This is a genomic window from Treponema sp. OMZ 906, from assembly GCF_024181185.1.
GTDB lineage: Bacteria > Spirochaetota > Spirochaetia > Treponematales > Treponemataceae > Treponema.
Window position 1 is genome coordinate 1,730,145 of record NZ_CP051196.1, and the last position, 57,671, is coordinate 1,787,815.

General features: G+C 44.8%; 55 protein-coding genes and 2 tRNA genes (1 of these 57 only partly in view). 32 read left to right on the forward strand and 25 right to left on the reverse strand.

Going from position 1 to position 57,671, the window contains the following annotated elements:
* Both E4N69_RS07710 and E4N69_RS07715 read right to left on the reverse strand, forming a co-directional pair.
* Window positions 1-370: the 5' portion of a selenium metabolism-associated LysR family transcriptional regulator gene (locus E4N69_RS07710; RefSeq protein ID WP_253823467.1), read on the reverse strand. Its footprint begins 578 nt before the window's first position; 370 of the gene's 948 nt are visible here — the first part of the coding sequence; it begins with the start codon at window positions 368-370; the stop codon falls past the left edge of the window.
* 30 nt (window positions 371-400) lie between these two features.
* Entirely contained in the window at window positions 401-1,237 is an 837-nt protein-coding gene (locus E4N69_RS07715; protein WP_253823468.1) for a M23 family metallopeptidase, read from the reverse strand.
* A gap of 135 nt (window positions 1,238-1,372) precedes the next feature.
* Between E4N69_RS07715 and E4N69_RS07720 the strand changes: the two genes are divergently transcribed.
* The 8 genes from E4N69_RS07720 to E4N69_RS07755 all read left to right on the forward strand — a co-directional run bounded on the left by E4N69_RS07720 (window position 1,373) and on the right by E4N69_RS07755 (window position 12,057).
* Entirely contained in the window at window positions 1,373-3,961 is a 2,589-nt protein-coding gene (locus tag E4N69_RS07720) for a ribonucleoside-diphosphate reductase subunit alpha (RefSeq protein ID WP_253823469.1), read from the forward strand.
* Between the two features lie 108 nt (window positions 3,962-4,069).
* The gene (locus tag E4N69_RS07725) at window positions 4,070-4,321 is read left to right on the forward strand and encodes a type II toxin-antitoxin system Phd/YefM family antitoxin (RefSeq protein WP_253823470.1); all 252 of its coding nucleotides are present in this window, start codon (window positions 4,070-4,072) and stop codon (window positions 4,319-4,321) included.
* A 6-nt stretch (window positions 4,322-4,327) separates the two neighbouring features.
* Window positions 4,328-4,624 carry a Txe/YoeB family addiction module toxin gene (locus E4N69_RS07730; protein ID WP_253823471.1) on the forward strand — a complete coding sequence of 99 codons (297 nt, stop codon included), beginning with the start codon at window positions 4,328-4,330 and terminating at the stop codon, window positions 4,622-4,624.
* 79 nt (window positions 4,625-4,703) lie between these two features.
* The gene (locus E4N69_RS07735) at window positions 4,704-4,910 is read left to right on the forward strand and encodes a DNA-directed RNA polymerase subunit omega (protein ID WP_016523781.1); all 207 of its coding nucleotides are present in this window, start codon (window positions 4,704-4,706) and stop codon (window positions 4,908-4,910) included.
* Window positions 4,911-4,913: 3 nt separating this feature from the next.
* Window positions 4,914-5,897, forward strand: a complete 984-nt coding sequence (miaA, locus tag E4N69_RS07740; RefSeq protein WP_253823472.1) for a tRNA (adenosine(37)-N6)-dimethylallyltransferase MiaA — start codon at window positions 4,914-4,916, stop codon at window positions 5,895-5,897.
* A gap of 12 nt (window positions 5,898-5,909) precedes the next feature.
* Window positions 5,910-6,851: a tetratricopeptide repeat protein gene (locus E4N69_RS07745; protein ID WP_253823473.1), complete on the forward strand. Its 942-nt coding sequence runs from the start codon at window positions 5,910-5,912 to the stop codon at window positions 6,849-6,851.
* Between the two features lie 18 nt (window positions 6,852-6,869).
* Window positions 6,870-9,548 carry a transcription elongation factor GreA gene (greA, locus tag E4N69_RS07750; RefSeq protein ID WP_253823474.1) on the forward strand — a complete coding sequence of 893 codons (2,679 nt, stop codon included), beginning with the start codon at window positions 6,870-6,872 and terminating at the stop codon, window positions 9,546-9,548.
* Between the two features lie 169 nt (window positions 9,549-9,717).
* Window positions 9,718-12,057 carry a vWA domain-containing protein gene (locus E4N69_RS07755; RefSeq protein WP_253823475.1) on the forward strand — a complete coding sequence of 780 codons (2,340 nt, stop codon included), beginning with the start codon at window positions 9,718-9,720 and terminating at the stop codon, window positions 12,055-12,057.
* Between the two features lie 51 nt (window positions 12,058-12,108).
* Here E4N69_RS07755 and E4N69_RS07760 read toward each other — a convergent pair whose 3' ends face one another.
* Window positions 12,109-13,941: an aminotransferase class I/II-fold pyridoxal phosphate-dependent enzyme gene (locus tag E4N69_RS07760; protein ID WP_253823476.1), complete on the reverse strand. Its 1,833-nt coding sequence runs from the start codon at window positions 13,939-13,941 to the stop codon at window positions 12,109-12,111.
* Window positions 13,942-14,130: 189 nt separating this feature from the next.
* On the opposite strand from E4N69_RS07760, the gene E4N69_RS07765 reads away from it, so the two are divergent.
* A complete protein-coding gene (locus E4N69_RS07765) occupies window positions 14,131-15,120 on the forward strand; it encodes a hypothetical protein (RefSeq protein WP_162663764.1) in 990 nt (329 codons plus the stop codon).
* Window positions 15,121-15,209: 89 nt separating this feature from the next.
* On the opposite strand, the gene E4N69_RS07770 is transcribed toward E4N69_RS07765, so the two are convergent.
* From E4N69_RS07770 to E4N69_RS07795, 6 genes are all read right to left on the reverse strand, one after another.
* A complete protein-coding gene (locus tag E4N69_RS07770) occupies window positions 15,210-15,662 on the reverse strand; it encodes a DNA-deoxyinosine glycosylase (protein ID WP_253823477.1) in 453 nt (150 codons plus the stop codon).
* A gap of 73 nt (window positions 15,663-15,735) precedes the next feature.
* Window positions 15,736-17,076, reverse strand: a complete 1,341-nt coding sequence (locus E4N69_RS07775; RefSeq protein ID WP_253823478.1) for a DUF1015 domain-containing protein — start codon at window positions 17,074-17,076, stop codon at window positions 15,736-15,738.
* A gap of 208 nt (window positions 17,077-17,284) precedes the next feature.
* Window positions 17,285-17,755: a Cys-tRNA(Pro) deacylase gene (gene ybaK / locus E4N69_RS07780; RefSeq protein ID WP_253823479.1), complete on the reverse strand. Its 471-nt coding sequence runs from the start codon at window positions 17,753-17,755 to the stop codon at window positions 17,285-17,287.
* Between the two features lie 103 nt (window positions 17,756-17,858).
* Window positions 17,859-19,337, reverse strand: a complete 1,479-nt coding sequence (glgA, locus tag E4N69_RS07785) for a glycogen synthase GlgA (protein WP_253823480.1) — start codon at window positions 19,335-19,337, stop codon at window positions 17,859-17,861.
* Between the two features lie 89 nt (window positions 19,338-19,426).
* Window positions 19,427-20,140 (reverse strand): hypothetical protein, encoded by a 714-nt coding sequence (locus tag E4N69_RS07790; RefSeq protein WP_253823481.1) that lies wholly within the window; start codon window positions 20,138-20,140, stop codon window positions 19,427-19,429.
* 73 nt (window positions 20,141-20,213) lie between these two features.
* The gene (locus E4N69_RS07795; RefSeq protein WP_162663769.1) at window positions 20,214-20,789 is read right to left on the reverse strand and encodes a C40 family peptidase; all 576 of its coding nucleotides are present in this window, start codon (window positions 20,787-20,789) and stop codon (window positions 20,214-20,216) included.
* An 84-nt stretch (window positions 20,790-20,873) separates the two neighbouring features.
* On the opposite strand from E4N69_RS07795, the gene E4N69_RS07800 reads away from it, so the two are divergent.
* Together E4N69_RS07800 and E4N69_RS07805 are read left to right on the forward strand one after the other, a co-directional pair.
* Window positions 20,874-22,616 (forward strand): AMP-dependent synthetase/ligase, encoded by a 1,743-nt coding sequence (locus E4N69_RS07800; protein ID WP_253713975.1) that lies wholly within the window; start codon window positions 20,874-20,876, stop codon window positions 22,614-22,616.
* Between the two features lie 282 nt (window positions 22,617-22,898).
* Window positions 22,899-25,265, forward strand: a complete 2,367-nt coding sequence (locus E4N69_RS07805) for a transglycosylase domain-containing protein (RefSeq protein ID WP_253823482.1) — start codon at window positions 22,899-22,901, stop codon at window positions 25,263-25,265.
* A 49-nt stretch (window positions 25,266-25,314) separates the two neighbouring features.
* Here E4N69_RS07805 and E4N69_RS07810 read toward each other — a convergent pair.
* From E4N69_RS07810 to E4N69_RS07820, 3 genes are all read right to left on the reverse strand, one after another.
* Window positions 25,315-25,387: transfer RNA gene (locus E4N69_RS07810), tRNA-Met, on the reverse strand.
* Between the two features lie 82 nt (window positions 25,388-25,469).
* Entirely contained in the window at window positions 25,470-27,740 is a 2,271-nt protein-coding gene (locus E4N69_RS07815) for a glycoside hydrolase family 2 protein (RefSeq protein ID WP_253823483.1), read from the reverse strand.
* Between the two features lies 1 nt (window position 27,741).
* Window positions 27,742-28,620, reverse strand: a complete 879-nt coding sequence (locus E4N69_RS07820; RefSeq protein WP_253713978.1) for a hypothetical protein — start codon at window positions 28,618-28,620, stop codon at window positions 27,742-27,744.
* 177 nt (window positions 28,621-28,797) lie between these two features.
* Here E4N69_RS07820 and E4N69_RS07825 point away from each other — a divergent pair, with 177 nt between their 5' ends.
* Genes E4N69_RS07825 through E4N69_RS07835 form a run of 3 tightly spaced genes read left to right on the forward strand, consistent with a single transcriptional unit; the run spans window position 28,798 to window position 32,261 of the window.
* Window positions 28,798-30,354, forward strand: coding sequence for an extracellular solute-binding protein (locus E4N69_RS07825; RefSeq protein WP_162663774.1), 1,557 nt, complete (start codon window positions 28,798-28,800; stop codon window positions 30,352-30,354).
* A 4-nt stretch (window positions 30,355-30,358) separates the two neighbouring features.
* Window positions 30,359-31,366, forward strand: coding sequence for an ABC transporter permease (locus E4N69_RS07830; protein WP_371922346.1), 1,008 nt, complete (start codon window positions 30,359-30,361; stop codon window positions 31,364-31,366).
* A 28-nt stretch (window positions 31,367-31,394) separates the two neighbouring features.
* Window positions 31,395-32,261, forward strand: coding sequence for a carbohydrate ABC transporter permease (locus E4N69_RS07835; RefSeq protein ID WP_253823484.1), 867 nt, complete (start codon window positions 31,395-31,397; stop codon window positions 32,259-32,261).
* Between the two features lie 71 nt (window positions 32,262-32,332).
* Here E4N69_RS07835 and E4N69_RS07840 read toward each other — a convergent pair whose 3' ends face one another.
* Complete coding sequence (locus E4N69_RS07840) at window positions 32,333-33,628, reverse strand: ABC transporter substrate-binding protein (RefSeq protein ID WP_253823485.1); 1,296 nt, start codon at window positions 33,626-33,628, stop codon at window positions 32,333-32,335.
* A gap of 232 nt (window positions 33,629-33,860) precedes the next feature.
* On the opposite strand from E4N69_RS07840, the gene E4N69_RS07845 reads away from it, so the two are divergent.
* Both E4N69_RS07845 and E4N69_RS07850 read left to right on the forward strand, forming a co-directional pair.
* Window positions 33,861-34,511 (forward strand): Crp/Fnr family transcriptional regulator, encoded by a 651-nt coding sequence (locus E4N69_RS07845; RefSeq protein ID WP_253713980.1) that lies wholly within the window; start codon window positions 33,861-33,863, stop codon window positions 34,509-34,511.
* A 216-nt stretch (window positions 34,512-34,727) separates the two neighbouring features.
* Window positions 34,728-34,801: transfer RNA gene (locus tag E4N69_RS07850), tRNA-Ile, on the forward strand.
* Window positions 34,802-34,908: 107 nt separating this feature from the next.
* On the opposite strand, the gene E4N69_RS07855 is transcribed toward E4N69_RS07850, so the two are convergent.
* Window positions 34,909-35,679 (reverse strand): radical SAM protein, encoded by a 771-nt coding sequence (locus tag E4N69_RS07855; RefSeq protein ID WP_253713981.1) that lies wholly within the window; start codon window positions 35,677-35,679, stop codon window positions 34,909-34,911.
* Between the two features lie 3 nt (window positions 35,680-35,682).
* The gene (gene nrdD, locus E4N69_RS07860; RefSeq protein WP_253713982.1) at window positions 35,683-36,195 is read right to left on the reverse strand and encodes a glutaredoxin family protein; all 513 of its coding nucleotides are present in this window, start codon (window positions 36,193-36,195) and stop codon (window positions 35,683-35,685) included.
* Window positions 36,196-36,470: 275 nt separating this feature from the next.
* On the opposite strand from nrdD, the gene rpsP reads away from it, so the two are divergent.
* From rpsP to E4N69_RS07915, 11 genes are read left to right on the forward strand one after another with little or no spacing between them, the layout of a single operon-like run.
* Entirely contained in the window at window positions 36,471-36,719 is a 249-nt protein-coding gene (gene rpsP / locus E4N69_RS07865; protein ID WP_044012752.1) for a 30S ribosomal protein S16, read from the forward strand.
* 14 nt (window positions 36,720-36,733) lie between these two features.
* Window positions 36,734-36,967: a KH domain-containing protein gene (locus E4N69_RS07870; protein WP_006188554.1), complete on the forward strand. Its 234-nt coding sequence runs from the start codon at window positions 36,734-36,736 to the stop codon at window positions 36,965-36,967.
* Window positions 36,967-37,491: a ribosome maturation factor RimM gene (gene rimM / locus E4N69_RS07875; RefSeq protein ID WP_162663780.1), complete on the forward strand. Its 525-nt coding sequence runs from the start codon at window positions 36,967-36,969 to the stop codon at window positions 37,489-37,491. The genes E4N69_RS07870 and rimM overlap by 1 nt, the downstream gene beginning before the upstream one ends.
* Window positions 37,488-38,234: a tRNA (guanosine(37)-N1)-methyltransferase TrmD gene (trmD, locus tag E4N69_RS07880; protein ID WP_162663781.1), complete on the forward strand. Its 747-nt coding sequence runs from the start codon at window positions 37,488-37,490 to the stop codon at window positions 38,232-38,234. The genes rimM and trmD overlap by 4 nt, the downstream gene beginning before the upstream one ends.
* On the forward strand, window positions 38,212-38,571 hold the full coding sequence (gene rplS, locus E4N69_RS07885) for a 50S ribosomal protein L19 (RefSeq protein WP_253713984.1): 360 nt from the start codon (window positions 38,212-38,214) through the stop codon (window positions 38,569-38,571). The genes trmD and rplS overlap by 23 nt, the downstream gene beginning before the upstream one ends.
* Window positions 38,572-38,576: 5 nt before the next feature.
* Window positions 38,577-39,554, forward strand: coding sequence for a hypothetical protein (locus E4N69_RS07890; RefSeq protein ID WP_253823486.1), 978 nt, complete (start codon window positions 38,577-38,579; stop codon window positions 39,552-39,554).
* Between the two features lie 55 nt (window positions 39,555-39,609).
* Window positions 39,610-39,885 carry an EscU/YscU/HrcU family type III secretion system export apparatus switch protein gene (locus E4N69_RS07895; protein ID WP_162663784.1) on the forward strand — a complete coding sequence of 92 codons (276 nt, stop codon included), beginning with the start codon at window positions 39,610-39,612 and terminating at the stop codon, window positions 39,883-39,885.
* Complete coding sequence (locus E4N69_RS07900; protein WP_253823487.1) at window positions 39,869-41,101, forward strand: HD-GYP domain-containing protein; 1,233 nt, start codon at window positions 39,869-39,871, stop codon at window positions 41,099-41,101. The genes E4N69_RS07895 and E4N69_RS07900 overlap by 17 nt, the downstream gene beginning before the upstream one ends.
* A complete protein-coding gene (locus tag E4N69_RS07905; RefSeq protein ID WP_253823488.1) occupies window positions 41,098-41,472 on the forward strand; it encodes a YraN family protein in 375 nt (124 codons plus the stop codon). Before E4N69_RS07900 ends, E4N69_RS07905 begins: the two co-directional genes overlap by 4 nt.
* The gene (locus E4N69_RS07910) at window positions 41,469-41,645 is read left to right on the forward strand and encodes a hypothetical protein (RefSeq protein WP_203232396.1); all 177 of its coding nucleotides are present in this window, start codon (window positions 41,469-41,471) and stop codon (window positions 41,643-41,645) included. Before E4N69_RS07905 ends, E4N69_RS07910 begins: the two co-directional genes overlap by 4 nt.
* A 1-nt stretch (window position 41,646) precedes the next feature.
* Window positions 41,647-42,048 (forward strand): hypothetical protein, encoded by a 402-nt coding sequence (locus E4N69_RS07915; RefSeq protein ID WP_162663786.1) that lies wholly within the window; start codon window positions 41,647-41,649, stop codon window positions 42,046-42,048.
* 149 nt (window positions 42,049-42,197) lie between these two features.
* On the opposite strand, the gene leuS is transcribed toward E4N69_RS07915, so the two are convergent.
* The 3 genes from leuS to rd all read right to left on the reverse strand — a co-directional run bounded on the left by leuS (window position 42,198) and on the right by rd (window position 45,422).
* Window positions 42,198-44,768 (reverse strand): leucine--tRNA ligase, encoded by a 2,571-nt coding sequence (gene leuS, locus E4N69_RS07920; protein ID WP_253823489.1) that lies wholly within the window; start codon window positions 44,766-44,768, stop codon window positions 42,198-42,200.
* A 195-nt stretch (window positions 44,769-44,963) separates the two neighbouring features.
* Window positions 44,964-45,248, reverse strand: a complete 285-nt coding sequence (locus tag E4N69_RS07925) for a hypothetical protein (protein ID WP_162663787.1) — start codon at window positions 45,246-45,248, stop codon at window positions 44,964-44,966.
* 15 nt (window positions 45,249-45,263) lie between these two features.
* Window positions 45,264-45,422 (reverse strand): rubredoxin, encoded by a 159-nt coding sequence (rd, locus tag E4N69_RS07930; protein WP_162663788.1) that lies wholly within the window; start codon window positions 45,420-45,422, stop codon window positions 45,264-45,266.
* A 199-nt stretch (window positions 45,423-45,621) separates the two neighbouring features.
* Between rd and E4N69_RS07935 the strand changes: the two genes are divergently transcribed.
* Window positions 45,622-46,005: a hypothetical protein gene (locus tag E4N69_RS07935; protein ID WP_253713988.1), complete on the forward strand. Its 384-nt coding sequence runs from the start codon at window positions 45,622-45,624 to the stop codon at window positions 46,003-46,005.
* A gap of 45 nt (window positions 46,006-46,050) precedes the next feature.
* Complete coding sequence (locus E4N69_RS07940) at window positions 46,051-47,043, forward strand: radical SAM protein (RefSeq protein WP_253823490.1); 993 nt, start codon at window positions 46,051-46,053, stop codon at window positions 47,041-47,043.
* Window positions 47,044-47,289: 246 nt separating this feature from the next.
* Here E4N69_RS07940 and E4N69_RS07945 read toward each other — a convergent pair whose 3' ends face one another.
* The 5 genes from E4N69_RS07945 to E4N69_RS12810 form a co-directional block, all read right to left on the reverse strand.
* Window positions 47,290-47,736: a hypothetical protein gene (locus E4N69_RS07945; protein WP_253823491.1), complete on the reverse strand. Its 447-nt coding sequence runs from the start codon at window positions 47,734-47,736 to the stop codon at window positions 47,290-47,292.
* Window positions 47,737-48,045: 309 nt separating this feature from the next.
* Window positions 48,046-50,010 carry a TRAP transporter permease gene (locus E4N69_RS07950; RefSeq protein ID WP_253823492.1) on the reverse strand — a complete coding sequence of 655 codons (1,965 nt, stop codon included), beginning with the start codon at window positions 50,008-50,010 and terminating at the stop codon, window positions 48,046-48,048.
* Window positions 50,011-50,146: 136 nt separating this feature from the next.
* Window positions 50,147-52,321: a TIGR03545 family protein gene (locus E4N69_RS07955; protein ID WP_253823493.1), complete on the reverse strand. Its 2,175-nt coding sequence runs from the start codon at window positions 52,319-52,321 to the stop codon at window positions 50,147-50,149.
* Window positions 52,322-52,323: 2 nt separating this feature from the next.
* Window positions 52,324-52,836, reverse strand: coding sequence for a TIGR03546 family protein (locus tag E4N69_RS07960; protein WP_253713993.1), 513 nt, complete (start codon window positions 52,834-52,836; stop codon window positions 52,324-52,326).
* Between the two features lie 222 nt (window positions 52,837-53,058).
* The gene (locus E4N69_RS12810) at window positions 53,059-53,232 is read right to left on the reverse strand and encodes a winged helix-turn-helix transcriptional regulator (RefSeq protein WP_371922103.1); all 174 of its coding nucleotides are present in this window, start codon (window positions 53,230-53,232) and stop codon (window positions 53,059-53,061) included.
* Window positions 53,233-53,434: 202 nt separating this feature from the next.
* On the opposite strand from E4N69_RS12810, the gene E4N69_RS07965 reads away from it, so the two are divergent.
* The 3 genes from E4N69_RS07965 (at window position 53,435) to E4N69_RS07975 (ending at window position 56,898) form a co-directional block, all read left to right on the forward strand.
* Window positions 53,435-54,121, forward strand: a complete 687-nt coding sequence (locus E4N69_RS07965) for a LolA family protein (protein WP_162663796.1) — start codon at window positions 53,435-53,437, stop codon at window positions 54,119-54,121.
* Between the two features lie 82 nt (window positions 54,122-54,203).
* Window positions 54,204-55,322, forward strand: a complete 1,119-nt coding sequence (locus tag E4N69_RS07970; protein WP_253823494.1) for a helix-turn-helix domain-containing protein — start codon at window positions 54,204-54,206, stop codon at window positions 55,320-55,322.
* On the forward strand, window positions 55,315-56,898 hold the full coding sequence (locus tag E4N69_RS07975) for a MiaB/RimO family radical SAM methylthiotransferase (protein ID WP_253823495.1): 1,584 nt from the start codon (window positions 55,315-55,317) through the stop codon (window positions 56,896-56,898). The genes E4N69_RS07970 and E4N69_RS07975 overlap by 8 nt, the downstream gene beginning before the upstream one ends.
* Window positions 56,899-56,991: 93 nt before the next feature.
* On the opposite strand, the gene nadS is transcribed toward E4N69_RS07975, so the two are convergent.
* Both nadS and E4N69_RS07985 read right to left on the reverse strand, forming a co-directional pair.
* Complete coding sequence (gene nadS, locus E4N69_RS07980) at window positions 56,992-57,300, reverse strand: NadS family protein (RefSeq protein WP_253713997.1); 309 nt, start codon at window positions 57,298-57,300, stop codon at window positions 56,992-56,994.
* On the reverse strand, window positions 57,297-57,611 hold the full coding sequence (locus E4N69_RS07985; RefSeq protein ID WP_162664818.1) for a type II toxin-antitoxin system RelE/ParE family toxin: 315 nt from the start codon (window positions 57,609-57,611) through the stop codon (window positions 57,297-57,299). Before E4N69_RS07985 ends, nadS begins: the two co-directional genes overlap by 4 nt.
* Window positions 57,612-57,671 lie beyond the last annotated feature (60 nt).

Sequence of the window (57,671 nt, forward strand, 5' to 3'; positions counted from 1 at the left end):
GTTCTTCAACTTGAACAAGGATATTGGGGTGGTCTTTTCTGAATCGACTCAATATAAAGGGAAGTATATATCCCGTTGGGATAGTAGAAGCGCCGAGCCTCAACACCTTTTGATTTGGATTGATAAATCGGTCTATAAGAGCCGAACGCTGCTGCAATAAATCCTTTGCTTCGCGGTAGAGCATCGTCCCTTCTTCCGTAATTTTCAGTTCCCGCGTGGAACGGATAAAGAGGGGAGTATCCAGTTCTTCTTCGAGCTGCTTAATGTGCAGACTCACTGTCGGCTGCGAAATATTCAGTTCTTCGGCCGCCGCAGAAAAGCTTAAATTTTCGACTAACTTTACAAATACTTCGAGGTGTTTAAATTCCATATTCTCTCCTACGGTTGTTAGTCAACGGTTCTATTTGCCGCGCGGAGCCTTTGCAGGATCGATCGGTTTATTGTTTGCATATACCATAAAATAAAGTCTCGGCGTACCGGTAATAGAATCTGCGGCAAGGGTACCGAGTTTTTGACCGACGGTAATGTGCGTACCCGCTTGCGGGAGTATCTGCGCCAATCCCCCGTATACATAGACGTGCTTTGTTTTGGATTGAATAAAGATAACCTGCCCGTATCCTCGATGCGGACCGATTGAAATGACCCGTCCCGATGCGATGGCCTTTACCGATGCGTTTGTTGTCGAATCGATGGCGACGCCGTAGAGCTTTCCCGACAGATACGAAATGTCGGTAATAGGAACAGGCCACAGAAGCTTCTTGTCTATGCTTTTTTTTGTATATGAGCGAGGATCTTCCCATGAAGCTTGAGAATGTTGCTGAGCTGCTGTCGTATTGGTAGAAGCTGTCGCGTTTTTGGGAGCAGAGGCAACGGCGTTTTTTTCTCTTTCCGGCACAATCAATATTTTTCCGACTTTTAAGACATCTGAATTGGAGAGGCTATTTGCTTTTCGCAGCGCATCAACGGTAACGGAGAATTTTTTCGCAATGCTGTAAAGCGTGTCACCCTTTTGTATTGTGTATGTTTCCGGAATATAGATTTTCTGTCCAATCGTAATTTTACCCGCATCGCTGATGTTATTCCGTTCCAGGAGGATAGCAACCGGTACCGAATATTTGCGGCTTAACGCATAAAGCGTTTCGCCTTTTTCCAATATATGCAGGGTATCTGTTGCAGCAACGGTATAAATCGCAAGAGAAAAAATAAAAAAGCAAACGGAATAACAACGCTTAGACATATTCGTCTATAAATATCGGCTCATTATGTAAAAAACTCAACTATCTTGTGTAGCTGCTAAAAACAGCCTGACTCGTTTACCCTGTTGACGCCCTGTACCTTTCCCATTAAAATCCGCAGAGTAAGGAAATTAGGAATGGATATTATTAAGCGAAACGGTGAAAAGGAAGCCTACAATGCCGAAAAGATTACATTGGCGATGCAGGCAGCATTTAACAGTGTAACGGATGCGGCGGCGCAGCATGATGCAAATACGGCTGTACAAAAGGACACGGAACTATCAAAGGTTGACAACCTTGCGCAGGTACTGCAGCAGATGACGGCGGAAATCGAAGCCGATATATATGAACTGAGCAAAAACGGGAATGCGGTACAGGTAGAAACCATTCAAGATCTGGTTGAAAAAACGCTCATCGAACATAATTATTACGCAGCGGTAAAGAGTTTTATTCTTTACCGTGTTGAACAGACAAAAAAACGGGATGCGAGGCGTGCTATTGCGGCCCATTTTTCTTCCATTGATATTCAACCGGTACTAACCCGTATCCAGCAGGATTTTTCCGAAGAACAGTACAGCTTAACCCTGCTCTTTCATAAGTTTGAATCCTTCCGTAAGCAGGATATGACAGAATCGGAATTACTCGCCTTGGTGATAAAGGCCGCTGTTGAGCTCACTGCGCAGGAGGCTCCCCGCTGGGAGTTTATTGCCGCGCGGTTTTTAATGCTCGACTTTTCCGAAAAATTGAAAGCCGAACTTGCCAAGCGGAATATCCGATCGTTTTACGAAAAAATCACCTATCTGGAAGAAAAAGGGCTTTACGGCGCGTATATCCGTGCAGGCTATTCAAAAGAAGAGCTGGAAAAAGCCTATTCATATATCGATAACGGTAAAAACGACCTTTTTACCTACAGCGGTTTGGATTTGCTCTTGCGCCGGTATGTTATTTCCACACGGGGACATGTTCCGCTCGAAACACCGCAGGAGATGTTTTTAGGAATCGCCTTACACCTCGCCTTGCATGAAAAAAATGACCGGATGGAATGGGTGCGCCGCTTTTACCTCATGCTGAGCAGCTTGCAGGTTACCATGGCGACGCCGACCCTTTCCAATGCCCGTAAGCCCTATCATCAGCTTTCGTCCTGCTTTATCGACACCGTTCCCGACTCACTCGACGGGATTTACCGCAGCATCGATAACTTCGCAAAGATTTCCAAATTCGGCGGCGGTATGGGGCTGTACTTCGGCAAGGTGCGGGCAGTCGGCGCCCCCATCCGCGGCTTTCAAGGGGCGGCAGGCGGGGTTATCCGCTGGATAAAACTTGCAAACGATACCGCTGTCGCCGTCGATCAGCTTGGAGTGCGTCAGGGGTCGGTCGCGGTGTATTTGGATGTGTGGCACAAGGATGTGCCTGAGTTTTTGCAGCTCCGTACCAATAACGGCGACGACCGGATGAAGGCGCACGATGTGTTCCCTGCGGTGTGCTGCCCCGACCTCTTCTGGCGCACCGTCGATGAGGACATCAACGCTCCGTGGTACCTGATGTGCCCGCACGAAGTCCTCACGGTAAAAGGCTATGCGCTGGAAGACTTTTACGGTGAAGAATGGGAAAAACGCTACAAGGATTGTATCAATGATAACCGGATTTCAAAACGGGAAATCCCGATAAAAGAGCTGGTGCGCCTCATCTTGAAATCAGCGGTAGAAACCGGTACGCCGTTCATCTTTAACCGCGACCATGCAAACCGCGCCAACCCGAACGGGCATAAGGGTATGATCTATAGCTCGAATCTCTGTACCGAAATTGCACAGAATATGAGCCCGATCGAGACGGTAAACACCGAAATTAAAACACAGGATGGAGAGACCGTGGTTGTAACCGTTACAAAGCCCGGCAATTTCGTCGTCTGTAATCTCGCGTCGCTGGTTCTCGGTAATATCGACACCGATAATGAGACCGAGCTGGAAGGGGTCATAGAAGCGGCGGTACGCGCTTTAGACAATGTGATTGACCTCAATTTTTATCCCGTACCGTATGCAAAGATCACCAACGAGCAGTACCGCGCCATCGGCTTAGGCGTTTCGGGCTATCATCATTTACTGGCAAAAAAACACATTGCGTGGGAAAGCGAGGCGCACCTCCGCCTTGCCGATGAGCTGTTTGAAAAAATCAATTACTACGCAGTGCAGGCGAGTATGCGTATTGCTGAAGAGAAAGGCGCATATAGCCTCTTTGAAGGCAGCGATTGGCAAACCGGTGCGTATTTTAAAAAACGAGGCTATCATTCCGAACAGTGGACAGCGCTGCGGGATGCTGTTGCTCAACACGGTATGCGGAACGGCTATCTTTTAGCGGTGGCTCCGACCAGCTCAACCTCGATTGTCGCAGGCACTACCGCCGGTATCGATCCCATTATGAAGCGCTATTTTTTGGAGGAAAAGAAAGGCTCGTTAGTACCCCGCGTTGCCCCTGCCCTCTCGCTCGAAACCTATTGGCTGTATAAAAATGCCCACACCATCGATCAGCTCTGGAGCATCCGCGCCTGCGGTCTCCGCCAGCGTCATATCGATCAGGGGCAATCCATGAACTTCTACATTACCAACGAGTACAGCTTCCGGCAGGTGCTCAACTTGTATGTTGAAGCATGGAAAAACGGCGTAAAATCCGTCTATTATGTCCGCAGCCGCTCCCTCGAAGTGGAAGAATGTGAAAGCTGCAGCTCGTAGCGGAAACGCGCTCAACACATCTTTCACATAATTGACGTACGGAAATATGTACACTATACTAAGGTTAGTTCTTAGAGGTTCCTTATAGTTTATCAACGGAGGTTCTGTATGAATGCAATCAATATAACAAAGGCACGGGCAAATCTATTCAAAATTATAGCAGAAGTAAATGCGCACTCCGAGCCGGTGATTTTGACAAATACGAAAGGCAAAAATGCTGTTTTGATTAGTGAAGATGATTGGAATGCACTACAAGAAACCATCTATTTAAATTCTATTCCCGGAATGGCTGCTTCGTTGCAAAAAGGAATGGAAACCCCGCTGGAAGAATGTATGGCAGAAAAAGATGTTTTGTGGTAATTGCCGATGTATCATATAGTGTACGATAAGCAAGCCATTAAAGACATAAAAAATTTAAAATCGGCTCGGCTGGATATAAAAGCAAAAAGACTGATAGAAATTGTCAGAAGCAATCCGTTTGCAAATCCTCCACCTTATGAAGCGCTTATCGGGAATCTTGCGGGACTGTATTCACGGAGAATTACTATTAAACATAGATTTGTGTATCAGGTCTTTCCCGGCAAGATTACGGTAGACGATAACGAATATGACGGAACTGTGAAAATTATCAGGATGTGGACACATTATAATGATATATCATGATAGGGCAATATGCTAACTTTCACATAATTGACAAGCCAATCAGTTGCAGTAAATACTAAAACTCGCTATAATATGCGCTATGATTTTTCCGTTAAAAGAATTGATTGAATTTAAAGGCAATATTTACGAAATTACCTGTGCCGCTACTCGGCGTGCCTTTCAGCTGGTAACTATTCAGGATCCGATACTCGAAGAGAATAACGATAAAGTTGTGTGCACCGCGGCGGCTCAAGTGTTTACCGGCGCTATCGACTATAAAATAGACTACCGCCCCGATCATTCCTAATTCTTGATATCGACACATACAATTCCGGTCGCGGTTATTTTCGGGGCTACCGCCTGCGGAAAAACCGCGCTTGCCGCTCATCTTTTTACTTCTCCTGTTAACTCCATTAAAGCGGAGATTATATCTGCGGATTCGGTACAGGTATATCGCGATATGCCGATCGGTTCGGCTCAACCTCCGCAAGAGCTTCTCGATACGCTGCCCCATCACCTCATCGGGATATGCGACCCTTCCGAAGAATTTTCCGTAGCGGACTTTGTACGCAGCGCGGATGAACTCTGCAAGGATATTGCAAGCCGCGGCAAACTGCCGGTTGTGCTTGGCGGGACGGCGTTTTATATTAAGCATTTTATGTACGGTATGCCGGTTACTCCGCAGGCGGATCCGGTTTTACGTGCACAATTGCAGGAACGGATGCAGCGTATCGGCGCCGCGGCAATGCACGCGGAACTTGCGTCTTTTGACCCCTCATCGGCAGCCAAGATCCACATCCATGACGAATACCGTATCCTCCGCGCGCACGAGGTGTATTGCGCCTCGGGGCGGCCGCTCAGCTCATTCGAGCTGTCGTACCGTTATCGCGAGGGTTTCCGCTTTTGCCCGATATGTTTAGACCGCCCTCGCGATGAACTGTACCGGCGCATCGAAGCCCGTGTCGATGAGATGTTTGCGCAAGGGTTGCAACAGGAAATTGCGCAGCTCGTTTCGCAGGGCTGTACTGCCGAATATCCTGCGATGAAGGCTATCGGGTATCGGGAGTTTTTTGAGCTGTTCCCCGATGCGCCGGCGGCCGCCCCGCTCGATGCGGTGAAAGACCTCATTAAGCGCAACAGCAAACGGTACGCCAAGCGGCAGCAAACATTCTTCCAATCCTTCCCGAATGTTCACCGCATCGACATGTCCGACCCAAAAAGCGAACAACGCATTGCAGAGATAGTATGTCAACTCTGTAAGGATCAATTGACTAAAGCACGGTTATCAGTATAATAATATGGAACTATGATAGATCGTTCTGTTCAAACTATATTGCAGCCCGCTCTTGTTTTCCTTAAGCAAGGAGACCTTGAGCAAGCGCATACGAGCCTTGGACGGCTGCTTGAACAGGATTTGGAGAACCCTCAAGTGATGTACACACTAAAGGGGGTTAGTTTCTGGCTTGATCGGGTGCGTTATTCACAAGCATTAGCCGATAATTTCTTGCGTGGTGAATATATTATTTCTCAATGGAAGCCCTTTCTTGATTATATAGAGAAGAAAGGCGACTTTAACGAACCGATTATCTATGCTCTTAAGTGTAGTATATTTACAATTGCATTACGGTTGTACCAATCGCTCTTAAACGGGACTGAACCCATGCATAATACGGCAGAAATATATCGGAAAACAGGACTCTGTTATAAAGCGCTCGGGGATTATGAAACGGCGATCAGCTGTTTACGGTATGCAGCCGATCTGAATACGAACTCATCAGCTATTTCGGCTGAACTTGCTGATGCATATGCCTTGAGCGGCGAAGTACGACTCGCAAAGATTTTTTTTCGAGAAGCATTCTTTAAAAACGCTTCGGAAATAGAAGTATGCTTTCTTGAATCTGAAATTATCAATGCACTCGTTACTAAAGTCGCAAATATAGGTTTTACAGGAGAGGAGTTGTTAGAGTGGCTTCCGGTTTATGGCACACTTGACGGCGTACTTAATGTAAAACGTGAGCTGAAAGCCTTGGAACTTGGAAAATTGAAGCAATCGATCTATATGCTTGAAAATGAGCTGAGGGAGAAGAACGTAAAAGATAAAAAAATCCTTGTCCCCCGCTTAATTAATTATTATTTTTGGCTTATAGACCATTATATGAACGGTACTGTTGAAAAGTCAAAAATCGATGAGATTCTTCTAAGAATTAAACTGCTCGACGAGAAAATCTATAACCGCTATATACGGTAATGACACAGTGAGGTGAATATGTCTGATGTATTAGAAAAGAATGTCCGCGATATATTTAATGAGGAAAAGTGGACACGTGCTGCCATTACAAATTATTCCATTAACAATTTTAAAGAACTCGACACACTTATTGAAGAAGCAAAAAAGAACCGTCATCTGGATGAATTAAAAGCATTGTCTGATGAACATCTCTCTCATAATAAAACAAGTATTACAGCATTGTATATTTCAAGTATTATTGCGCTTTCCAAGCAGTTGCTCGATGACTCCTCGCTCATAACACTGGTAACTCTTTTCATTGATAACCATCGGATGCAGATCGTTGAATATCTTTGTCAACGAGTACTTGAATTCGGAGATTCAAAATTTGCACTTCGAACGTTAGCAAACTGCTACAAAGAATCCGGTAACGGCGATATCTATGACATTTGGGAGCGACTTGCCCGCATCGACTATGAAGAAGCGGATATTCCGAAGCAACTTGCCGAACGATATCAGCAAATGGGCAATACGGAAAAAGCCGTTGAATATTATAAGAAGGCCTTATATCGTTATATCAACCGGCATTCTTATACTGCCGTAAAAGAAGTGTGGGCACGTTTAGTGGAGTTGGTACCGCAGGAAATCGACTTTTTCTATCATGTACAACGGAAAATAGCGGATCATCTCGGTACAGAACGAGGCGCTGCGCTCATGCAGGACTTATACGATTATTATAAAAAAGAAAAAGATTGGAATACTGCCATCGATATTTTAAAATTGGTCCTCGCCAGCGATGATAAAGACAATTGGGCTCGAAAAGAAATAGTCGAATGCTTTAGAGAAAAATATGCATCGCACAGCCAGCTTGAAGAATACATAAAAGTCTCCAATTTAACACAAAGCTGGCGGAATGTTTTCGAAGCTATCGACGATTTTGAAAAGCATATTTCTTTCGACGAAGGCTGCTTTGTATTCCACCGGACATGGGGTGTCGGACGCATCGCAAAAGTAAACAATGATGAATTGGTTATCGATTTTGCAAAGAAGCGTGGCCATACGATGAGCCTTAAGATGGGTATTACTGCACTCCAGACGCTGGATAAAGATCATATCTGGGTGTTAAAATCGATCATGAAGCGCGACGAACTCGCCGCGAAGGTGAAAGCAAATCTCGAATGGGCACTGAAAACCATTATCCATAGCTTTGATAACAACTGTGATTTTAAACGAATCAAGCATGAACTGGTACCCTCACTGTTAACCGACAAAGAATGGACAACGTGGAGTACCAAGGCACGGAAAGTCGTCAAAGAAAATCCTGAATTCGGTATCAATCCTACTAATATCGATTTCTACACTGTACATACTCGTCCGATTTCACTTGAAGAAAAACTGTCGAACGAATTTAAAGCGCAGAAAAATTTCTTTGAGCGGGTCGAAATCATCTTTAATGTGATGGAAAGCGGTGATACGGACTCAGACAGCTTTCAAGATATGATTAATTACTTTGATGCTTTCCTCAAAGCCTTTAGTCAAGTGAATGAACAAGTGATTGCGGCCTATTTAGTCATGTCAAAACTGACGGCAGCGCTGCCGCATCTGAGCGTAACTCAACACCATAACTTTGCGGAATTATTCGCGCAGATAGAGGATCCTGCTGCTATATATTGTGGGATAGAAAATAAGGAATTACGGAGTGCCTATCTGCGTAACATAAAGAATCTTGTTCCGGATTGGAGCGACCAATATATCCGTCTATTCCCCGTAGTACTTTCTACCGAAGTACTTAATCCATTACTTGAAGAATATCCCGAAAAGGTAAAAGAACTGGTACTAACATGCTTCAAAGATTATAAAGAATACCGTGAGGCGGTTATTTGGTTCTTTAAAAATGCTCAAGAAGAACAATGGTTTAAAGATCTAAATATCGACTATGAACATGAGATTATTGTTCTTATCCATATTCTCGATATAACATACCGAGAAATTGCAAGTCGGCGGAATACAACCGAAAACCGGAAGATCAACAAGCAGATCCATACGATTCTCTTTGGTAAGGAAGCTTTACTTGAAAACTTTATCCTCGAACACGATGAAGATGCCGTTACAAGACTCTATACATTAGTCAGCGATATTAAGGATTTGGATCCGCCGATTAAGATGCAGCTGCGTAACCGTATCCTTGAAAAGTATAAGAATTTTAAATTCTTCGATGAAGTTGAAAAAACAGTTTCCGGACGCGGTTTAATTGTAACGTCAAAAATGCTTGAAGAAAAGAAAAAAGAGCTCCAGCGGCTCATTGAAGTTGAAATACCCCGTAACTCAAAAGAAGTCGGTTTTGCACTCTCCTTGGGAGACTTACGCGAAAACTCCGAATATAAAGCTGCAAAAGAAGAACAGAATAGGCTTAATAACACGGTAAGCCGTTTGCAGGAAGAGTTAGAGCGGGCTCAAGTGTTTGATCCTACAACGATTACGACAACACGCGTTGGATTTGGTACAATCGTTGTATTGGAAACACCCGATAACAACGAAAAAGAGACCTATACCATCCTCGGTCCGTGGGAATCCAATCCTGAAAACGGCGTAATATCGTATATGTCGCCGCTCGGTACCAACCTATTAAATCATAAGGTCGGTGAAACACTTTCATTTATGGTAAATGAAGAGAAAAAAACATACAAAATCCTTGATATTTCTGCGGCAGCCGATTGATACGGGAGGGTACTTCAAAACTAACCAAGTTAATAGGGCATCTCTAAAAACCTCGATTTTTTAGAGATGCCCTATAGTATCCGATAATATAAAAAAGAGCCTTTACAAAAATTGGAGCTGTCCATGTTTGTAGAGGCTCTTTTTAGATAACTGCAAAGGGGAGTACATAATGAAAAAAATAAGGATTTTCGCGGTCGCAGCGATCTTCTGTTTAATTACATCTGCATTGAATGCCCGGGCAACACGGCAGGATGCGGCCGATGTAGTTGTCCTTATGGACACTTCCGGTACCGTGTTACCCTATTACGAGGTTATCAATAGACGTGTACTACAATCCATCATTTCAAAATTTGTACGCATAGGGGACTCCTTCCATCTTATTTCATTTAGTGCGGTTCCGCAGTATGAAATGTCACAAAAAATCAATACCGAAGCGGATTTATCCCGCGTAGTTTCGCGTTTTATGCTTCTATACCAGCTTGGGCAAAGTGCCGATTTTTTGTCCGGTATCAATTTTGCCGGTCAGTATATGACACGGCTGCCTTCACAGCAAGAAAAGATACTCATTGTTATTTCGGACGGTATTTTTAATCCGCCTGCCTCAAGTCCATACCGGAATTATACCGGTGAGCAGGTAAAAACCGAATTGGCAAAGATTTCCGCCTCTATCCGTGCAAAGGGCTGGAAGGTCTATTATGTAAAACTCCCCTTCCCTTCCGATGCGGTAATCAAAGATTTGGATGGAGCATTTTATGCAGGGAAGCTTGATGCAGCAGGCTCGCTCGATCGATCAGATGTCGATAGCGTAATGGCTTCTTCGGGTACAGCATCCGCCGGCACAGACAGTTCTTCGAACGGGCAGAAAGGATACGTATCTGATGCGAATGCACAAAACAAAGCAGCAGCAAGAACCAACGGACAGACACGCGACAATAATACTCAGCCAACAAATACGGAAACAGGGCGAGTTGATACTGTAACAGGACGAACCGATAGACCGACCACCGCTTCTTCCGGATCAAATACCACACAAGATATAACCGAGCCTCCTACAACAGCGGGTTCCAATTCCACCGGTAATACCATATATGCTCAAAATCAGGCGGGCACACCAGGCAGTTCGAATATGACAGAGCAAAATGCTGAAAATGCTGCCGTATCGGCGACCGGTGGACAGGGAACCGGCACAGATACCGATTCCGCCGGACAAAGACCGAGAGAATACACCGATGTTTCTCAGACCTTTACGGAAAACCTCGGTATTGAACCGAGCGGTTTGCCGGAAGAAGGCGGAGTGGAATTCAATGACACGACATTCCCTATTCCGCAAATTGTCTTTCCCGACCGCATAGAAACCTCAAGTAATACAGCCGAACTACCGCTCACTATAATCAATGAAGCGGCAGAGCCGACTGAAATACAGTTAAAAAGTCTTTCCATAGGATCAGACGGCAAAATTCAAAAGCAGCAACTGGAAAATATCATTGTTCGTATTCCTCCCGAAGGTAAAAGCGAACTTACCATACGGATTGCACTGCCCGATAGCTTACGGAGAGAAGGCCAGCACCGCACCGATATACGGCTTGATCTTGCGCAGCAAGATAAAACATTTTCCCAAGCGGCAGTCATATTGCTTACCATTAAACCGACGTTTATTCAGTCACTACTGCGGGGCAATCTTCTATGGATTCTGCTCGCCGCGCTGGTATTTATCCTTATCCTGCTATTAATTATCTTTGTACTCCGCCGTCGGGCTTCTGAACCGGTTAAATATGCCGCACGGATGGTCGGACAACAGTCGGATTTAAGGCAGCAAAGCAACCCTACTCAACAAACTGATTTTAATAGGAACCAGCGAGAAGCGCTTACCGCTTCCCAAACGAAATATTATCCGGAACAGTTGGCAAATAGGACAGATCCGCGTGACACCCTGAATACCTTCAGTTCACAAACAGCGGCAGCAACTGCGGTAACTAAAACCGAAACAGCAGCTCAATTTGATCACCTTGCACAAGAACGATCCCGTGCTGCCGAAGGGCGTTTTGCCTTGTTAAACAGCGCAGAAGGCCATCTCAACCGCCGCCCGGGATTGAATCACGGCTATTATAGCGGCCGCGTCAGCACAAAGCCTTCACAGTCAGGAATGACGGAGCTTTTTGTCTATAACCAGACTACGTTAATTGGAAAACGGAATATCCACGTGATGAAGGCAGGAACCCGCCTCAGTATCGGCGGTAGCAAAAGCGATGACTTTTTAATCTTTCTTGTACCATTTCCTGCAAATCTTGCGCAGGTACAATATGACGGGAACGATTACCGTGTGTCTATCTTAAAGCCGGAATATTTCCCGTACGAGACATCCAATACGATTTATCCCTGTATTGGACGGGATATAACAGCGGTGTCTAAGAAAGGCTATCCTGTTACTTTTACGTTTAGAGGCTACGAAGATCCGATGATTAGGTTGAATACGATCCTTACTTCAATTAATTACGCCGAAGATCGCTGAACAGCGAGCGGGGCGTGTAGCCCCGCGATTTTATTTTTTGAATTGCTTTACTTATCCGTGTAATACTTCCTTTAATGCCGCTATCAGCATATCGTTATCATTCTGATCTCGTACGGCAAGCCGAATATAATCGCCGCCTTCAAAGCATTTCTTCGACGACAAATCTTTGATAAAGATATTATAGTTTTCAAGCAGTTTGACGGCGAGTTCTTCGGCTTTTATTGTACCGGTTAACCGGCACAAGATATAGTTAGCTTGACTCGGGAAAACCGTAAGGCCTTTAATTCCTTGTAGTCGTGCCGAAAAGCGGCGCCGTTCATCTGCAATCGAATCGCAAGCTGTGGCATATGTTTTATTATACTTATCGTAAATCTGTAGGAAGTATTCACCGAATGAGTTAATATTCCAAATAGCATTGGCTTTTTTAATATGTGTAATATATTGCGCATCGGCGCAGGCAAGGACACCGAGCCGCAGCCCCGGTACACCGTAGCTCTTGCTGATTGACTTTACAACGATAAGGTTCTGGTATTCAGTTAGAATATTTCCGTCAAGCAATGTATAACGCTTTGATTTTTCTGCAAAATCGATAAACGATTCGTCAAAAAAGAGGACGGCATCTGTCTTTTTCAATTCCGCACAAAGCCGTAATACCTCATCCTTTTCTAAGAAATTCCCCGTCGGATTATCAGGGTTAATTAATACAACAGCCTTTGCATGTTCTTTTTTTACCGTATCAAGAATATCGTCCACTGAATATGAAAAAGTTTGCATATTAGTCGGCACAGGTACAACATTGGCTAACCCAAATCGTTCAGGATACTCGTTAAATGTAGGGAACGGAATAGCAACGGTACATTTGGTAAATTTTGCAAGCGATGCAATCAATTCGGCAGCACCGTTGCCTACAACAATGTGTTCAGGCATTACATTGAATATCTTAGAGGCAAGGAGACTTTGCTGCGCGGCGCCGCTCGGATATTGAGTCAACAACGTTCCGAAGCTTGCAGTCATTTCGCTGATAAGTTTTTCGGGCGGAAAATACGGATTAACCAAATAGCAGAAATCTTTAAGCTGCGGGAACCGCCAATAACCGCCGTATCGCTTTTCAAGGCTATGCAGTTTTTCAGTCCCCGTCTTGAATCGATCTTCTGCAATAGCAAGGTCGGCAGGATCGTCAATTTCATACCAATCCTTCCCGCTTACTACCAATCCTTTTAAGGTCGACGACGATAAGAAAGAAATAACCTTTAAGACCTGCTCATAGTATTCATTTTTACCGAAGGCCTTTTGGTAGGCATCAAGGAACGGCAGATAGTATTGTTGTGAAAATTCTTTAGAAAATTTATAGATATTGACGGTTTTATAGTAATGTTCAGTATCTGACCAATTAAAACGGACTTTATCGAGAAGAGCAGTAATACAGTTATTCTCATCCAATAAGGTACAGGTACCGTCCATCCACGATTCAAACGGCGAAACAACCGCCAAGTTCTTATCAGGGCTGGTAACCAAGTTAGTTAAAATCCCAGGCTTGAAAATTAGGTCGCTTTCGAGCAGGATAGTATCATCTTTTACCATTTCATCTCTGGCAAGATACAACGAATAGATATTATTTGTCGTATCGTATACCGGATTCTCAATGTATTCAATTTTCATACCATGCAGATTAGCCGCATTAAATTTTGAAGTGATAAAATCCTTCAAAAGCTGCCCCTTATATCCGACTACTACTACAAGCCTTTCGATGTTATTCGAAACAAGTGCTTCTATCGTATATTCGATCAATGTTTTTCCATTGACCTTAACCATACATTTTGTCGCATCTTTGGTGTATGATCGGAGTCGCTTTCCCATTCCGGCTGCTAAAATAATTGCTTGCATTATATTCCTCCTCAAAAACAAAAAACGATTAAACTATTTTGCTATTATAAGTGATATATGTCTTTTTAGCAACTCACAGATGTACATATTGATGCACGCATAAATTTCAGTATAAAGGGAATAGGTTAAACTGCCGATATAAGCGTAAGAGAGCATCGTAGATATGCAATGCCGTTAAGGAAGAGGAATATGTCAGCAAAGAAAATAGTCTTAATAGTAGCAGCCGCCATTTTATTCGGAGCATGGTGTTTTGCCGCCGAAACGGACGGCGAAAGCAAATCCTTGGATGCGGATGTTGCAATCCGATTTTACGACCGCCGCGTATATTATCCCGGAAACGACGGGACGGAACCTATTTTTGTAAAGATTTCCATCACCAATAAAGGGAGCCATCCGTTGCGTTTTAAACTAGCAAACGATCGTATGTTTAGTATTGATTTTTCGGTATTGAATACGAAAAATAAAAATCTTGCGCATACGGAGCCGTGGATTCGGAAACGGAATACCGATCAGCAAATTTATTTTCGGGAAATTACGATAGAAACAGGGGAAACCTACGCCTTTGTCGAAAACGTAAAAGACTATATTACGATTGAAAGCCCCGGCGCTTATATACTTTCTGCCAATTTTTACCCTGAATTAAAACGGCTCAGCGATTCCTCCGAATCACATATTTCTTCCAATAGGCTCGGACTTGAAATCAAACCTTCTCCTTCTGCCGCAGCTCTTGGGGCAGTTCCTATTGCATCAGTATCACGAGAAGTACTCCAGCCTCAGCCAATTTCTCCAGACAAAGTTATCAGCTATATGCTAACTGCCCGCCAAAAATCACAGTGGGATCAATTCTTCCTCTATCTCGATATTGAACGCATGATCGCCCGCGATCCGATAAGAAGCCGCAGATATAAGGCGGAGGCTGAAGCAGGGCGTATCAACATGCTCGACACCTATAAGCACGATCTCATGCAATCACGTACCGATAAAGATATCGCGATGATCCCGGTAGAATTTACCATTGAGCGGACAACCTACAGCACAACCGAAGCAGAGGTTACAGTTATCGAATGGTTCGATTATACCAGCTTCCGCGAAAAAAAGCGTTTTACGTATAATCTTGCTTCCCGCGATGATATTTGGACGGTTTATGATTACAGCGTAAACAACCTCGGAACTGAGTAAGCTGATAATATTACCGGCAATTTTATGGGTGCATGATCCCTGCTACCGAATACCTTTATCTTGCACTACAGGCAGTATTTGCTTCCATGCTACCAGGAGCTCTGCAAAGCTACACCGTGCATTTTTGCAGGGCTGGTAGACGGGAGCTTAATAGCCGAAATACCGATTCTCTTTGTGCATATTTCATAGGCTTTGCTACCGTTTGCGAAGACCGCTTGAATAGGTGCTTCTCCTAAAATATCGCTTAAATCCGTTGGTACGATGAATTGCATACTTGCATCGGCAGATCCGATAATAGAACAGACGCGAACGGCATCGTACAGCGCAATATGATGGTGCAGCAGCATTTGTTTTTTTTCTTCTATTGTGTGGGGTTCCGGTGCATCCAGCAAAGCGGTAAGGAGCGGCCAAAATCTATTCCGTGGATGACCATAGTAGAATTCCTGTACACGGGAGGCGACGGATGGAAAAGAACCTAAAATAAGGATACGCGATTCGGAGTTATATATCGGCGGAAAGGGATGAATAATTCTTTCAGACATCGTTTTAAAAACACATATTAGGCAGCTCTAAAACACTGGGCGTTTAGAGCTGCCCTATCGAGATAGCTTGCTTTTATATCAATTTTCGGCATTCAAGATAGAAACGCTTTTCGCTTGCCTCTCCCATTGAAAAACTTTTTCTCGGTAAGGAACCGCTTTCGGCAATAGTGGAAAAAAAGCTCTCTTTAGAAATAGGCGGTAATAGAATGGAAACGGCATCGTCGTACTGCGGAATGCGGAAAGCCTCGTCCGAACCGTGAATATAATCTATCTGAAGATTATGCGTTTTAATAAAATCGTCTAAAAGCGGCTGCAGAGCGCTTACTGCGAGACATGTCATGTCAGTTTCCAGACAAGTGAGATCACCGGTTGCAGCGATAAAACCGAATGAAGCAGAGGAATGCTCTACCTTCTGCAATAAGGCGGCCTTATCGGAGCAAGCTATAACCTTACCTCCTAATTTTGACTGTAAAAATGAAATCAACTGTTTAGTATCAGCTCCGAATATGACGCGGTGAATGGGTTCGAAGGTAAGACCTGAATCGTAGAGGTTTACAATTTCGACAAGGGCGTAGCGCAACGGATTATTTCCAAGATCGGCTGGGAGCGAAATGGAGCTGTTTGCCTGTTGCATACCTCCGTGCTCCCGCTTGTATGCATCCCATACGGCTTTTGCGGTCGCGAGCGAATGGTTTCCGTCGCCTACGGCAAACATAAATACCGAACCGTCAGCATCGGTATTGGCGCTATACAATTTTTCAAGGGCTTTTTCCATATATGCGGAGCAGTCGGCAGGAATAGACCAGCCTGAAATACTACCGGAATTCAACATAAGCTGAGTAGTATAGAGCGGCATCACTTGAGAACTATAAATGGAAGCTCCGATTTGTTCTATCAGCATTCGTTCAGGATCATCAACCAAAAGCATAATATGAGGCATCTCCAGTACGGCTCCTTGCCTAATCTCCATCCGCGGCGGAAGCCGCTCTACAATAGTTGCCTCAGTTGCACGTATTTCCGCCTTTGAATCCGGCCGCCAGTCGTATTTTTCCAAATCGATACAGGTAATGATCCCTTTCCGCAAGCGATTATACGCTGTTTTTCGCTCAATATACAGCATGGAATGTATCGGTTCCGCAAAAACACCTGCCGCAAGATAGTCTTTCATCGTCCTTTGGATCTTTACGATTTCTTGCTTCCGCTGTTCATCGGAAATGGTATTTAAATAGACTTCCGGTAAAATCATGTGTAATGTTGAATAGCGGTCTTTCGCAACAGCTGCAACTTTGCTCCAATAATCGGTATCTTGTGTATATTGGTCGCAGGCAATCACAGACCATGCGGTTAGATCTACAGTTTTATTCGGTAGTAAAATATCGGGTGTTTTAAGCGCACATCTTTCAAAAATATTCATGGGAATAGTATAAAAGATAATAAAAATAAATTCCAGACACAGATCAGAGATAATTGCACCAGGCCATTTTTTAGCAGCCTCATGAATGAACATTCGTATACGGAAATCGCGTCATCAAAACTATACACGGATGTATAGTTTTGACGATGCAACAACAAAGTAGATGCGCCATATATCTTCAAAAGGGAGCTGATGTGATTAGCCTGCCCTACCCTTCGGTAATGTCACAAAAAGCGGCGGCGCAGATTTCTTGCAAATCTGCAGGGGCAATGCACAGCATGTGCCCCCGTTCCCCGGCACTCACATAGATACGTTCATACAGCTGTGCGGTTTCATCAATAAACGTAGGAAAATGCTTTTTCATGCCGAGCGGGGAACAGCCGCCGCGAACATAGCCTGTTGTTTTTTGCAGCGACTCAAGTTTAAGCGGCGTTATCTTTTTACCGGTTATATTCCGTACCTTTTTCAAACTTACTTCTGAAGGCGCCGGTACGCAAAAAACGAACACTTCATTATCCTCGCTTATCATCACAATCGTTTTAAAGAGCATATCGGGATCGATGTTTAACTTCCGTGCGGCGGATACCGCATCCAAATGCGCCTCATCCCACGCATACTCGACACTGCTATAGGGAACCCCCGCCGCCTCCAAAATGCGCATTGCATTCGTCTTTTTCATTATTTAAAACCTGTCCGTATTAATTCACATTGACAACTCTGGTTGAACAGCCTCTTTATTTTGCGGGGATATTCAATAAAGTATCTGGTGCGGTTGCCCAATCTTAATGCTTATTGAACACCTTATTTCCGACAGCCTCTTGATACACGGCAAGATACTGCTTCGCAGAGGTATCCCATGTAAAATCCTTTGCCATACCGCGCTTGCGCATTTTAACGATGTGTTCGGGATGCTTAAACCACGCATTTACCGCCCAATCCACGGTATTATAAATACTTTCCGGTGTAAGCAGATTCAGTACAAAACCGGTACCTTTTCCGGTTTTCTCGTCATAGTTCTCTACTGTGTCTGCAAGTCCGCCGGTATTGCGTACAATAGGCAATGTTCCGTACAGCAGCGAGTACATCTGATTAAGTCCGCACGGTTCATATCGCGACGGCATCAAAAAGAAGTCGCTTCCCGCTTCTATTAAATGGCTCAATTTTTCATCGTAACCGACATACACACGGAGGTTCGGCAGCCGTTTTGAAAGCGCCAACAATTCATCTTCGCACCATCGGTCACCGGATCCAAGTACAATCAGCTGTAAATTAATATCGGTACACATCTTAAATGCCGCACCGTATGACGGGCCGAACAATTCAGCGATGCCCTTTTGATCAGTCAGCCGCGTTATCATACCGAACACCGGAATTTTTTCGTCTTGCGGAAGTCCCATATACTTTTGTAAAGCCTCTTTATCCTTTGCCTTTTTTGCAAGAGAACGGGCGGTATAATTGAAGGGGATATGTGTATCCGTTTTGGGATTCCACACAGAAGTATCAACACCGTTTAAAATACCGGTCAATGCTTCCTGACGGAACCGGAGAATACCATCCATCCGAAAACCGTATTCAGCACTCTGTATTTCTTTTGCATAAGTAGGAGAAACGGTTGTCAGACGATCGGCAGAAAGCAGCCCTGCTTTTAAAAAATTCATTCTGTCCCAGTCCTCAAAACCGGCAGAATAAAAATACACCCAATCGAGCCCCGTATCCACATAGTTTGCTTTATTATAAATTCCTTGATAGCCGATATTGTGTACGGTAAAAACACTTGCCGTCTCTTTGAAATCGAGATACTGAGTGTTAAATTTCAACAGCACGGGAACGAGTGCCGTCTGCCAATCATGTGCATGCATCAGATCGGGAATCCAATGTTGCTTTCTGCATATCTGGAAGGCTGCATGGCTCAATATTGAAAACCTCTTGGGATTGTCGTTAAAGTCAGGTTCAAATGCGGAACCATACAACCCGTCGCGGCCGAAACTTTCTTCATGATCGATAAAATATACCGGTATATCGGAATCCGGAAGCGTCGATTCAAAAACTTCCGTCCAATACTCTCTACTGCCGATAGTAACGCCCATTGCTCCGGGAATAGGCGTTAAATTTTTTTTATCAATTCTATAATAACGCGGCATAACAATTCTTACATCATGCCCAAGTTTTTTTAAAGCGTAGGATAAGGCGGAAACAACATCCGCTAAGCCGCCAGTTTTTGCAAACGGCACCGCTTCACTGGTTATCATTAATATTCGCACAGTAATACCTCCCTTCAAAAATTATAACACGGGTAATGGAATTATAAAAGAGAAAAATAGAGTATCAAACCGGCGGCTGTGCAAAGCATTTACTGTAGCTGCGTCTCTATCGTACCGACCGTACACAGCAGCTCAATGAGCGGAATACGGATCGAAGCGCGGGATGTCTTTTCCGTCTTCGTCTGTACGGTAACCGTTCCGACAGGACTGATGCGCGCCGTTTGTATCTTATACGGAACATCGACGATTAACGTAAATTCGGCGCTATGGAGTTCGGTTGCGATCTTTTTTCCGTAAGCGGCGCCGATCAGTTCTTCGTATTCCGCAGGCGGTATGGCATCGCCGGTAAACAGCGGCGCCATCAGCATATCGATAAAATCCCGACTTTCCTGCGGTAATATCTTCAAAAACGATGCGATATTTTCGGGCGAAATACGCAATACTGTTTTCCGCCCTTTTTTATCATAACCGATAATATCCTTGAGCAGTCCATGATTATACGGAACGGCACATACAAGGCGCAATCCCAGAACCCCTTTCAGCGTAATATCTTGAACGCTGATGCCTTCTTTTGTAAACGCTTCTTTCAGCTCTTGAACATTAAATACGGATTGCCCGTCAGCATGTTCACTCTTCTGTTTCAGCAAATGCGTAATATTTTTTTCTAACAAACTGCTCGGTATAAATTCCGCGGTAAGGTCGTAATTCGTATTATCCCGTATAACGATATGGGCAGAAGAAGAACACGCCGCCGTAATACAAACCACAACACAGCATACTAATATGCGATATACTATTTCCATAGCAAAATCTCCTCTTAATTTTTTCCAACAGACGTGCAAACGCATCAGGTACTCACTTATTCTGCAGGGCTCGCTACAAATAGTCTGATGCGTTGGCACGGATATCAGGATGAACAGGGCAATTTTCGGTTGTGCGCGAAAAAAACGGAATGGTCGATTCGGCAAAGAAAATTTCTTCCGGTTTCATAATACTGCCCGCAAAACGATACGTTTTTTTCCAATACGATTCTTGAATGCTCGAAATAATAACCCCGGTACGCGGCCCGTCCGATGCCGAATGAATAAATTTTCCTGCACCGATATAAATACCGACATGGGAAATACCGCCTGCGGTATTAAAGAAAAGCAAATCGCCCGGCTGAATTTCTTCGTCCGTTATCCTTTTTGCATATTCGGCAATCGCATCCGAGCGCCGCGGCATCTGTAATTTCAGAATCTCCGATCCGTTACGGTAGACAAACCCCGAACAGTCCATACCTTTAGGAGAATGTCCCGCATAACGGTAGGGCGTCCCAAGATAGCGCAATGCATTATTAACAAACGCAATCCGTTGGGAATCTTTCGGAGAGGGTACTCCAAAAAGGGAATATGCCGCCGTCAATATAAGAAATAAATAGAAAAAAAGGACTCGTGTATCTTTTAAAATCATGTAAAATAGTTATACTAAAAATAAGAAAAAATTGCAATTTTGAAAGTAAAACAAAAAATTGTATTTACAAAGGAGCATATTGATATGAACAAAATGTCAAAAAGGCCATGGGAATTCCTTGATGCATGGCGAGGAAAAAAGTTTACCGGAGAATGGCCGACATTACCGGAGATGTTTGAAATTACTGCCGAGCGTTTTCCGAATAGAAACTGTTTAACCGTCTTTGAACCGGATCGGATCACTCTCACCTATCGTGAAACGCTTACAGCAATTAAAAAATTAGCGGGCTGGTTCGTCGCTCATGGTGTAAAAAGAGGAACGCATATCGCCGTTTCCGGCAAAAATTCTTCCGAATGGGCAATCGTCTATTTAAGTGCGCTGTATGCCGGCGGTATTATTATCCCGATTGACTACGGTTTACATGATTATGAAATTGAATCGCTTTTAAAAACGGCAAAACCGCTTTTTTTCTTTGTCGATGAAGAAAAATATGATCATTTTTTTGAAGCAGCAAAATCTCAGACATTCATAGGCGAAGTGTATTCTTTAAACAGCAATCTTGCCGATCGCTATGTATATAATTTGGAAGCAGAACCGCTCGCAGCCTGTTTTCCACTACGCGAAACGGATACGGCAGCAATTCTGTTTACCTCCGGTACAATGGGTAATCCCAAAGGTGTTATGCTATCTCACCGGAATATCGTCTCAGACTGTTACATTGCCCAATCGCACTTAACGATATTTGAAACCGATGTTTTTTATGCACTATTGCCAATCCACCACTCCTATACTATGGTTGCCGTCTTTATCGAAGCGATCTCCGTCGGCGCAGAAATCGTATTCGGAAAATCCTTAGTAGTATCCCGTATGCTGCGTGAATTGAAAGAAGGAAAAATTACCATGCTCCTCGGCGTACCGCTGCTCTTTAACAAGCTGCTCGCCGGTATTATGAAAGGAGTGCGCAGCAAAGGCGTATTAGTATACGGCATCATCCGGTTTCTGATGGGTGTTTCGTATCTTGTTAAAAAGACAACAGGGAAAAATATCGGTAAAAAGCTCTTTAAAAGCGTATTGGAAAAGGCAAATCTCACAACGCTTAGGATCGCGATTTCAGGCGGGGGGCCGCTTTCAAAAGAAGTGTTCAGAGCATACAATGAGTTCGGTATCGATTTTGTGCAAGGGTACGGACTGACTGAAACATCGCCGATTATCGCGTTGAATCCGAAAGAACACTTTAAGATTGAAAGCGTCGGCAGTTATTTCCACCCCTACATGGAAATGAAAATCCTTGATCCTGATGAAAACGGCCGTGGGGAAATCTGTGCAAAAGGTCCGATGATCATGCAGGGCTATTACAATATGCCGGAAGAAACCGCACAAGTGCTATCGGCAGACGGGTGGTTCCGCACCGGTGATATAGGCTGGCTTGACGATGAAAAATATCTGTATCTCTGTGGACGCGCAAAGAACCTCATCGTTACCTCCGGCGGCAAGAATGTATACCCCGAAGAAATAGAAAATGCTTTCCAGATGTATTACAACGATATCGAGCAAATCACCGTAATGGGATACCACCCTGCAGACGATTTGACAAGCGAGGAAATTGAAGTATTGGTATATCCCACCGATGAGCTGTATAAAACATTGAATCTTGACAGGGGAACCCCTGCAGGCGACAGTGCTGTTTATAAAAGAATAGAAGCGATTGTCGAAATCGTGAACAAGGAACTGCTACCCTATCAGCGGATAACAAAAACCACGCTTTTGGATAAACCGCTCGAAATGACCACAACCAAGAAGGTTAAACGGTATAACGGGCATCTCTAAAGAACGATAACGGAGACGATGAATATGGGGATCAACCAACAATCTTTTGAAAATATGCACGCCGTTTACTTTACGGCGTTGCTGCGCACGAATAAATGCTCAACGTAAAACAAGTACGTCTCCGCTTTATTAATGAACTACCGGTTGTTAAGCAATAAACATAGTAACGCGCACATATTATCAAAAAGACAGCTGCTATGCAGTGTAGGGGCAATATGCCTTGTACTCTGTATTAGCAGCTGGATTTCACTCTTTTTGCCGTTCCCAGAACTGGACGCTTTTATGCAGCGGGATTGGAGCACCCGCATCTATGACCGAGGCGGTAACCTTATTCAAATCCTTGCGCTTGAGGACGGTATACGGCGTGAGTTTACAGCGTATGAAGCGATACCGCCCGATGCTGTCCGAATTTTTCTCGCTGCGGAAGACAAGGATTTTTTCTCCCACCGCGGCATCGATATTGCCGCTATTGCACGGGCGGCTTATCAAAATATCAGCAGCGGGAAACGGGTCAGCGGTGCATCTACCATTACGATGCAGCTGGCACGCCTCATCGTTCCGGCAAAAGAGCGCACGTTCTTTGCAAAACTCCGCGAGGCGCGGAATGCACTCCGAATTGAACGGAGGCTGTCTAAACAGGCCATTCTTGAGCTCTACCTCAACAGTATCCCGTTCGGATTCCAAACCGAAGGCCTTACGTCGGCAGCTAGGAATTTTTTTGCTCTGCCGCTTTCGGAACTGACTACGGAACAGCTCTGCTGCCTCGCGGTTATTCCCCGCCGTCCTACCGGTTACAATCCCCTTGAACACCCGGAAGCCTGTGCCGAAAAAGCGACGGCACTCTACCGATCCGTATTTATACAAGGAAACGAAACGCAGAACGGACGACAGGGTACGCAGCTTGAAGGTCGGCTGCTGCAAACTGCCCGTACTGCGCGCCGCTTCGAATACCCTTTTGGGATGCCCCATTACATCGAATACCTTGTGCGACGATACAAGGCAGGTGATTTGCAGAGGATCAACCAAACACAGGAGATACGACGGCCTGTATCGGAAATCCTTGAAACCACACCCCGATCATTACCGCCTGACTGGTATCTAACCGCCGACAACACATTATCAGCCCAAGCAGAATTTTTGCTGCAAGTTCAGCTGAAAAACAACCCTCAAGCACGCGTACGCAACGGCGCGGTTCTCGTTATCGAAAATGCAACCGGGAACATTCTTGCATGGGTAGGCTCAAATTCTTATTTTGATGATGAAAACAACGGAAAAATCGACGGTGTTACCGCGTTGAATCAGAGCGGAAGCAGTTCCAAGCCGTTTTTATATGCGCTTGCATTGGAACACGGGTGGAAGCCATCAGATGTATTGCCGGATATTCCAATGCGGTTCGGGAAAGAGGAGGCATACATCCCGCGTAACTTTAATAACCGGTTTAACGGTCCCGTTCGATTACGGATTGCGCTCGCCTCCAGCCTCAATATTCCCGCCGTCTATCTTCTAAATGAACTCGGAACCGAAAACTATCTGCACACGTTAGAGGCGCTCGGCTTTCAGTCTATCGATACAGCGGGCGCAGAGGCAGGGTTGTCGTTGGCGCTCGGTAGCATGCCGGTTTCTCTCTACGAGCTGGTACGCGCGTTCAGCGTTTTTCCTCGTGACGGTATACTCATTCCGCTGCACTCGTTTACGGATGGAAGCACTGCTGACGGATTTTCCGAGCCGAAACAGGTTTTCAACGCTGATACCGCACGGCTCATCTGCTCAATTCTTTCCGATTCTGCTGCGAGGGCGAAGGGTTTCGGTTTTTCTTCTACCTTTAAAACACCCTTCCCTTCCATTTTTAAAACAGGTACGGCAAACCAATTCCAAAGCCTTATTGCCCTCGCCTCATCATCGGCCTTTACCGTCGGCGTCTGGATGGGAAATTTTGCAGGCAACACCGTAATAGGAAAAACAGGAAGTTCTGCCCCTGCCGCAATCGCGCATAACTTACTTATCCGGCTGCACCGCCAACCCTTAGCGGACGGCACTGCGGTACCGGCAAAAAACTTTATGGAACCGGAGCACTGGTACCGCGGATCCGTTTGTGCTCTTTCAGGGATGCCCGCCGGTTCCGCATGCCACAACACCGTGCAAGAATATCTACCATCCGCATTCGCCGTATTCAATAAATATGACAGGCAGAATGAACACAACGCCGGACACAATAACTACCAGTTCGATACATCCGTCCGATATGGTACATATAAACAGGAAAACGGCGAATGTGAACAAGAAGGTAACGAATGCACATGGCACAGGACACAAAATGGGCATACGATTACCGTATATCCCGAAAAGTACCGGCGCTGGTTTGCGAACATCATGCGGCATGGCACAATCGGACAACTGAATAATGCATTAACCATTATCCGCCCTGCAGACGGCAGCCATTTTTTCAGTGATCATCGTTACCTCCGTACCGGCGTCCCAATCGAAATTATCGGCGGTGCGGAAGATACCATACAAGCTATCTACGATGACCACGCTCCGATTACTCTGAACAGGCCGTTTTTAGGTGCCCTCCCACTGGAAAAGGGTGACCACCGGCTCCTCATTCGCTGCGGTGATGAAGAGGTAGCGGCTGTATTCACCGTTGAATAAGTGTGTTTCAAAAAAAAAGACACTCGAAATGAGTGTCTTGTAAAAGAGGTAGCGGCAATAGGGCTTGAACCTATGACCTAACGGATATGAGCCGTTTGCTCTACCAACTGAGCTATACCGCCGTAAAAATACTCAAAGAATATAGCGTAAAATGAAATCTTTGTCAATAATTACCCTGAAAATTGAAAACTGGTGGCTGTAACCTCATCGGATACGGACGGAAACGGTTTCGGTTTTAAATTCGCCGCTTTGTGCAGAAACCTTTGCCGTGCCTGCTTTCCCGAGCGTTTTAATCCAAAAGCCGCGAGCACCGCCGATAAGTGCAAATTCCTGCGGGCCGATAATTTTCGCAGGCCCTTTCAGCGTAATCTTCACAATCTCGAAGCTATAGGGTAATTCGTTACCGACCTGATCAAGGAGCTGCACAACAAAGCGGACGGCATCGGGTATGTCTGCCCGAAGCTTTGTCTCATCGGCGGTAAGTACGAGCTGTGTCGCGACAGGATTTGCGCTAAACCGGCGGGTAATACACTCCATACCGTTATGGTAGCCGGTGAATACGGCATCTTCCCATCCGCCACCCCATACACTTGGAAGGTTGTCGATAACGACAGGAGGATGTGCAAGCCCGGGATAGCGGTCAAAAGCGGGGTAAAACAGACCTAAATCTTTTTTGCCGATGCTTAGCCGGACTGCCGTACAATTTGTACAAATAATAAGCGGCGCAATTCCACCGACTGCACGATCGCCGACGGTATAGCGGGTCAACGGTTCCAACACCGGCTTCATTTCGACAGGCTGCTGACTTGCATACACGCTTGCAGCAAATTTGGGGATGCGAAACATATCCATCACACCATGGTAACAAATGCGATCACCCGACCCAAAATTCGCATGGGTATTATAATCAAAAGCACACCAGCCGATTGCGCCGCATTTTTGCGGGTCGAGCGCGGCGGCATTCTGCACCGCAAGGTGGAGTTTTGCATGCTCAACCAAGCGTTCTTCCTGATCGAACCGCTTTGTCGGGTACATGTGTCCGCCGAACTCGGTTACCAAATAGGGAACCGAATCGGATAGCCCCGTAACCTCACGCTGGGAACGAAGTACACGTGCTGCTCCGGCTGCAGTACCGGCAGTCAATCCTTGAACTCCGCAAGTAAAATCGTTCATTGTATATACGTCTTCAAAAAATTCGCTGTTTTCAATACATCTGACACCGCCGGTTTGCCGATACGGATCAAGTTCATGGGCAATCGTATTTGTCTGCTGGTAAAACGCAGTACAATCCGGCGATTCATTGATTCGTACTCCCCACAACACAATAGAGGGATGATTCCGATCCCTCGTAATCATCTTACGGATATTTTCGCAAGTAACATCCTGCCAGGCGGAATCGCCGATATGCTGCCAACCGGGCGTTTCTTCAAAAACCAATAGTCCGATCTCATCACAGCGATCCAAAAAATACGGCGATTGCGGATAATGCGAAGTACGAACAATATTAACGCCAAGCTCGTATTTCAGGATATCCGCATCTTTCCGCTGTACCCGTTCAGGCATCGCATAACCGACGTATGGAAAAGACTGGTGCCGGTTTAAGCCCCGCAGCTTGAGCAGTTTGCCGTTTAAGAAAAAACCTTCCGGCGTAAATTCAACCGTACGAAATCCGATACGGGTAGATACGGTATCGCATACAAGACCGTCTTCCAGTAACGATACTTCGGCGCGGTACAGTTCGGGCTTTTCAAGCGTCCACAGTTTTAAACCGGTTAATTCATCCATTATCATCGATAGGGTAAGAGACGGAACGGCGACCTCAAGGCTTCTGCTCAATTCCGCCCGTTTTCGATTTCTGGAATCGAAGATCGCTACCGAAACGTCAATCGATTTATTCGTTCGTTCGTCATGTGCAATCGCAATATCAACCTGTAGACTTTTTTCCGCCGTTAAAGCGGAAATCGGGCGGGCATAAATCGACTCAATATGGCAATGGGGTACCGCACGCAGGATAACATCGCGGTAAATACCGCCGTAGCAAAGATAGTCCACTTCACCACCGAACGGGGGAATATCAGCTCGTTCCGTCGAGTCGACATACACGGCAAGCACATTGCTTTCAGTGTCTCCATACTCAACGTAGTGAGTAATCTCCACAGAAAAAGGAACATATCCGCCTTTGTGTTCTCCGATAAAGTGCCCATTGATAAAGACCCTTGCATAGCACATCAGACCGTCAAAGTCGACAAAAAGCCTCATCCCTTGCAGATTGGAGGATACGGCAAATTTTTTTCGATAACATGACTCAAATTGATATACCTTCTCATCAAAATAATGATACGGCAATTCTTTCACCGTATGCGGAAGCTGCACTTCAGTAAAATGAGATTCATCACAATCGGCTCGCACATACTGTTCTTCAAAAGTATTCACAAATTGCCAATTTTGCCATAAAGGGATCAGTATTCGTGCCATTTTATGCCTCCGTTTGTATATCGATCATCTGATTTAATACGATATTAAGGTCTTCGATAAAAATTCCGGAATACCGTTCGATATTTTTTATAATAAAGTCTTTTAATGCCAATATCCGTCCAGCCAAATCCGGGCCGGCAGGCATATCGACCATCATAATAACCCTATAACCGTTATCTTCGGTTTGAACGGTAATTTTCTTAATATTTACCGCGCTATCGTATTGAGCCGCATATTGTATAACCATTTCTTTTAATGCATCATCTGAAACTTGTGCCGGGTACACTTTAGAAAATTCAGGACGCACGACCGATTTTTCAAAAAGTGTTTCTTCTTCCTTTAAGTGCCCGATATTTGCATTACGGAACAGCAGTCTGATTTTATCATAAAATATCTGCGGATAGTTCCTTTTCACCTCGACTGACGGTACGGGAATAACGTGTTTGCCTTCGACACGACGACTTCTAATGGCGGTTTCAATTTCTTCCCTCGTCGCAATATCTTCAATGCGGATAATCTTCTGCGGAGGTGGAATCTGCAACCGTGTCGCAATTTTATTAACCATCTTATCCGACGTTCCCAAAATAAGTACTTTTTTGCGGCTTAATTGATGCAACACTTTTGCCGCTTCATCCCTATGCTGTTTATCGTCAAAGACAGCCGTTTTTACTGCCGCCAAAAAGGTCTTCTCTCGTTTTGCAGAATGCCCCGCAAGTATTTTATCGCCTCTAATGACTAATCCGTCATCGATAATTAAATCTATTCCATATTTTTGGGCGACCAATCGCGCTCTAAAGCTTTTCCCGGTGCCGTTTCCTCCGACCAGCGCATATATCTGAGGTCTCTTGACCCAACGAAAGAACCTATCAAAAAACCGCATATCAGTTTAGTATAAGCCGGTTATTGCATCTCCGCAAGCCTATTTTTATCAAATTCTGCGCTAACACAACAAAAGCGAGAACTTGACAAATGGGTAATAGCAGGTTACCCTTTTTTACAGAGCATCTTGGTGCAAACTCAAATAATTCTAAAGATGCTCATAAATTCGGAGGAAAGTATGAAACGTATCGTTAAGCTCTGTGCCGCACTGCTGATTGTCGGTATCTTGCTGGCCGGGTGCGAGGCTAAAAAACCGGACGTATCCCAAACCAATTCGGAAAAACCGATTGAAATCTCATTGTATTATTCGGACAATGCGACACTTCCTTTCAAAGCCGATTGGCTGACCGTGCAGGAATCGGAAAAGCGCTCAAACACGAAATTGCATTTTGAGCCGATACCGATCGCCGATTACAACACGAAAGTATCGTTAGCATTGAATACCGGTAACGGCCCCGATGTAATTCTTTATCAAAATACCAACGGGGAAAACGGTTCATTGGCTTTAAACGGCGCGCTTATTCCAATCAGCGATTATCCCGAATGGACACCGAACTTTAATGCGCAAGTAAAAAAATTCGGATTGGAAAAAGACATCGATGCGCTGCGCCTTAAAGACGGGAAATATTATTATCTTCCTTCTTTATTCGACGTTCCCTTTTATGACGGCGGATTGATTTTGCGCGAGGACATACTGAATAAATACGGCCTCTCTCAGCCGAAAACATTCGACGACCTCTATGTCTATTTAAAGAAATACAAACAAGATAATCCCGACTCATACCCGCTGACCATTTTGGCCGGTCCTCGGGTATTATATAGAATGACAATGCCGTCATTCGGTATCAGCCTCGGCAAAAATTCTTCAACCGGTACCGGCGTTTTAAGCTGGGACTATGCGAAAGGTAACTATTTTGCCGGAGCGACAACGGAAATGTATAAGTCTTATGCGCGCTTCCTTGCAAAGCTCTATAAAGAAGGTTTGCTGGATCCCGAAATGGCAGAACCTATCGACGGAGATAAATGGGCGCAAAAACTCGCTACCGGCAAAGCAGTTGCCACGTATGCGTACTATGACCAAATCGGCGGTGTTACCGGCAAATCGGCTATCGAAGGCTTTAAACTGCAAATGTATCCGCCGCTCGCGGGTCCTGCAGGCGCTCACCATCAGCCCAAGAGCAGAACACAATGGGGCATCATGTTCCCGTCAAAGACCGCAAAGAGAGCGGACTTTGAAAAAATTGTCCGTGCAATTGACGATATTTTCTTCAGCGATGAAGGTGCAAAACTCTGGTGTCTCGGCGTAGAAGGCGTAACCTATACTATGGAGAACGGAAAAATTAAGTATGCAAAAGAAATTACCGAAGCTCCTGAAGGTATTTACAAGGCGATGCAGTTAAAATACGGCTGCGGAGCCGATACGACGCAGCTGGTATGGATCAACAGCAGAGAAATGACCAAGTATGACGACAATTATGCCCGCATCAATGCAGAAGTAGAAAAAATGGATATGGCGATCCAGCCGATTCCCCCTACCCCGCTGTTTGATGATGCCGTTGCCGAAGAAGCGGGTATTCTACGTACACCGCTCTTAGACACATTTGAAAAATGGAACAATGATTTTATCACCGGGAAAAAAGATATTGATAAGGATTGGAATGCCTATGTTACCGAAATGAATAATGTCGGCATTGAAAAGTACCTTGCGCTCTATAACGAACACGTAAGGAAATAACCTCTTGCTGCGCCTGCATAAGCATCGCTTTGCGGGCGTATTGGGCATCTCTAAAAACTCAGGTATAGCTTTTAGAGATGCCCAATTATTTTTTAACACTATGAATCAAAGAACGAAACGCTATTTTCATCAATATTGGCAGCTTTATGCGATGCTTCTGTTGCCTTTACTTTATTTTATCATATTCAAATATGTCCCGATTTTCGGCAATGTACTTGCATTCAGACGATATCGTCCGGGTCTCGGCGCATTCGGTACTGAATGGGTTGGGCTGCGCTATTTTACGATGTTCTTTAAAGACCCCGCATTTTGGCGTGCATTTAGGAATACGCTGACTCTATCGCTGATGAATTTACTCATAAACTTCCCGATACCGATTATCTTTGCCCTCCTCTTAAACGAAATACGTTCCGTTTTTTTTAAGAAATTCGTACAAACGGTTTCATATATGCCGCGGTTTATTTCGACCGTTGTCGTTATTGCAATGGCTGCGGAAATTCTTTCGCCGAGTACCGGTATTTTAAATCTTCTGTTAAAAAATACGTTCGATATGCAGCCGATCTATTTCATGAACGAACCGGCCTATTTTAGAACTTTGTACATCTTCACTGATACATGGCAGTATATGGGATGGACTGCAATTATCTATCTTGCAGCAATTACGGGAATTAACGAAGAATTATATGAGGCGGCAAAGATCGACGGTGCGGGAAAATTGCAGCAGATACTGTATATCACTATACCATCTATCCTGCCGACTATTATGGTGATGCTTATTCTGGAAATCGGCAGATTACTGACACTTGGATTTGAGAAGATACTGCTTATGTATACCCCGAACAATGCGGATGTCAGTGATATTATTGCAACACTCGTATACCGTACCGGTTTGGCAAATCAGAACTATTCGTATGCAACGGCAATCGGATTATTTACCGGCGTTATCGGCATTGTTCTTGTCGCCTCTGCAAACGCTGCAAGCAAACGTCTCACCGACGAAAGTATCTATTAAAAAAACATCTGTTAATACGGAGTGAACTATGCAATCAAGAAAAAACTCGTTCAGCATTTTTAATCTTATCCTCTTTATTGTGATGGCATTTGTCATACTCATCTGCATTGTACCATTCATATATATGATTGCACTTTCTTTCTCCGACCCTGCCGCTATTATGCAAAACAAAGTATCGTTTTTACCGGTAGGGTTTACAACCGCGGCATATAAGCAGATATTCACATACCCGAATTTCTTTAAAGCGTACGGCAATACTATTTTTTACACTTTCTTTGGAACGCTTATTGCCCTCTGCTTTACCTCGACCTTTGCGTATCCGCTTTCAAAGAAGTTTTTACGCGGTACCGGTACTATCATGAAGCTGGTCGTTTTTTCGATGTTTTTTTCCGGAGGTTTAATCCCCACCTATCTGCTTATTTCTTCATTACATTTAACGGGTACGGTATTTGCAATACTGCTCCCCTTTGCCATCAATCAGTTCCATCTGATTATTTTAATAAACTTTTTTAAAGCTTTTCCGCACGAGCTGGAAGAAGCCGCCTTGATAGACGGACTCGGCTACTTTAGGATTTTTACCCAAATCGTTGTTCCGCTTTCCACTCCTGCTTTGGCGGCGATCGGTCTGTATACGGCAGTATTCTTTTGGAACGATTGGTTTAACGGATTGATCTACTTAAAGTCTTCACAGTTCCCCGTTATGCTGTTCTTACGCAATATCGTCAACGGTACAGCAACCATGGGAGACGGAGCCGGCAGCGCAGATATGTCGGTTATCGGTATTTCGATTAAAGCCGCCGTCATTATCGTTTCAACGCTGCCGATTATCCTGCTGTACCCCTTCCTGCAAAAATACTTTGTGAAAGGGCTGACAATCGGCTCGGTAAAAGGCTAAACAGTAGAAGGTTAATAGCGCGTATCTCGTCGGTGTTGTAAAACCAGCAGTTTTACAACACCGTTTTTTTATCAGCGGCTTTCGGAGCTACTACCGGCAGCGGTTTCAAAATCGGCTTTGATTTTTTCCAACAGGGCGCCGATATCATTTTGATAGATAAAATCCCAGCCGACCCACGAGAATTTTTTATCGGCTGATAAGCGATTGTCAACAGACGGATTGGTAGACGGAAAGAAACCGCTTTGCGCGAAAACCGTACCGGTCTTTTCCGAAAGGAAAAACGACACAAAATCTTTTGTGAGCGCTTCGGTATCTTTTTTTACCAGCATAAAAATAGGCGCGACAATCGCGCCGTCCTTCGGCCAAACCGTCTTCAGAGGAGTCCGCTCGTCTATCATCTTAGAGAAAAAATAAGGACTGATACTGACGACAGGCTGTGCAGTCGCAGCGCTCCTTCCCCCTTTTACCATTTGAGCAGGATGCATATACGCACTGCATGCTTTGCCTAATTTTTTAATGCCTTCATCGCCAAAACGCGCATAGATATTAAGAACGACGGAATTGAATAAATCCAAATCACCGAACGGAATAGCGACGGAATGTTCGAATTCGGGAGATAAGATATCCTCCCATGTCTCCGGTATTTTTCTTCCGTCCAACAGCGCAGTATTCACAATCATAATTGCAGGAACAACACCGATAATGGCGTAATTTTTTTTCTCATCCCGCAAATCGATATAGTCATTGCAAAAATCTTTATTGACCGTATCGAGTGCGCAGTGAAATTCCTTGTTTTCAATAAAAGAGCCCATCAGCTTTTTATCAAAAAACAGTTCAAAACCGGCAGACAGGAGCACATCCGGCAGGTTTTCCTTTTTACCGGTTCTTGCCAGATCGATTATCCAGTCAATACCGAGATTAGCCGATCTTAAATCATACCGGATTTTATAATTTTGTTTCTCTAATGCTTCCTGATGTGTTTCAATATAATCGGCATAAAATGCTTCAAAACTTTCCAGCAATGGAATCCGTATCGGACACGGCAGAACGCCTTCAATCCTCACTGTCTTTTTTCCGTCATCCGGCTCAAGAGGATTATCGCTTTTTACCTTTAAACTGAGATCGATATGCGCTAAACCCGACGAGGCGTTTTGTTCGATAATTTCAACCAGTTCCCGCTCGCATAAATCGATATCCAATTTCTTAGAAAGAAAAGCTTTTTCAAGCGTGATCTTTTTTCCCATCAATTTGCGCATAACCGGATTGGTAAGCGGCGTAAAACCCTTTCCCGCCAAATAGCGGATTGTTTCAGGGTACCGTTCCGTAACGTCAAAGACCGTTTCGTTCATATTAAAATAATTATTCATAATCTTCCTCCAATAACAGATATATAGTAGACTATTTACCACCGATACTTTTGGGCATCTCTAAAAACTCGGTTAGATTTTTAGAGATGCCCGACGAGTTTTTGTTTAAGTTTTTATGTTATAATAACTCAAACAAAAACATCGCAAATAAGCTTAAGGAAAACCTCTAAAAACGGAAGTTTTTAGAGGTTCCTTTTAAAAAGCTCCGCATACTATGCAAAGGAAGGACGCTGTGAATCCGTTATTCAAAGATATTCCCGCAAAGGAACTGGAAACCTATCTTACCGCCGTCAAGGCAAAGACTGCCATCTATCCAAAAGACAGCTTTATTTTCTTTGAAGGCGACCTTCCCAAAGCATTGTTCATCCTAAAATCGGGGGCTGTTCAAATCGAAAAAAACGGTATCGACGGCAAACGGACTATTATGAACCGCTTTGAAACACCGGAAACCGTCTTCGGTGAAGTGTACGCCTTCCTGCAATCAGTTCCGTACGATTATTCATGTAGAATAATTGCCGATGCGAAAATCCTCAGTATTCCGGCAAACATATTTTTTGCTTCTGCAACACTACCCGCCGTACAAACAAAAATTGTACAGAATCTTTTATCTATCCTTGCGCATAAAGCCTATTTCCTAAACCAGAAGCTGTTGATATTCTCTTCATTTACACTGCGTAAAAAAATAGCCGTGTATCTGTTGCAGCAAGCACACGGTCAGCCTAAAATAACGCTCAAACTAAACCGAGAAGCTATGGCCGAATATCTCGCCGTCCCGCGCCCTTCCCTATCCCGTGAATTGATGAATATGCAAAAAGACAAGCTGCTCACCATATCCAAAGATACCGTAACCGTTAACATCGACAAACTCGAAGATCTTGCATAAATCAATTCTACAGATAGCCGGTTCTAAGTAACGAAATTCTTAAAACTGTATAGAGTATATCACAACAAAAATGAGAATTCGGTAGCATTTGTTACCGCATTGGTATTTTAATATCTCGGCGATAGAATATTATGAAAAAATAGTAATACCTCTCAGATAATTTCGATACGATTACCTTGACTAAAGCCGCAAAATAAATTACTATAGTGCTTCCTTGGGCCTATAGCTCAGTTGGTTAGAGCAGCGGACTCATAATCCGCGGGTCGCCGGTTCAAGTCCAGCTGGGCCCATTTTCCCCCTCACAACAATTTCTACAAGTAACACCGGAGCGGAACCTACAGCATTACGCTGTAGAGAACTCACGATTTTCTATCCATTTTTATAAATTGCAAATTGATTAACGTAATCTACTATTGGGAATCTTTGTTCCGGCAAGACGAATGAGTTCTTCTGTTTCAGCCTGTGTATATGGACGAATTGTATTCCATGCGGGATTAAGACAGTTCCCCGGTAAAAAGGGAGCAAAAAACCATGCGGCATCGGAAGGGAGCAATGCTGAAATAGCACGTATATCCTCGGCAGCTACAAGCGGCGGTACAAGAACGGTTCTATATTCGATTTCTACCGGCCGACAGAACGTGTGCTTTTCCTGCAAAATCATCAACGTCCGTTTTAGTGCAGCTTCAGGCTGTTCAGCCGACGGCTCAGTTCCTGCCGGGCAACAAAATTTGAGTTCATGATAACGGGCAGGAGCAGTCTTTATATCGACGGCTATCATATCGGGACAGAGCGCGTCGTCGTGCAGAAGCGAATACACTTTATCCGACAATAAACCATTTGTATCAATCTTAACGGCAAGCCCTGCCTTTCGTGCCCGTAGAATAAGTTCCGGTAAAACCGGAGAAAGAAGTGCTTCACCGCCCGAAATAACAAGTCCATGCAATACCGACTTCCGCTTTTCGATATGTTCATAGACCGCTTCAATCGGTACGTAGTCATTCGTACCGCTCCCCAATGACTTACCGGCAGGACCTTCCGAAACAGACGCACATACGAGCTCGCCGTTATAGCAATACGGGCAGCGCAAGTTACAGCCGGGCAGAAAAACCGCAGCAGCAACCTTGCGCGGATAGTTGACAAGTGTGGTTTTCTGCAGACCGACATTCATAGCTTACGCGATAACTGCTTCAGCCGTATATGGGGTTAAGCGATACGCTTTAAGATCGGCAACCGAATATGCACGGGAAAGTTCTTTTTCCGATTCATTATACATGATAACGGTAGGACAGGATCGGACGCCGTGCTTTGCAGCTGCTTTAATACCTTCTTCGGTGTCGGCATCGATATAACGGATATCAATACCGAGATTATTGCAGTAATCTTTAACAGGTGGGCAGTTGGGACACGTCTTCCGCGTATACACCTCAAAAAAGGCAGGATATTGAATTGATGTTGTTCCCGTATCCACTACGGTACTTTGCCCTGCATAGAGGGGCGTTTTAGGATTTTCGTGTTCGAACATTTTCCGCTCTGAAAACTCTTCACGCTTGCCCTTATTCCAGTTACGGACGGAACGGTAATAACCGACTATGCGTGCATATACTTCCGTTGTAGAACCGTGTACATTTTGCAGCTCCGACTGTGCAGCTGCAATATCAGCATCGATTGCTTCTCTTGTTCTCATGGTATCTTACCCACCTTTTATAGAGATATGTTTCACTATATAAGTTTATCTATATAGTGTTAATTATGCTTACATTTGTGATGATACCCCCATATATAGTGTATGTCAAGTAGTCAAATAAAATCTCGCTTTGCAGTAAAACTCGATGTCCTATAGTTGACCAAGTATCGGTTTTCATGTACTATAGCCTGTATTTTATTCTTGTAGGAACATTCCTAAAAGCGGCTGTTTTTAGTAGTTCCCACCATAAATAATTAATTTCCGGGAGGATTAACGTGAGCGTAAAAATCAGACTCAAGAAATTCGGAACAAAAAAGCGCCCATATTACCGCATCGTGGTACAGGATGTCCGTGAACCCCGTGATGGTAAAACCATTGACGAAGTAGGCATCTATCATCCTATTGAAGCGGAAGATCAGCAGATTGCTTTTGATGCCGATAAAGTACGCGGTTGGCTTAATAAAGGCGCTCAGCCGACCGACACGGTTCGTCACTTGCTCAACAAAAAACAATTCACGTTATAGGTCGGCTATCGAACATGGAACGTGATTTAGTCGAGTACATTGCAAAGTCGCTTGTTGATGATCCCAGTGCCGTTTCCGTATCGGAAAAAGAGACCGACCGCGGTATTGTGCTGGAATTGCGCGTTGCAAGCGGTGATGTAGGAAAGGTAATCGGAAAATTCGGAAGGGTTGCTCAGGCAATTCGGACGCTGCTTATGGCATCAGCCGGTCGGAGTGGAACCCGTTATTTGCTGGAAATTCTTGATTAATGGACTGGCTCATAACCGGTAGGATTCGGGGCACATTCGGTCTTGAAGGCTTCCTTAAAATTGAAAGCTGTTCGGGCGAATATGAACATTTTCTAAACTTAAAAGAGATAAAACTGCAGTTTCCATCCGAGGGGACGGGAACACAGCATCCCGAACTATTCTATCAGGTTGAAGAGTGCGTTGTCCGCAATGCGGACGCGTTATTAAAACTACGAGGTATCGATTCGCCTGAGGCGGCAAAAAAGCTACACGGAGCGGATATATTGGTTCCTCGCGATATGGCTTGCCCGCTCGAACGCGGCGAGTTTTATATCAATGATCTTTGTAATTCTGTCCTTGTGTACAAAGGAAATTCTGTGGGTACAATTGCAGATGTAGTGGAAGGCGGAGGCGGATTGTTATTGGAAGTCTCCGAGGCTGCAACAGGCAGAACCGTATATGTTCCGTTTCGTTCCCAATTTATTGGAAAGATAAACATACCGGTAAAGCAGGTTGAGCTTATGCACCGCTGGATTCTCGAATGAGATTCAATGTGCTGACCTTGTTCCCCGAAATCCCCGCCGCCTTTTTCGAATCGTCGATCATGGCGAAGGCGGTCGAACGGGGGCTTATTACCTACAATCTGGTGAATATCCGCGACTTTGCTTACGACAAGCATCGAACCTGTGATGATCTAACCTACGGCGGCGGGGCGGGAATGCTCCTATTGCCGCAGCCGCTTTCGCTCGCACTCGATTCTGTGCAGGCAGCCGAAAAACGAGTTATCTATGTAACCCCTTCCGGCAAGCCTTTCACCCAAGCGTGTGCAGCCGAGCTTGCACGAGAAAAAGAACTCGTGTTTATCTGCGGCCGCTACGAAGGAATTGATCAGCGAATCATCGACGAATACGTTGACGACGAAATTTCACTCGGCGACTACGTTATGTCCTCAGGTGAGCTTGCTGCGCTCGTAATAATAGACGCGGTGTACCGCTTGATCGACGGCGTTATTTCCCGCGAATCCCTTGAAGAGGAGAGCTTTTCCGACGGTTTGTTGGAATACCCCCAGTACACACGGCCGCAGATATTCAGGGACAGAGCTGTTCCTGAAGTGCTTCTGTCCGGCCACCACGAACACATTCGTAAATGGCGGCTTGAACAGCGGATTAGAAAGACGCTTGCCATGCGTCCCGACTTGCTGACGGCAATTCGTAGTTCACCTGAATGGACAAAAGAAGCGGAACTTATTTTACAGGAGATAACAAATGGCAGAGAATTTAATTCGTAAGATTGAAGAAAAACAAAAGATTGTCGAAAAACCTTCTTTTAAAGTAGGCGACACCGTAAAGGTACACTTCAAGATTATTGAAGGGAAAACCGAACGTATTCAGATATATGAAGGACTGGTACTGTGCTTTAAAAATGCCGGTATCGGCCGGACATTCACGGTAAGAAAGAATTCTTACGGCGTCGGCGTAGAGCGTGTATTTCCGCTCCACTCACCGCGTATCGCAAAGGTAGAAGTGGTGCATGCCGGTAAGGTTCGCCGTGGCAAGCTCTACTACATCCGCGAGAAGATCGGTAAGGCTGCAAAGATTAAGACACTTCTGCAAAAGAAGAACTAGCGGATATGCAGCCCACAGCGGAACGGCCGGCGCTTCTGATTCCATTACATCGGAATGAGGCACTTAACGCGGCCGTTCTTTTCCAAGGAGACAAAGCCGCCGGTTTTACCGAAAATGAACCGGTAACGGTTCGGGTGCTGTCGATCCTTAAAAACAATATGGTGCGGATTACCGTTAAAGGTTCCGTGCTACAGGCACAGACAAAAGCTCTTTCTCAAGATATTAGGGAAGGAGCTTTTTTATTGATGCGCGTCCATATTGCCGGCAATACGGTTATGTTAACGCCGTATCAGAAATCTATACCGCATTCGTTGCCGCATGGTGATGTATTCTCCCAGCTCGGCATACCGCAGTCCGACCTCGCGGCAACATTGATCGCTTTTTTTCGTCAAAATGAACAGCCGTTACAATCCCGCCCGCTCTTAAAAATCCTTTCTTCACTCTATGCGTTTGCCCCGCACGAAAAAAAAGCAGCTTTTGCTGCTGCCCTCCTCTACTCCCGCGGTATAGAACCTTTACCGCAGCTAATTGAACAATGCCTTGCAGCCATGTTTGCCCTTCCCGGCAAACAGCATGAAAATCCGACCGACTCATCGGAGGATGCCGACCTCTTCCGCTTTCTCAATCATGTAAAAACAGGCAAAAACCACTGGGTGGTATTTCCGTTTGAAAAACAGCTCAACACACTCTGGAGAGGTTCAGCGGCTTTTTTGCTTGATCTGCAAGACGCCATATGTCTTGAATGCTGCCTACGGGTACGAAGTGAAGAACAACAAGAAGCATGGACATTTGTGCTCAAGAATAACCAATGCTTTTTTTCCTATCGAGGACAAGAAGAACTTTCAACACAGAAGCAGAAAAATCTCGCAACTTTGCTGCACGACTGTCTGGAATCTGCAGGAGTTACTTCCTATACCGTACATTATGCCGATAATAATATGGAAGAGAATCATACCCTTGCATCAATCGATATATCAGTGTAGAATAATCTAGGAGTAGATGTGACTTTTTATTACCATGGAGATAAAAAGCAATAGTATGGACAAGGGGCGAGATTGCTCGGTTGCATTGTCATATACATTCGGAGAAGATATTCCGATGATTACCGCCTCGGGGCGCGGTGCTATTGCACGAAAGATACGAGAAATTGCCGATAAATGTCATATTCCCCTCATCAATAACCCTCTGCTGGCAGAAGTGTTGGTTGATACCGAAATAGGATCTTGTATTCCTGAAGAGACATATCAAGCAGTTGCCGCTATTTTTGCATTTCTTCAAAAAAAGGATGGAATAACCGGTGCTAAGACGAATTAAGGTAGAAGATTTAAAAGAAGGCATGATATTTTCTGAGCCGCTATTCTTTGATGACGGCAAGAACAGGGTCCTCGGCAAAGGGCATCCTGTTTCTGAACGTGAACTATCGGTATTAAAGCAATGGAAAGTTCCCTTTGTTATGACAGCAGGGAAAAGTATAAAAAAGAGTGCAGAAGTAACGGAACTAGTTGAAGAATTAGATACACTACCCGACGAAGGAGGATCTCCTACTGCTAAGACAGCTGACAAAAATACTAAAAAGAAGACAACGGAAGAAAGTACCATTTTACAACTGCCGGATATTTTAACACACAGCGAACTCTATACTGAATATTTGGCAATTATCCTAACACTGGACATCTTTTTAACCGAAGTAAAAAACAGAAAGGCCATATCACCCCGACCTATAGATGGAATAGCCCTGAGACTGCGTAATTTGCTCGCAGCCAATAGACCACGTGCCATTTCATTTATCCTATCAGCCCAAATTCCTGAACGAGATATGGCAAAAGCTCTAGTCGATACTGCTATTTTAGCTGAAACCATCGCAAATTTTATGAATCTGCCCGAAGATTATATTGATGATATAATACTCGGTTCTCTGCTACACGATTGCGGTATGCTAAGGATTCCTGATGCCATTTTAAACAAAAAAACTGCGCTTTCGGATACTGAAATGCAAACTGTGGTTGCGCACACCGTCTATGGGTATAAAGCTGTATTATCGGAATTTGTGTATACCGAGCGTGTCGCAATGCTTGTTCTCGAGCACCATGAACGTTGGGACGGAAAAGGCTACCCCAATGGACTTGATAAAGATTCCATCGAAATAGGTGCCCGTATTATAGCTGTAGTAGACGCCTTTGTCGCAATGACTGCACGAAAGGCTTATCGCAACGCACTGCTCGGTTATGATGCAATGAAAACTCTACTTGCAGATAAAGGTCGCCGCTTTGATTACGAGGTCATCAAAGCAATGATTCAAAGTATTGGTGTATATCCCATCGGCTCAATAGTATTAATGAACGATACCTCCATCGTGCGTGTCGTCGGCACACACCCGGAAGCTCCCTTACGCCCGCTGATTAGGGTACTCATTGATGAAACCGGCCATCTTTATCCAAACAATAAGGGCAAACTTATCGATCTAAAGGAATATAAAAATACTTTTATTGTCAAGGCAATTGACCCACTTCAGTATCAACAAAAAAAATGATGGAAGAACGGCTGGGGCCGGCAGGTGAGACATACGCAGAAAAATGGCTTGAACGGCAAGGGTACTCTATCATTGGCCGAAACTGGCGAACAAGAACAGGGGAAATTGACATCATAGCAGAAAAGGACGAAACGCTTGTCTTTTTTGAAGTAAAAACATTACCCCATACACCGCTTACGGACTTGGATATTATCGTTGGAAATAGAAAACAGGAAAGGATTTGTAAAACCGCTAAATATTTTCTCTTAACTCATCGAAAATATAACAAGATGCATATACGGTTTGATGTTCTTGTATTGCCGTTTGATCCACGGACAATAGAATCAGCTGAGCCGCTGCATCTAGAGAATGCTTTTGAGGATTATGTATGAATGTTGGCGTGTTTCCAAAAAAAGGGCGGTATACTCCCCGCAAATACTTTACCGAATCCGATTTTCGTGAAATGGAAACAAAACTCAATGACGAAACATATATTCAAGCGGCAATATACCGATTAGCATCGATATTGACCGAACAAATGATGTATATGAAGGATGAAGAATAATATGAATAATAGGCGGGGACATAGAAAAGAAAACCGTTATACAGAAAATACCACGGTGAATAACAAACCGTATATCAGTCCACAGCACGAGGATCCTACCGAACTTTTTACCTGCCCACGGTGCGGCAAACCGATCAAAGATTTAAGCGCTGCATTAGCGGATAAAACAGACGGCAAGCCTGTGCATTTCGATTGCGTATTAAATTTTTTAAAGCAAAACGAAGTCTTACATGAAAATGAAGCGATTTCGTATATCGGTCAAGGCAGATTTGCCGTTATCAAATACGCTTCAATGGTAACGATGAAAGAATTCACTATCGTTAGAATCATTGAGTGGGAAGATAAAAACCAGCGCGCAGAATGGCGAGGCACCATCGCCGACCGTTTCAGCTTAATCGATTAAGTGAATAGCCTTTCCGTTAGCCTTTTGAAAATAGTGGTACCGGATACAAGGCGCTGAGTGAACAACACCCGCAGGCGTACTTATTGTACGTCGAGGACTGTTGTTCACTCAGCAACGCCGTAGACGGTATGCATATTTTCAAAAGAAAGTTAGACGACGATATTTACCAACTTATTCGGCACAACGATAACCTTTTTAGGCTGTTTATCGCCGAGGAAGCGCTGCGCGCCATCTGTTTTTAACGCGAGCGCTTCAAGCTCATCTTTCGGCAAATCGACGGCAGCTTGAAATTTATCGCGCACCTTTCCGTTGATTTGCACGACAATCGTACATTCGGAATCGATGCAAAACTTTTCGACAAACATCGGCCACTGCGTATATGCAATTGTTTCCGTATGCCCTAACTTCTCCCACAGCTCTTCGGCGAGGTGCGGTGCGTAGGGCGCGAGCAGCTTGACAAATGCCTCCCATGCAAAGCGAGGTACGGTCTGATATTTTCCGAGCGTGTTGATGAAAATCATCATCTGGCTGATTGCCGTATTAAAGTTGAGCGATGCGGTATCTTCGGTTATCTTTTTAATGGATTTATTGAGGAGCTTGGTAATTTCCGCATGTTCCGGCGTACTCATGTCGTTCACCGGACAGGAAATAAGCTCTTTTTCGGAAAGAGCCCATATTTTCTCCAAGAAACGGAAAATGCCGATCAACCCTTGCGTGTTCCACGGCTTGGACATATCGAGCGGCCCCATGAACATCTCATACATACGGCACGAATCGGCGCCGTATTGAGCGATCATCTCATCAGGATTGATGACATTTTTTAGGCTCTTCGACATCTTTGCGATAACCCGCTTCAACTTTTCGCCGGTACTCTTTTCTTCAAAAGCATCATCGCCGGTCTGCACAACCTCATCGACCGGCACGAGCGACCCGTTTGAACGCTGATACGCAAAGGAAGTGATCATTCCCTGATTCACCAACCGCATGAACGGTTCTTTGGTATGCACCACGCCTAAATCGTACAGTACCTTGTGCCAAAAGCGGGCATAGAGGAGATGGAGTACCGCATGTTCCGCGCCGCCGACATAGAGATTAACAGGCATCCAATACGCTGCTTTTTCCTTGGCACAAAAACGGTGTGCATTATGAGGATCAAGGTAACGGAGATAGTACCAGCAGGAACCCGCCCATTGAGGCATGGTGTTTGTTTCGCGGCGGGCAGGGGTGCCGCAGTGCGGACACACGGTATTCACCCATTCGGGTATTTTGGCAAGCGGGCTTTCTCCCGTGTCGGAAGGGGTGTAGCTATCCGTTTCAGGCAAGGCAAGCGGTAAATCCTTTTCGTCCAGCGGAACGACGCCGCATTTCGGGCAATGCACCAACGGGATAGGTTCTCCCCAGTACCGCTGTCTGCTGAACACCCAGTCGCGGAGCTTATAATTGACGGCCTTTTTGCCGAAGCCGTTAGCGGCGGCGTAATCGGTAACACGCTCTATTGCTTCCCGCGTCGGCAGTCCGGTAAATTCGCCTGAATTTACCGCATAACCGTCGGCTGCGGTACATGCTTGCGGTACTGCGCGGTAATCGCCCGCCGCTCCCTTTTCCTTCCATTCAGCTTCGGATGCGACCGTTTGAATAACTGGCAGCGAAAAAACGTGAGCAAACTCCCAGTCGCGCTCATCATGCGCCGGAACCGCCATAATGGCGCCGGTTCCGTAAGAAACCAAAATATAATCGGAGATCCAAATCGGAATAGGTTCTTTTGTTAGCGGATTTACCGCATAGGTGCCGGTAAAGACGCCGGTTTTCTTTTTTGCAAGTTCAGTCCGTTCAAGGTCGGTTTTCTTTGCCGTCTCGTCAATATACTGCTGCACAGCGGCTTTTTGTTCCCCGCTGACAATACGCATAACGAGCGGATGTTCCGGAGCAAGCACGAGATAGGTTGCCCCGAAAATAGTATCCGGCCGAGTAGTATATACGGTAATCTTTTCGCTTTCGTGCGGAGCGGCAAGGTGAAAGTCTATTTCCGCTCCGGTGCTTTTGCCGATCCAATTCCGCTGCATCATCTTAACAGACTGAGGCCAATCCAGCTCTTCCAAGTCCTCAAGGAGCCGCTCTGCATACGCAGTAATCTTGAGCATCCACTGCCGCACATTCTTGCGGATAACCTGTGTGCCGCACCGTTCGCAGCAGCCTTCTTTCACTTCCTCATTCGCAAGACCGGTCAAACAGCTCGGGCACCAGTTAATCGGTGCTTCCGTTTCGTAGGCCAAACCTTTTTTATACAGCTGTAAAAATATCCACTGTGTCCAGCGGTAATAGTCCACATCCGAAGTTGCAAGTTCGCGATCCCAGTCGTAGGAAAAACCGAACGCCTGTATTTGCCTCCGGAAGGTATCGATGTTTTCTTTTGTCGTAACACGCGGGTGAGTACCGGTCTTAATGGCGTAATTTTCCGCCGGTAAGCCGAAGGAGTCAAACCCCATCGGATGCAGCACCGCATATCCGTTCATGCGGAGATACCGACAATAAATATCAGTTGCCGTATATCCTTCAGGATGTCCGACGTGCAAACCTGCTCCCGACGGATACGGAAACATATCCAATACATACGCCCGTTTTTCCGGCGGATAATTTTCATCCTCGGTTACTTTAAACGTCTTATGATCTTTCCAATATTTTTGCCATTTTTTTTCAATATCGCCAAAAGGATACGGCATTATACAACTCCTTTGAGTAAAACATTTTAGAGGCACATTCAAAATAATAGGGGCTGTCCAGAAACTTCAGTTTTTGGACAGTTTCCTTAGATTTAGATGCGATGTTTAATATTAAGTCATTATTGTATAAAGACTTAATATTAAACTCGCGGGGATGTCGAAAAAGTAACCAACTTTCGAGACATCCCCATTCATTTATAGAAGGATTATTTTTTTACTGTTAGTTTTGGTAATACCGAATACCCGCAAAATATTTTCCGTGGTATAATCTGCATGAGCTAATTTATTATAATAATCCGTAACAGTTTGTAGCTCCTCTTGAGAATCATCGTAGGCGGCAAAAGCCGCTGCGCTGCGAAAAGCACCTGCTTCCAGCAATTCCTTTAAAGTCTTACCGCCGTTTTTAGTACGTCGTTCTTTATCAACTACCGCAGCCGCACCGTCATATCCGATTGTGCTGATAAAATCATTTTTTGTCATATTGTGCTACCTTGTTTAAACCTTTTTGAATCCGTCCTTTGAGACGCCGCAGAGCGGACATACCCACGTATCGGGCAAATCCTCAAACTGAGTACCCGGTTTAATATTACCCTCAGGATCACCAGCGCTCGGATCATACTCATAACCACATAAATCACATACATATTTATCCATACTCTACTCCTATAAAAACTTTTGCAGGACGTTTTAACATCCGAAAAAGTTTTTCGTAGGCTAATACTATACGGGTTTTACAGCGGTTTTACAAGTAGGAGAGAGGCTTGGGAGCGGCAACTGCTACAATAGAGGAATCCGTGCATCCACAAGGATTCTGCTTGCTTTTTACAAGTCTTTTTCTTATAGTAACAGCCTTATGAATATCCTCGAAAAATTTTATAGTGATGCACAGAGACGAACGGAAAAATTACCTGATCCTGCATTCCGGCAAGAATTATGTGAATTTTTTATTCAAACAATCCGCAGTTACGATAAAAGCCTGCTCCCGTTAGCGGAAGATTCAGCTGAGTATTGGTTGAGAACGCATTCCGCTGATACAAAAGAAGAGGCCGTTACTTGGTTCTATACCGTCTTTTCCCTCTTTGACGGCAGCTTCGGTAGCGATATGGATTTTTCCAATGAAGACTGGGAAGAACTACATACCATTATCTCGGCGGCAGCGGAAACACTCGATATGCAAACCGTAAGCGCCATTATGAGCATTATGGTTGAACGGCATAAGCTCCTCGGCGATTTCTAAAAGCGAAGTGAGCTTCTAAAGATACCATTAAATAGGAATAGCACTATGATACGGGATTTTTGCTGCGTAGAATATGAGCACTGTACCGCCTGTCCAAAGCGCTGCGGGGTAAATAGGAACGCCGATGAACGCGGCTTTTGTGGAGAAACGGCGGAACTGCGCATTGCATGGGCAGGATTACACTTCGGAGAAGAACCTCCGGTAAGCGGCGCAGGAGGATCGGGAACAATATTCCTTACCGGCTGTAACCTCCGCTGCGTTTTTTGCCAAAACTTTCAAATTTCACAAGAGGGCATGGGACGTGCCGTAACGGAACGGGAATTTATCGAAATATGCCTCACACTTCAGAGCGCAGGCGCGGAAAACATCAACATCGTTACGGGCAGCCATGCGATACCGGCTTTGGGGGCAGGGCTCCGAGCCGCAAAACAGCACGGCTTAACTATTCCCATCGTCTGGAACTCCTCCGCATACGAAACGGTGTCCGCACTCGAATCGATTGCGGACACCGTCGACGGCTGGCTCCCCGATCTCAAAACGCTTAATACCGAAACATCCCACCGCGTTTTTGCCGCTCCGGATTATCCCGAACAAGCCTGTGCTGCAATCGAGACAATGGCGCGGCTTTCTCCCCTCAACCTTACACCGCCCGATGAACGGTATCCGTTCGGTAAAATGCTGTCGGGTGTTATTGTCCGGCATCTCGCACTTCCGGGAAAATTAGAGGATTCGCAAGCGGTACTCCGTTGGTTTGCCCAAAGGCTGAAAAGCAAGGCGCTGCTTTCGCTGATGACTCAGTACACGCCCATTACGGCAAATCCGAAAGCGCGGCACATCGATGCTTTTTCCAACCGCCTACTCAACGAATCCGAGGACATCAGATTGCGCACTTTTCTTGAAGATTTAAACATCGACGACGGGTTTTATCAGGAATTAGTAAGCGACTTGGATTGGCTCCCCGACTTTAACCGCATACAAACCTTTTCTTCCACACTGTCAAAACCGCTCTGGCATTGGAAGACCGGCTGGGTGCATTAACGTTTATTTTCAGCCGCGCCATTTCAGTGCGCCTGCGGTAACAAAGTAAGACTGCTATTAAAAGCATAACTCAGTTAAAGCACCTCTCCAAAAAGCGCTTTGTCACGTGCATCATATCTTTTACTTTTTGCATTGTATTTGCAAAGAACATCAATGGGCTTCATCATAAAGCTGATATCGTCTATCGAGTAGGTACTATCAAACCCGCGAATGTTACTTTTACCTCTGCCGCAGCGCAACACACATTTATTTCCGCATCCGTTTTGAGACTGTTGTGTAAATCAAATACATATATGGCGCACCCAAATTGGTTTCCATCAGCGAATTAACAACCAAAGTACGAAGCCCCGCATTACGGATACCCGTTATAAATAAAATAAATTCCCATGCGAACTGCACCAAAAGCCCGATTGATATAACGCTCCAAAGAGGTACTCGCTCATCGTCGCGCGTAGCAGATAAATTTTTCATGAGCAACCACGCATAACCGACAAATAAAAACACCGCCATAATCCAATGATATCCGCCAGTTCCACGCTGAATTGTAATTATCGGGAATGCCGCCCCAGCCCCGTTACTGATAACCGCCGCAGAAAACCACCACACGATAATCAAAAGCGAAAACTCCAAACGATTTTTCGGTTCGGCAAACCACAGCCACATCCACGCCATATTTGTAAACCCATAACTCATACTGAGCCACAGCAAAAACCAAAAAGGGTTTGCACCAACCACTTTTCGTGTTTCAAGCAACCAATAAAATCCGCCGTAATCTACTACAAAATAGAGTAAGCCCCCGAGTATTCCAACCAGAAGAGGAATATATCGCTTACTCTTTAGAAAATAAAATGCGAGTAATACTAAAAAAGCACAATCCAAAAATACGTACAAACTGCTCAATGATCGGTTTGGAATTAATTCCAATTTTTTCCTCCATACAGTTTTATATCACACAAAATAACAAGAACTTCCAGACGACAATTAACGTAAAATACTCTATCCTTAGGCGGCTGCGTGCCGTGCTTCTCTCCGCGCCAGTATGCGCTGGATAAAGATAGACGCGACAAATATCCCGATTCCGGCAAGGTCGGTTAATAAGGCGCTGTCGATGAGCAAGAAAGCTCCTGCAAGCATTAAAAGCCGCATCACAATATTCACTTTGGTGTGGAAATAGCCTTCTACGGCGGCGCTGATTAAAAAGACGCCGACACATGCGGTAATCGCAACCTGAATACCCTGCAAAATATTCGTATTCATCAATAACAGCTGATTATTGTAGACGAACATATACGGGATGATAAAACCGGCGAGCGCCAGCTTAATGGATACAATTCCCGTCTTCATCGGATTACCGCCCGATATACCTGCCGCGGCAAATGAGGCAAGTGCAACCGGCGGCGTAATATTGGCAAACATCGCAAAGTAGAAGCAGAACAGGTGGGCAGCCAACGGCTCAATACCGAGCTCTATCAGCGCAGGAGCCGCAATCGTTACGGTAATAATGTACGCAGGAATACTCGGTAAGCCCATACCAAGCAGCATACAGGTAACCATCGTAAAGACCAGCGTCAGCAACAAGCTCTTTCCGCCGAGCGAGATAATCGCGCTCGCCATATTGATAGTAAAGCCGGTTAAACTCGACACACCGATAACGATACCGACACAAGCACAGGCAATCGCAACCGATACCGTCGATTTTGCGGAAGCGACAAAAGCAGCCTCTATATCTTTCAAGCTCATGCGCGTTTCTTTTTTCAGCTGCGCAATAATGATTGTTAAAAGGATGGTTAAAAAAGCGCCTTTGATAACGGTATAACCGCTGAAGAACAGCATATACACCAAGAATAAAATCGGGATGGTCAGGTGCCAGTACATCTTCAACGTTTCTTTCACCTTGGGCAGCTGATCTTTCGGCATACCGTCAAGTTTGTCCTTCGACGCGCGCAGTTGAATTTGGAAGATAATACCCAAATAGTAAATCAGCGCGGGGATAGCCGCCGCAACGACAATCTCCTTGTATTTAATACCGAGTGTTTCCGCCATAATAAATGCGGCGGCGCCCATAATCGGCGGTAAAAGCTGACCACCTACGGAAGCGGTTGACGAAACCGCACCGGAGAATTCTTTACTGTACCCGATTTTTTTCATAAGCGGGATTGTAAACGAACCGGTGGTAACGACATTCGCAATTGCAGATCCGTTGATACTTCCAAGCAAGCCTGCCGCAATAACTGCGACCTTTGCAGGACCGCCTTTCGTATGCCCCGCCAAACCGATGGCAATATCGTTAAAGAATTTTCCCATCCCGCATTTATTCATAATTTCGCCGAATACGATGAATAAGAAAATGTACGTTGAAGAAACGTTGACCGACGTACCGTAAATGCCTTCCGTGTTGGAAAAGAGGTGGCCAATCAATTTAGGCCATTTAAACCCTCTATGCAAAAACAGACCCGGCACGTTTATCGGGATAAGTCCTTGGCGGGCACCCATCAGCGCATAAATCATAAAGATGATCCCGATGACCGGTAATGCCCAACCCGTAATCCGCCGCGCAGCCTCTATTACCAATGCAACCAATATGGTACCCATGATAACGTCCGTCAGGTTTGCGTCCCCTACCCTGTCGATAATCGCTTGATAATTCACCCACATGTAGACGGGAATGATAACGGACAAAATCATCAGTATGTAATCATACCATGCAATAACTTTTCTACTCGATCTTTTAAATGCAGGATAGATTGCAAACGTCATCAGCAAAATCATGCCGACGTGAATGGAACGATGGCGCAACGTTTCCGGACGGATATAGCCGGAAGCATACGCCAAATGGTAAAAGGTAACCAGCAGCGCAGTCCATTTGAGAATCTTTGTAAAAATCGGGTTAACAAAGTTTCGAGTTCTGCTTTCCCGTTCAAATTCTTCCAAGAGAGCCTTTTGGTCTATTGTTTTTTCTGTAGCCAAGATGTACTCCTTATGTATAGTTGGGCACCTCTAAAGAAAACCTCTAAAACCTGAAGTTTTTAGAAGTTCCCAGTAGTATAATTATGAAATTTAAAGACAACCTCTATAAACTTTTTAGAGTTTTTCCCTTATCATTTTACCGGCCGAATAAGCCTTTTAGCGTACTGCCGGCCGCATCTCTGAGCGTATCCATTCCTGTCTGCTCGATGCGTTTCATAACTTCGACTTTGCTTTCTTCCAGTTTTTTTTGCAGCATATCGGCAGCTTGTTTTTGATTCATAACAAGTTTTTCAATACTGCCGAAGTCGCCCAGCTTTTCGTTTAAAGGACCGGTGTATTTTTCTAATTCGGCTTGAGCTTCTTTAAGCGCCTTTTGCTTTATGGCTGAAAGTTCTTTGTTGATTCCTGTTTGCAGCGCCGCAAGAAAAACCTTGTCCGCATCGGTTGCAATGTCCATATTCAAATCAGACTGGAAAAACTCCGCCTTGATTTTAAACCGCATATTTTTAACCGCTGCAAGTGACTCATTGTAAATGCGCGAAATAAAATCGGGTTCAAACGAATCAGCCGTAAGGCGCACTTCGTCAAAGCTAAAATCCGCGTCGATACCGACATGCCCGTCGCGCTCAGCCTGTATACCTGCCTGTATTTTCGCCCTGCCCTCAAAAGACGGAACGCCGGCAATGTCAAGCACGGAAGCGCCGAGCGCCTGCAAAGCTGAAGAGGGATTAAACGCAGCGTTATAACCGCTTCCGGTATATTGCAATTTCAATAAGGGATAATTGAGTTTCTCTCCGACATTTATGAGTCCCTCTCCGCTGTGCGTGCGCTTGCTTTCAAAAAAAGCACTTTCGTCAAAATGGGCGCTGAACGATACGGGCTTCCCCCAGCGGTCAGGATCGTTTGAAATATCGTTTATGCGACCTTCAAAACCCGTTCCGTTTGCAAGCATTTGCTGAATTAAAAAGGACGGATATATGTCGGCGCGGTATTGGATTGTTCTGCCCGGAAGCCGCCGGACTTCTTGACGGGTCTTTTGTTTTTTTGCCGCCTTTTTTGATCCCTTGTTGAAATTGAGCGCAGCATTAAACGCTTTTTCCGCATACGGATAATATTTTCCGAGGACGTTGTATGCAGCGGCTTTTATAGTTTGTGCAAAAATGTTTTTTCCGTCGGCAACCGTAAACGAGCGGATTTTATTGATTTCTCCGTTAACAAAATCGGTATCTTTTCTTACCGCCTTGAAAGCTTCCTTTGCCGCAAGCTGCACGGCCTTACCGTCTTTTTGCAAATCTTTAACCACTGAATCGGTCAAAGCTACAAGCTTTTGGCTGTCTTTTATCGCAGCATTAAGTTCTTGCAATACCGCCTTCAATTCGGCAATGTCTTTAATCGATTGATAATCGCGTCCGATGACTTTTTCCGAGCTTTTTCTAAAATCGTTTACGGCGGCCTCCAGTTCTGCTGGACGCTTTTCCCACACCGCTACAATTTGAGCGACCATGTCCTGTGCTTTTTGCACTGCAGCGGGTGTTTGCAGTTGCTTGAGTGCGTTGTCCAAAAACTTTTGCGGATTCAAACTTTCAAACATCGACGAAACGATTTTTTTACTTTGTTCAAGCGCATCTTTTTGCCGCTCTTTTATAAGCAACGCTATTTTACTATCGCCGACATCTTTATCGTTTCCCTTTTTTACGGATGCCGGAAGCTCGCCCGATGTTTTTCGATCGGTTCCGAATGCCATGCCGGAAACTTCAAGGTTTTGGCACACAAAGCGCTTTTTTAAAAGCTGCGTTAAATTAAAATCAAGCTGAATTTTTTGTGCTTCAAAAACGTTTTTCATCGGTGCATTTTTATCGGCAGCAGCAAGACCGCGCACGGTAACCGACGCATCCAAGATACCGACGTGAACCGAAGCGATATCGACTTTGGCACCCGTGATTTTTTGTAGACCTGCCGTTAAAGCACGTTTTGCAAGCGGATCTTTAAACATAAGAACGGCAAGCACAACCCCGACAACAACAGCTGCAACGGCGGCAAGCGGCACGAGGTTTATGCGTCCTTTTTGCCGCTTTATCTGTTTGCTTAAAATCTTTAAGCGCTTAAAATCTTTTGCGTCGTATTCGGTACGGTGAATCCGCAATTTAGCCGGATCCTCTTCATCGGCAGAAAACTGTGCCGCAACAAATTCGCGGTCGGCCGGTATATAGAGTTTTTTAAGCAGTTTTTTTTCGAGCGACTTTTCCGTATATGTCTTTTTATACATCCACGGAAGTTTTTTGAAGGGTATCTTCTTTTGCTCTTCTTTCATATTTATACCTCAGTAAAAAAGCTGATAATTTTCGCGACAAAGGGCACGTGATAAAAGGCTTGCATAAACTTGCTCCGCGCAAGCGCCGGTGCGAGATGCGTGCGCCAAGATTTAATGAAAATTCTTACCACAATATATACCGGAATATACAGTATAAGGCTAAACACAAGAGAGCCGGCGACTATCGTGTTGTTGAATTTTGTAAAGGCGACAAAGGGAATGTCGAGCAAAGCGGCATAGACCGGCTTTAAAGGTGAGAAAGTCAATACACCGTAGCCTATCGAGTCGAACAGCGGATCAAAAAACCGAGCAAGCAAACTTGCAATGAGTACCGTAAGCAGAAAGGCGCCTTTGTTCATACGTACAAAAAGAAAAAACACAAACAGCAGGTACCACAGTGCGTTGTCTTTCGGCATAAAGCCGAGGAGCACCCCAATTGCAACGGCATGAGCGATTTCACCCGGATGCGAATTCGTATTGAGTGATTTAAGCAGTTTCGCAATGTACGAAATCATATTTTCTCCGTTTTACAGTAAACCTGTTCGGAAACTTCCGCGTCGGAACAGGTTACCTTAAAATACACCGGGAATGTCCTAAAAGTTGATTACTTTTTCGCCATCCCCAGCGAGTTTAGAATTAAGCCTTTGTACAATAATGGCTTAATTTTAAGCATCACGCCTAAAATTAAGCCGTTTTATATATAGCTCTTCGTATCTTTCCGATAAAAACCCTGATTGTTAAAGAATCCTTATTTCCGACTTGCAGATTGAGCATAAAATCGATACAACAGATTTTCCCTGCTCTCTGAAGCGGTACTGAACATATGGCGAAATTCCATCCAACTGTTCGCGCTCGATAATACCGTTTTTCATCAAATTTTTCAATGCTACAGCTCCGAATTGCACATCCATTCAGTCACTACGACATCAGCGATTCGTGCAGCATATCCGGTAAAAATATCGGAATGCGATGTTGTCAGAGCATCGGGAAATTAAACCATCAGAACGAATAAATCATTATAATAAAATAACTTATTTCATAATACCGTAAATAAGGTTTGCGAGAAATTTCTCAAATATTGACTTTATCGCTCATTTCTGCTTTACTAATCGAATGAAAAAAACAATAGTTGTTACTACCGTTATATTCGGCTTTTATATAACAGCATTTTGTCAATCCATTACGACTGCGAGCGTATTTTTTTCCGGAATGTCCGAACAATACGCGGCGCTTTCCGATTACACTGCCAATCTCACGGTTTCAACCGGCTCGGGTTCAAAAGTCCAAACAATGGAAGCAACCGTATACTTTAAGCGCCCTAATCGACTACGCATCGATTTTACCAAACCGAACGAGCAGGTCATTCTTTTCACCGGCGACACACTGACCATCTATGTTCCCTCCTATCGGATGGTGTTAAACCAAACAATCGAAAAAGATTCCTCCGCCGGTACCGCTAATCTTGCTACGCCTCAAGGCCTATCGTTGTTGAAACGCTCATACACCATTGCGTACGAAACGGGTGCCACCCCCCAACCGTTAGCGGAAGGTTCATCCGAACAGGTTGTAGTTCTTGCACTTAACAGACGCTCGGCTTCGGAAACTTTTAGAAATATCCGACTGCTCGTATCTCCTGAAACAAAGCTGATTAGACGGATCGAAGCATGGCCTATTTCCGGAAGTAAGATCACTTTTGACTTTTCGGCTTATCGATTAAATACGGGAATTCCTGATTCCCGCTTTTTATATGATATACCGCCTAATGCGGATATGCTGAACAATTTTTTATTTGAAGAATAACGGAACAATTACCCCACCAGAATATGAGAAGGTTTATTTTCAGCCGCTGAAATAGCACGGCTGAAAAACTAGGAAGGAATAGATGCAGGATATAGGCAATGTATTAGAAAAGGCGCGCAATGAAAAACAGATTGGGCTTGAACAGGCTTCACGGGAAACGAATATCGCCCGCCGATATTTAGAAGCGCTTGAGACCGGTATGTATGAGGTATTTCCCGGAGAGCCGTATGTTATCGGTTTTTTACGGAACTATGCGGAATACTTAGGCTTAAATCCTAATGAATGTGTTACGTTGTATAAACAGACAAAAATACAGGAAACAGCTGTACCTCCTGAAAAACTTATTCCTCAAAGACAATTTACCGTTCCCCGCGGTGTATTTATCGGAGCAGGGATATTAGTCTTTTTAATCGCGCTGTTTTTTATCGCCAAAATAGTGATTTCAAAAATCGGTACGGCAATAAAAGACAGACCGGTACAACCGACCGGACAAACTGAAATCATCGAAAAGAAAGAGAATGCATCCTATACCCTTTCACAAGAAGTATTTGAAAAGCGACTCTTTAAAGGTGATGTCGTTATGCTCCCGCTCGGCGGAAAAGAATATCAACTAAAAGTCGAAAAGACAGCGCCCGAGCTGTATCTCGCAACGGATATCGGAACACAAATTATTGCATTAGGCCAAAGCCTTGTTCTTGACCTTAACGGCGACGTTACTGCCGACGTGAAAATTTCCGTTGAGGATATCGATACGTCCGATGAATCGAAGGGTGCATTGGTAGAAATACTTACCACAGGTTTTTCGGAACCGGTTTCCCCGGAAGCACCTGCAATAAAAATTCCCGATCAGGTAGCTCAGCCCGAAACGGCAAAATACAAGGTACTGTTCGATGCCGGTTCTGCATATCCGGTAACCTTAAACGCAACTTTCCGAAGCTATTGCCTCTTCCGTTATGAACAGGACAGAGCAAACCGTGACGAGCGGTACTATCAAAAATCAGAACAGTTGACGGTTCAAGCAAATAACGGAATCCGCATCTGGGCATCAAATGGAAACGCCGTTAAAATGCAGATTATTGCGGGCGGGAAAACCATCGATATAGAAGTCAGCCGCCCGGGTGAAGTCATCGTTAAAGATTTAAAATGGATTAAGGATGATGAATCAGGGCGCTATGCATTTGTGGTAATGGACGTTGACTAAGCGTTTTTTTCTTGATCAGCATGGGTGTGCGAAAAATCAAGTAGACGGTGAGCTGCTTATCGGTATCTTGACCGATAATGGCTGGCAAAAGACTATCGAACCTGAAAAGGCCGATCTCATCATTGTCAATTCATGTGGCTTTATCGAACCTGCAAAGAAGGAATCAATTGAAGCGGTTATCACCGCCCGGATGGCCTACCCTCAAGCAAAAATTTTGCTGGCAGGGTGTTTAGCGGAACGGTACGGAGATATATTTAAGACCGAATTTGAAGAAGCCGATGCTTTGTTCGGTAACGGAGACCTATCACAGCTCCCCATACTTATCGACCAACTGTTTCCGGCACAGCCCAAGCTCCAATCTGAACAGTCCTTGCCGGCAGAAGGGCAGACAATGGTATCCGACAGTAAGAAAAAGACTATTGCAGACACTGCTCCTGCCGAGTATCTTTCCGCGGTACAAAACACTGAACATAGCCGCCCATTTCTTAAACCGGCGCAAAAAGGCGTATGCTGCGGACGGCGCCCCGAATTATTAAACTTTCCCCGTTCCGCCTTTATCAAGATTACCGAAGGCTGTGATAATTGCTGTTCATTTTGTGCGATACCGCTGATACGTGGCTCAGTGAGAAGCCGGCCGCTTGACAGTATTGTCAATGAAATACGGGGGTTTGTGCAGCAAGGATATAAAGAATTCAACCTCATCGGGCAAGACCTGGCAGTGTATGACGCCGCACCGCCCCTAGACAAGCTCAATACCCGACTTAACAATAACTTGCCCGCATTGCCGCCCAAAACGAAACAGGGGCATTCGGGATTAGCACAGCTTTTACGCGCGATTTCCGGTATTGACGGAACATTCAGCGTCCGGCTGCTCTACATCCACCCCGATCATTTTCCGCCGGATATCTTGCCGATTATGACTGCCGACACCCGCTTCCTCCCCTACTTTGATATCCCCTTTCAGTCCGGCTCCGATCCGATCATCCGTGCGATGAACCGTTGCGGTTCTGCCGAAACCTATCTCAAGCTGATAGAAACCATCCGCGCAGCTTTCCGCACAGCGGAAAGCCCCTACGGGGAGGCGGTTATCCGTACTACTTTTTTAACAGGCTTTCCGGGAGAAACTCAAACTGATTTTGAACGGACGGCAGCCTTTTTGCAGGCAGCCCAGAGCCTATGGTCGGGAGCATTCGCGTATTCGCAGGAAGAGGGAACCAAGGCTGCCGATATGAAAAAACAGGTGCCGGCAAAAATTGCCGAACAGCGCAAGACAGCCCTTAACGAACTGCAATCAAAGATTACCGAACAAAAACTCGCTGCTTTTTGCGGACTGGAAACGGATGTTCTTATCGAAGAGATTATCCCGCAAGAACAAAACAATGAAGAAGAAAACACACAATGCTGCATTGCGCTCGGTCGGGCATGGTTCCAAGCGCCGGAAGTAGACGGTGCTGTAGTTGTCAATTTTTCCCAAGCACAAAAGGACACCGAAGGGCAGCCGATAACCGCAGGCAGTCTGGTTCGAGTACGGATTACCGCCCTGCGCGGGATTGACCTCGAAGCGGACGCACTTTAGCTGCCATTGAGTGCATTCTTTTATAAGAAGCCCCCTATAATTCTACAGCCTACAAAATTCTTTCATAAAAGGTATTAACTTTTAAGAAAAAATTTATGTACGAAGCACTTTTTCTACATATTGCGGGTCAGCGGATACTACTTTTAGCAGTGATAATGCTGCACCGTCAGGCTTGCGTCGTCCTTGCTCCCAATTACGCAGCGTTCCAATACTGATATTAAGCATCGTTGCAAATTCTTCCTGTGTTTTATGTGTTTTATTACGTATTGCTGCAATATCTAAAGCATCAATAACAGAGACACGCGCAGGTTCCATTTCTCCTTTTTCAATTAAGGCAGCTTCTTTAATACTTTGTATAAGTTCACTAAACATTTCATCGCTCATTTTTTTATGTCCAATCATAATAACACCTCTTTAACGAATGCTGCTAACATATTCGTCTGTTTTTTCGTAAGATTATCCGATTCATTTTTTGCATAAGCGAATAACAAATATATTTGTGTATCCGTTTTTATAAAATAAATAATCCGGACACCCCCGCTTTTTCCGGTATTCTTTTTACCCCATCGTATTTTTCTTATTCCACCGCCACCTCTAATTAATTTCCCTTTTAATGGATTGCATACCAAATATTCTTTAAATTGTGTGTATGTCAGATCATCCAACAAACGGTCAATTTGCTTTTTAAATACCGGTGTTTCTATCAGTTCCATACTTTTATTATACGTCATTGACGCATGATAATCAAGTTTTTTATACAAAATGAATAACTG

Excerpts from the sequence above, each read along its gene's own strand:
- E4N69_RS07815 (WP_253823483.1), bottom strand. The coding sequence starts at position 27,740 with ATGGCACGAATACTGATCCCTTTATGGCAAAATTGGCAATTTGTGAAT.
- E4N69_RS07985 (WP_162664818.1), bottom strand. The coding sequence starts at position 57,611 with ATGGAACTGATAGAAACACCGGTATTTAAAAAGCAAATTGACCGTTTG.
- ybaK (WP_253823479.1), bottom strand. The coding sequence starts at position 17,755 with ATGAAAAAGACGAATGCAATGCGCATTTTGGAGGCGGCGGGGGTTCCC.
- E4N69_RS07855 (WP_253713981.1), bottom strand. The coding sequence starts at position 35,679 with ATGAATGTCGGTCTGCAGAAAACCACACTTGTCAACTATCCGCGCAAG.
- trmD (WP_162663781.1), top strand. The coding sequence starts at position 37,488 with ATGAGATTCAATGTGCTGACCTTGTTCCCCGAAATCCCCGCCGCCTTT.
- greA (WP_253823474.1), top strand. The coding sequence starts at position 6,870 with ATGTCTGATGTATTAGAAAAGAATGTCCGCGATATATTTAATGAGGAA.
- E4N69_RS07730 (WP_253823471.1), top strand. The coding sequence starts at position 4,328 with ATGTATCATATAGTGTACGATAAGCAAGCCATTAAAGACATAAAAAAT.
- rplS (WP_253713984.1), top strand. The coding sequence starts at position 38,212 with ATGGCAGAGAATTTAATTCGTAAGATTGAAGAAAAACAAAAGATTGTC.
- E4N69_RS07890 (WP_253823486.1), top strand. The coding sequence starts at position 38,577 with ATGCAGCCCACAGCGGAACGGCCGGCGCTTCTGATTCCATTACATCGG.
- nadS (WP_253713997.1), bottom strand. The coding sequence starts at position 57,300 with ATGATTGGACATAAAAAAATGAGCGATGAAATGTTTAGTGAACTTATA.
- leuS (WP_253823489.1), bottom strand. The coding sequence starts at position 44,768 with ATGCCGTATCCTTTTGGCGATATTGAAAAAAAATGGCAAAAATATTGG.
- rimM (WP_162663780.1), top strand. The coding sequence starts at position 36,967 with ATGGACTGGCTCATAACCGGTAGGATTCGGGGCACATTCGGTCTTGAA.
- E4N69_RS07935 (WP_253713988.1), top strand. The coding sequence starts at position 45,622 with ATGAATATCCTCGAAAAATTTTATAGTGATGCACAGAGACGAACGGAA.
- rd (WP_162663788.1), bottom strand. The coding sequence starts at position 45,422 with ATGGATAAATATGTATGTGATTTATGTGGTTATGAGTATGATCCGAGC.
- E4N69_RS07915 (WP_162663786.1), top strand. The coding sequence starts at position 41,647 with ATGAATAATAGGCGGGGACATAGAAAAGAAAACCGTTATACAGAAAAT.
- E4N69_RS07895 (WP_162663784.1), top strand. The coding sequence starts at position 39,610 with ATGGACAAGGGGCGAGATTGCTCGGTTGCATTGTCATATACATTCGGA.
- nrdD (WP_253713982.1), bottom strand. The coding sequence starts at position 36,195 with ATGAGAACAAGAGAAGCAATCGATGCTGATATTGCAGCTGCACAGTCG.
- E4N69_RS07960 (WP_253713993.1), bottom strand. The coding sequence starts at position 52,836 with ATGATTTCGTACATTGCGAAACTGCTTAAATCACTCAATACGAATTCG.
- E4N69_RS07770 (WP_253823477.1), bottom strand. The coding sequence starts at position 15,662 with ATGTCTGAAAGAATTATTCATCCCTTTCCGCCGATATATAACTCCGAA.
- E4N69_RS07775 (WP_253823478.1), bottom strand. The coding sequence starts at position 17,076 with ATGAATATTTTTGAAAGATGTGCGCTTAAAACACCCGATATTTTACTA.
- E4N69_RS07755 (WP_253823475.1), top strand. The coding sequence starts at position 9,718 with ATGAAAAAAATAAGGATTTTCGCGGTCGCAGCGATCTTCTGTTTAATT.
- E4N69_RS07735 (WP_016523781.1), top strand. The coding sequence starts at position 4,704 with ATGATTTTTCCGTTAAAAGAATTGATTGAATTTAAAGGCAATATTTAC.
- E4N69_RS07840 (WP_253823485.1), bottom strand. The coding sequence starts at position 33,628 with ATGAATAATTATTTTAATATGAACGAAACGGTCTTTGACGTTACGGAA.
- E4N69_RS07715 (WP_253823468.1), bottom strand. The coding sequence starts at position 1,237 with ATGTCTAAGCGTTGTTATTCCGTTTGCTTTTTTATTTTTTCTCTTGCG.
- E4N69_RS07800 (WP_253713975.1), top strand. The coding sequence starts at position 20,874 with ATGAACAAAATGTCAAAAAGGCCATGGGAATTCCTTGATGCATGGCGA.
- E4N69_RS07820 (WP_253713978.1), bottom strand. The coding sequence starts at position 28,620 with ATGCGGTTTTTTGATAGGTTCTTTCGTTGGGTCAAGAGACCTCAGATA.
- E4N69_RS07745 (WP_253823473.1), top strand. The coding sequence starts at position 5,910 with ATGATAGATCGTTCTGTTCAAACTATATTGCAGCCCGCTCTTGTTTTC.
- E4N69_RS07925 (WP_162663787.1), bottom strand. The coding sequence starts at position 45,248 with ATGACAAAAAATGATTTTATCAGCACAATCGGATATGACGGTGCGGCT.
- E4N69_RS07805 (WP_253823482.1), top strand. The coding sequence starts at position 22,899 with ATGCAGCGGGATTGGAGCACCCGCATCTATGACCGAGGCGGTAACCTT.
- E4N69_RS07760 (WP_253823476.1), bottom strand. The coding sequence starts at position 13,941 with ATGCAAGCAATTATTTTAGCAGCCGGAATGGGAAAGCGACTCCGATCA.
- E4N69_RS07870 (WP_006188554.1), top strand. The coding sequence starts at position 36,734 with ATGGAACGTGATTTAGTCGAGTACATTGCAAAGTCGCTTGTTGATGAT.
- E4N69_RS12810 (WP_371922103.1), bottom strand. The coding sequence starts at position 53,232 with ATGGATGTGCAATTCGGAGCTGTAGCATTGAAAAATTTGATGAAAAAC.
- E4N69_RS07910 (WP_203232396.1), top strand. The coding sequence starts at position 41,469 with ATGAATGTTGGCGTGTTTCCAAAAAAAGGGCGGTATACTCCCCGCAAA.
- E4N69_RS07795 (WP_162663769.1), bottom strand. The coding sequence starts at position 20,789 with ATGATTTTAAAAGATACACGAGTCCTTTTTTTCTATTTATTTCTTATA.
- E4N69_RS07835 (WP_253823484.1), top strand. The coding sequence starts at position 31,395 with ATGCAATCAAGAAAAAACTCGTTCAGCATTTTTAATCTTATCCTCTTT.
- E4N69_RS07940 (WP_253823490.1), top strand. The coding sequence starts at position 46,051 with ATGATACGGGATTTTTGCTGCGTAGAATATGAGCACTGTACCGCCTGT.
- E4N69_RS07720 (WP_253823469.1), top strand. The coding sequence starts at position 1,373 with ATGGATATTATTAAGCGAAACGGTGAAAAGGAAGCCTACAATGCCGAA.
- E4N69_RS07725 (WP_253823470.1), top strand. The coding sequence starts at position 4,070 with ATGAATGCAATCAATATAACAAAGGCACGGGCAAATCTATTCAAAATT.
- E4N69_RS07905 (WP_253823488.1), top strand. The coding sequence starts at position 41,098 with ATGATGGAAGAACGGCTGGGGCCGGCAGGTGAGACATACGCAGAAAAA.
- E4N69_RS07790 (WP_253823481.1), bottom strand. The coding sequence starts at position 20,140 with ATGGAAATAGTATATCGCATATTAGTATGCTGTGTTGTGGTTTGTATT.
- E4N69_RS07825 (WP_162663774.1), top strand. The coding sequence starts at position 28,798 with ATGAAACGTATCGTTAAGCTCTGTGCCGCACTGCTGATTGTCGGTATC.
- E4N69_RS07765 (WP_162663764.1), top strand. The coding sequence starts at position 14,131 with ATGTCAGCAAAGAAAATAGTCTTAATAGTAGCAGCCGCCATTTTATTC.
- E4N69_RS07965 (WP_162663796.1), top strand. The coding sequence starts at position 53,435 with ATGAAAAAAACAATAGTTGTTACTACCGTTATATTCGGCTTTTATATA.
- E4N69_RS07945 (WP_253823491.1), bottom strand. The coding sequence starts at position 47,736 with ATGAGTTATGGGTTTACAAATATGGCGTGGATGTGGCTGTGGTTTGCC.
- E4N69_RS07970 (WP_253823494.1), top strand. The coding sequence starts at position 54,204 with ATGCAGGATATAGGCAATGTATTAGAAAAGGCGCGCAATGAAAAACAG.
- E4N69_RS07955 (WP_253823493.1), bottom strand. The coding sequence starts at position 52,321 with ATGAAAGAAGAGCAAAAGAAGATACCCTTCAAAAAACTTCCGTGGATG.